Here is a 57,157-nt window from a genome sequence, read left to right on the forward strand (position 1 = left end):
CTCGTCGAGCTTCGCAGGGAAGGGTACATACAGGACGGGGCCGATGGATCAGCAGGACCGTATCTGCATTATACCCCGCACATAGCCCTGTCAGCTTTTGTACTCTCTTTCATAGCCGGTATCCTCTGGGGGGCAGAGCTCCTTAAGATCGCGGCCGGATATTGAGGTTAAGATGATATGAGCCTCATACATCAGGCGTTAAAGAAGCTTGAAGGTGAGAGGGCCGGCGGCGCCATCCGGCGCGATTACGCGTTCAGGGGCGGAAGCAATTCGATCTCATCGCGCGCTCTTCTGATCATCCCTGTAATAATCGGGGCAGTTGCCGCGTTCTTTTTTCTTACACCTTCCAATACGAGGAACACTGCCGTAACGGCTCCGCAGGCTGCCGTCCAACCGGCAACGCCGGCAACGCCTTCCAGGCCTTCTGCCGAAGAGCTTAACAGGAAGGGGATGGAGCAATATAGCCTCGGCAGGTTAGAGGAGGCTGCGACAGCCTTCAAAGAGGCTTCTGGAATCGAGCCGGGGGCAGCTTTTATCCATAACAATATCGGCCTTTCCTCCATGAGGCTTGGCAAGAGACAGGATGCCGAGGCGGCGTTTAAAAAGGCTATCGCCCTTGAGCCCGGATACACGGAAGCGCGTAACAATTATGCCTCGCTTCTTATCTCCTCAGGGAGCCTTAAAAAGGCGCAGGTGTTGCTTGAAGAGGCGTTGAAATCCAACCCAGGGTACGCTGACGCGCACTTCAACCTCGCCGTGCTCCTTGAGAAAAGAGGCGACCTGGCCGGGGCCATCGGCCATTACGAGGCCTTCCTCAACAAAGACGGCAAGGCGGATGGAGAGAAGGTCAAAAAAAAGATAATGGAGCTGCGGTCAGCCCTGATACTCAAGGAGGCCCGTGGTTGGTGATGCTCTGGCAAGATACCCTTATAGGCATTGACCTCGGCGCGTGGTCGGTCAAGGCGGTCATCCTCTCCGGCAGCAGGGGGTCGTACCGGCTCAAGGCCGCGGCCTATATGAAGCTCCCGAAAGAGGCCAGGGACGGCGACCTTGGGGCCGAGGCGCTTGCCTCATTCCTCCGCTCAAACGGCATAAAGGGCGGGAAGGCATCGGTCCTCATGACAGGCCACTCGCTCATGTTCAGGCATTTCTTCCTGCCTGAGATGCCTGAGAAGGACCTGTTGGAGGCCGTGAAATGGGAGATAAGGAAAGAGGTCTCGATAGCGCCTTCCGAGCTTGTCTCGGATTTCGTCCTGGCAGCAGGCGGGGCCGCTGAGCACAAGAGCTCTATCATAGCCTTTGCCGGCGTAAAAAAAGAGATAGATTCCATCCTGTCCTATTACAGGGAGGCCGGGGTCGACGCCAGGGTGATAGAGGTCGTCCCGACGGCCCTTCTCGCCTCTTTTGACGCCAACAACGCCTGGGAGGATGGCTTGAACTACGCTATCCTGGATATCGGCTACTCGAAGAGCACGCTTGCCATCTTCAAGAAAAAGCGGCTCGCCTTTACCAGGGAGATATCCATGGGAGGGCAGGAGTTCACCAGGGCCGCGCAGAAGGCTACGCAAAAAGGGACTGAAGAGGCCGAGGAGTTCAAGCACTCTGCCGGCCACGGCGAGGCGATGTCGGTATTCCCTGCCGCAATAGAGCGGCTCTCGACCGAGGTCCACAGGTCTTTCGACTATTACCAGGCACAGTACAGGGAAGGCGGCGTGGACAAGTTATTTCTCTCAGGCGGCTCCGCCCTCCTTAAAGGGCTGGACAGCGCCCTATCTGCTTCGATCGGCATACATGTGTTCATCGACGATCCCTTCAGGAAGATAAAGCTGCCGCACAGGGAAGAAGGGCTCACAGGGCTCAGTCCCTGCTTTTCCGTGGCCATGGGCCTCGCGTTGCGGGCGGGGGCGTGATGATAAAGGGAATAAACCTCATACCCGACGAGATAAAAAGGGAATGGCTGAGGAAGAAGGTAAGAAAGACCCTCATAGCCGCGGCAACGGCCTATATCATCCTTCTTGGCTCTGTCTTTTTCATCCAGCGCGGTTCACTTGAGGCCAAAGGGGCCGAGGCCATCGCTGTAGCGGCTGAAAAAGAGCGCGTCATCTCAAAAGGTTCAGGATACGCAGAACTTGCCATGAGGCTGCAGCAGGCAAAGCAGTCTGAGGCGGAGATAGCGAAGAAGTTGAGCGTTACGGCGGGCCTTTCAAGGACTGCCTGGTCGCAGGTGCTTAAAAGGCTCAGCCACGACGTGCCGCAGGGCGTATGGCTCAGAGGCATATCAACCGCTGACTTGACCGGGGGTGGCGCGAAGAGGGTGCGCGTTATGGGAAGCGCGACAGCGAACAAGGCCATAGCGGATTTTATCTTTACGCTCGAGAACTCCGGCTTCTTCAGCTCCGTTACCCTTGCCTATACGCAGAAAAGGGAGCTTCAGGCGGGCCAGGCATATGACTTTGAGCTATACATGAACATCAACAAGACCGGCGAGACGTCGTATGATTGGTGACCTTAAAAAACACCTTCAGTCGATAGACCTCCGTTCCCTGGGCAGGTTCAGGCAGGAGGCCATCGGGGTCATAGCCCTTATGGCCATCTCCATATTTTTCTACAGGTTCGTATACCTCGGTAACAAGGCGGAGCTCGCAAAGATAAACGCCGATATAGCCAACGGCAGGGCAGAGATCGCCCTGATCGAGGCTGAAGCCAGGTCGGCCCGGGGCCTCGACATGGCGGTAGAGGAATCTACAAGAAATCTGGAGGCGCTTGAGGAGAGGCACAGGAGCTTGACGGAGAAGCTCCCGTCTGACAGGCACATCTCCAAGCTCCTTTCCGAGTTCACCGGGAGTGCCAATACGGACTTGAAGGTCGTGGCGATAAAGCCGTTACAGCCGGAGGACAAAGGCGAGCTCGCCAGGCTTCCGTTCCAGATAACGCTCGAGTCCAGGTTCATCCCTCTGGGCAACTACATAGAAAGGCTCGAGCACCTGCCGAGGCTCATGGTAGTCGACAACCTGACGATAGAGCCCAGTGAAGACGGCTCTTCGGTCCTTAAATCCAACATATTCCTGAGCGCCTATGTGCTTGGCTACGGGGGCGGCAAGTGAGAGGATTGTCCGCCTGCATATCCGCGGCAGTGTTATTGACGCTTCTTTTCCCGGCCGTGCTTCTGGCCGGGGCCGAGTCTCTTTCATACAGGACAGAGCTTCCGGCTTCTCCGGTTGAAAGGCACGGCCTTGCCTGGGGCAAGGACCCATTTGTGCCGGGCCTTAAGGCCGGAGCCAGGGGGGAGGCGGCTGAAGTAAAATTAACGGCGGTCTTCTATAACAGGGAAAACCCATCCGCCATCATTAACGACCGGATAATCTACAGGGGAAGCCTTGTTTCCGGGCAAAAAGTTATTGATATAGGGATGACTCATGTTATACTCCAAGGTGAAAATGGCCCGATTAGGCTTGAACTGGCCGAGATTCCGGAGCTTCGTGATGTCAATAAGAAGGATTGATGGGGGCTGGTTCACGAGCCTTCTTCTCGCAGCGCTGCTTTTTTTCATACCCTGCCTTGTTTCCGCCGAACTGAATCCAAGGATAGCCACAGACGACAGCCAGGAAAGGCTTTTCTCGATCGAAGTGAGGGAGGCCGAGATCTCTGACGTGCTCCGCGCGCTTGCCCAGCAAAGCCGCCTGAATATCATCCTGGGCGAGGGCGTTACCGGAAAGGTAAGCGTGAGCTTCAGGAATATTCCTTTCCAGGACGCCATGGAGATGATAATAAAGGCAAACGGCCTCATGTACACCGTCCAGAACAACATCCTCTGGGTCGGGAAAAAGGTAGACGTCTCGGACGAGATGAAGGTCGAGATAGTCAAGCTCAATAACGCCGACCCAACCGTCGCCGTACAGCAGCTAAAGGGCATCATAAGCGAAAGCGGCACGGCCTTCGCCGACCAGAGGACCAACTCGATAATAATAAGGGACCTGCCAAGGAACATAACAAAGTCCAGGAACCTTCTTACGGCTCTCGACACCCAGGCCGCCCAGGTAGTGATAGAGGCCAGGATCGTCGAGGCAACGAACAACTTCGCGCGCCAGATAGGCGTGCGCTGGGGCCCAACTTATACGGGGAGCAATACCCTCGGCGGGAGCGCCCTTTTGCCTGATACCCCAACAGGGGACAGGAACTTCGCCGTGAACCTGCCTGCCACCAACCCGACCTCAGGCCTCGGCATCGTGGTCGGGAGCATCTCTGGAAAGCTGATACTCGATCTCGAGCTGTCCGCGGCAGAGACAAGAGGGGAGTTGAAGATCGTCTCAAGCCCCAAGATTGCGACCGTCGACAACAGGCCCGCTACCATACACAGCGGCCTTACCTTCCGCGTAAAGCTCTCTCAGGCCATAGTGACAGGCGGCGCCACGACCACTACGACTACCTCCGGTGACCTGGGCGGGCTCGAAGAGATAAAGACAGGGATAGACCTTACCGTTACCCCGAAGATATCCGATGACGGCTTCGTGTTCCTTAACATCAACACGCAGAAGAGCGACCCTGATTTCTCAAGGACAATAGACGGCATTCCGGGGGTCGCCGAAAAAAGCGCGTCTACATTTGTCATCGTAAAGGACGGAGAGACGGTGGTTATAGGGGGGCTCTACAGGACAGTTGCTTCCGAGCAGAAAAACGCGGTGCCGTTCCTCTCCAGGATACCGGTCCTTGGCCACCTTTTCAGCAGCACCGCCAAGGACGAACAGCACGAGGAGCTACTTGTGTTCATCACCCCTAAGATAGTAAAGTACGAGAAGAGGGAGGTCTTGAATTGAAGGACAAAAAGATAATCATAATCGCCGCCGCTTCGGCTGTCGTAGTAATAGCGCTCTTGATAATATTCATGCCCTCCGGCAATAAACAGGGCGAGCAGGCCCCTGAAGTGATATCCATGAGGGCCAGGGTTAGCGAGGAGGCTCCGCCTGCCGCGACTCCAGCCGCGACAGTTGATGGCGTGCCTGCTGTAGAGGGCGGAGCCCCTGCTGTCGTGGATACGCCATCTACCCCCCCGTCTGTTGAAACAACAGCAGCAGCCCCGGCCCCGACAACGGCCCCTCCCGCACCCGCGCCGGTTGCAGCGCCGGCGCCTGTGAAAAAGAGCGTCGAGCAGGCCTTGAAAGCGCCAGAGCCTGTAAAGGAAACCAAACAGGTGGAGAAAAAAGAGGCCCCTGTCAAAAAGGCGGCAACGGAAAAAGAGCGCAAGGCTCAGAAGGCGGTAAAAACAGCTAAATCAGCAGAAAAGGCCGTAGTCAAGCCATGGGCCTTGAACATAGCCTCATTCGCGGCCCTTCCCGAGGCCCAGGGCCTTGCCGGCGCGCTTAAGAAAGCCGGGTACAATTCGTACATAACTGATTTCACGAAAGAATCGATCAAATGGCACAGGGTCAGGGTCGGCTTTTTCAAGAACCGTGAAGAAGCTGAGGCCGCAGCCAGGATCATCAAGTCCAAATTCCGTATCGACACCCCCTGGGTAGTAAAGCCGGACCGGCATGAGATGAATGCCCACAGCTGAGGTCAGGGGCCAAAACTCTTCTCAAAACAAGAACTTTCCTAAAAGCGACTTGACTGAGGCCTCCCAAAAACCTTAAAATGTCCTTGGGCATTTTGTTATTGGGGATAAACGGTATGGTAGAGCTTCAGTCAAAAGAACGGCTCGTCTTCCTGGAGACCTTCGGCTGCCAGATGAACGAGAACGACTCCGAGCGCATGCTCGGGCTGTTGAAGGGCTTGAGCTACGCCCGTACCGAGGACCCTTTCAAGGCCGACCTCATCCTCATAAATACCTGTTCGATAAGAGATAAGGCCGAGCAGAAGGTCTACTCCCTCCTTGGCAGGTACAAGGAACTCAAGAAAGACAAGCCCGGCCTCATTATCGGCGTGGGGGGCTGTGTAGCCCAGCAGCAAGGGGAACGGCTCTTGAAGAGGGCGCCGCACCTGGACATAGTCTTCGGCCCCCAAAACGTCCATAAACTCCGTGAGCTGCTCCTTGAGGCTGATAACGGCCACAGGGTCGTAGCTACCAGGCAGAGCGAGACGATAGACCCTGAGGAGTACGGAGTAACCCCTGTTGAGTCAGGCGAGAAGGCCTTCGTAAGCATAATGCGGGGCTGCGACAACTTCTGCTCATACTGCATCGTCCCGTATACGAGGGGCAGGGAGGTCAGCAGACAGAGCTCTGACATATTGAGGGAAATAGAGGGGCTTGTCTCAAAAGGTGTCGTGGAGGTTACGCTCCTCGGGCAAAACGTCAACTCTTACGGCACTGGCGGCGGAGGAGATGTCTCGTTCCCTGAGCTTCTCAAGAAGGTCTGCCGCGTTGATGGCATCAAGAGGGTGCGCTTTGTGACCTCGCACCCGAAGGACATCTCTGACGAGCTCATATACCTCTTTGCTGAGGAGCCCAGGCTCTGCAGGCACATACACCTGCCTGTCCAATCCGGCTCGGACGAGGTGCTTTCAAGGATGGGCAGATCATACACCGTGGAGCAGTACCTGTCGAAAGTCGACCTGATAAAGAAGCTCTATCCCGATATGGCTATAACCACCGATATAATCGTTGGCTTCCCCGGCGAGACAGACGCCGACTATGAGGCCACCATGGCGCTTCTCCGAAGGGTGCGGTTTGACAATATCTTCTCTTTCATGTACTCCCCGAGGCCGAACACAAGGGCTGCCGGGTACACTGACCAGGTCCCGGTCGAGATCAGGTCAGAGAGGCTCCAACTGTTGCAGGAAGAGCAGAAGGGGATAACCGTTGCCCGGAACAAGGCGCTTGTCGGAAAAGCGATGGAGGTCCTCGTGGAAGGCGCCAGCAAGGCTGACCCTGATGAGCTCATGGGGAGGACCAGCTGCTGGAGGATAGTGAATTTCCCGGCGCCGGCCGGCGTCAAGGCCAAACCGGGTTGCCTTATAGAAGTATCCATAACGGACGCCTTTCCGAGTTCGCTCCGTGGCGAAGCTCGCCTGGCGGGCAACAATTAAAAAAGGAGCGTCTCATGCTGTTGAAGATGAAGGTCTTCGGACTTACAATAGACCCCTTCACCAATGTCCCGATAGTGATACTCAAAGACGAGGAGGAGAAGAACGCGCTGCCGGTCTGGATCGGCGTGCTTGAAGCGAGCGCCATAGCCTCAGAGCTTGAGAAGGTCCAGTTCTCGAGGCCCATGACGCATGACCTCCTGAAACAGGTCTTGAAGCACATAGGGGCCACCGTCAACAAGATAGAGGTCACCGATCTCAAGGACAACGTCTATTATGCAACCATATACATGACCGGTAAGGACGGCGAGTTTAGCGTCGATTCCAGGCCGAGTGACGCTATTGCGCTGGCCCTTCGCATGGGCGCGCCAATATACGTCGAATCTGTCGTGCTGGATAAGTCCAAGAACATGGAGCTTAAAAACGGGGACAAGGCAAAGGACGCCTCCTCTTCGCTCGATGACTTTTCCCAGACCGATTTCGGCAAGTACAAGATGTAGCTTTAGCAGGCTGTTGAAAAACAGACAGGCCAGATCGTAGTTGAAAAAGTCCTGGACGGATTTTTTCAACATCCTGACAGATATCCTCGCGTCTCGAAAATATCCCCGCGGCCTTGCGGGTGGCTTTAACGGAGCGGCGCCTTTTGGAACAGGAAACAAGACCAGCTATTGCGAGGAAACTGGCGCCGGAGAGGTTTTTCGACGCCTTCTTCCTGAACGAGTATGGCCGCATAGAGGCCAACCGCGCCACAAGGTACAATACCTCCTTCTCGATCGTGCTCATCGACACAGAGGGCTCAGGAGGCGCGTCTCTCATTGAAGACGCTGGCGGCCTCGATTACCTCAAAAGGCTTGCCGCTGCCGTCGTCAATACCACGAGGAACTGCGACGTTGCCGGACTTCTTGACGACCGGCGCATCATGGTCATACTCCCTGAGACCGACCATTTCGGCGCCCTTACCACCATAAGGAAGCTTGCCAGGGCGGCCTCGGCGCTTAAAAAAACCGACAGGCCCGGAACCTTGCTCTTCTCGCACGCGACCTTCCCGAAGGACGGAAAGGACTTCGGCGGAGTTGTAGACAGCGCCCTTAAAAGGTCCACGGAGAGGAAGGAATCGCTCTGGGAGAGGCTTGATCTCAGAAGCAAGCTTTTCTGGGAGATAATAGGCGAGCTCACGTCTGCGAACTACAAAGGCTATGACAGCTCCACGTTCGACGCCGGGTCCGGCATGGACCTTTCCGAATTTTTCCTCGACCAGATAAACGAGCTCATTATAAGAGAGATAGCCAGGGCCCCTCAGAGGCGCGGTATAATGTATTACGGCTCCAAGAACCTCTCGGCTTCTCTTCCTGTCGTCAAAAACCTCGGCTCCGCGGGAACGATAGCCACCAAGGTATTCCTGGTCGGCGAGGGCGAGGGCAGTATCTGGGAGGTCAAGAACGCGCTGCCTCTACTGCTTGACGACCCGCGGCTCCGGGAGACCTTCTTCACCTTCTTCATGAACGAGGATACCGCGTACGCCCTGGTCTGCAAGGAGAACTGGGGGGCGACCTTCTCATGCTTCCAGACATCCGACTTCGGCCTCGTTGAAGGGCTTATAAGCAAATTCCAGAACGAATACTCGCTCCAGGAGCAGCTCGGTTAGATGGGCAGACTAAAGATACTCATAGCCTTAAACAGCGAAGAAGAGACAGAGGCCCTCTCCGGTTTTCTTTCCGGCCACGGGCTCGATGTGCTTTCAGCCCCGGACGGCGCTCGCGCCCTCGAGCTTGCGATACAGGAGGTCCCTTCCGTGATAGCGGTAGAGACCAGCCTTCCTGTAATAAGCGGCGAGAGGCTCTTCCATATCCTGAGGAAGAACCCTCATACCTCGCGCGTCCCGTTCCTGTTTGTCTCTGAGAGCGTAACGGACATCAAGGGCTTCAGGGCCGGGATGGATATCTTTCTTATGCGCCCGTTGAACCTGGAAGAGACCTACGCGAGGATAAGGCAGACTCTCACCGGCAGAGCGCCTTCAGGCTCAAAGGAAATAGAGGGGACGCTCAGCCATATGTCGCTCGCCGACCTTCTCCAGTTCCTGCACCTCAACAGGAAAGAGGGTGAGCTCAAGGTCACATCCGGCGATTACGCTGGCACCGTCTTCATAAAGGAAGGCAGCATTTACAACGCCGTCCTCGGTTCGACTGAGCGCGAGAAGGCGCTTTTCAGGATGCTGCAATGGACAGAGGGGAGGTTCGAGTTCATCCCCAAGCCGGTAGCTGCCCAGAAAAAAATACGCTCTACGACAGGCAACCTCCTTATGGAGGGGATGAGGCAGATAGACGAGCTTAAAAGCAAGCAGGGGCTCTTCCCTTCCCCTGATTCTTCACTAAAGCTCAAGGTAGACCCGGCAACACTGCCCAAAGGGCTTCAGCCCATTATCTACGAGGTCGTCCAGCTCGTGAAAGCCAACTCGCGGGTAAGGGATGTGGTGGAACGCTGCAATCATCCCGATTACGAGGCATACAGCACGATATCAGCCCTTGCAGCCAAGGGCGTACTCGAAGAGACCAGGCCATCCGGAGGGACGGCTGAGGAAGAGTTCCTTACAGTCGACCAGATGATAAGCATACGCGAGAAGATCATGAGCCGGTTCGCTGACCCTACCGCGCTCAATTACGGCAAGATACTGGTGGTTGCGACATCCGCCCAACTTGCCTCAGAGTTCATAAAGGAGTGCCGGCGGATACCGGGGTTTAACCTTAATACCAGGTCGGCCTTCCCGGAGCTTTCGCTGGTGAACCCGCTCGGCGAGGTAGGGTCAATCACGCTATACGGCGGCATGGACCTTCTGCTCTTCTCCATCCCGACGGTAAAGAGCATGGGCCCGCTCTGGAGGGCATTCTCGTCGAACCTCGTCGGGCTCGTCATTATCTGGGACGAAGAAGGGGCGGGGCTAATAAAGGAGCTCGCGGCGGCAAAGCGGGATATAATACTTAAAAGGCGCGTGCCAGCGGTCCATCTGGCAAAGGGGCCGGTCAATGAGGACGCCTTCAGGAAAGAGCTGGGCCTTAAGTCTGACGAGCATATCTTCAGCCTCGGCACCGGGGAAAGGGAGGCGGTCTATGAGGTCTTCTACTCCCTTTTCGGCCAGTTGATAAAGGAAGACTACGCGGCTGTGTGAGCCGAATTTTTCGAAAGGAAAGGACGTGCGCAGATGATAGACTTCCATATGCACAGCTTCTTAAGCGACGGGGTGCTCGTCCCGACCGAGCTTGTGAGGAGGGCTCGTGTGGCCGGGTATACCGCGATGGCGATAACCGACCACGTTGACGCCTCCAACATCGAAAACGTCCTGAGGCAGATAACGAAGGTGGCAAGTCAGCTGACCGACAGGTCGTTCACGCTCCTGCCAGGGGTTGAGCTTACACATATACCGCCGAAGCACATACCTTTGATGGTCAAGAAGGCCAGGGCCCTCGGCGCGCAGATCGTCATCGGCCACGGAGAGACCCTCTCCGAGCCTGTGGAGCCCGGGACGAACATCGCCTACATAAAGGCCGGGGTAGACATACTTGCCCATCCTGGGCTTATTACGGAAGAAGAGTGCAGGGCGGCTGTAAAGAAATCGGTCTGCCTGGAGATAACGAGCAGGGCAGGGCACAGCATCTCTAACGGGCATGTTGCCGCCGTGGCAAAAAGAGCAGGCGCTAAAATGCTCGTAAATACCGACTCTCACGCGCCAGGGGACCTTATAAGCGATGAAATGGCCCGGAAGGTCGCGCTCGGCGCTGGCCTCAACATAGAAGACTTCAGGAGAATACAGGAGAATGCGAAGGAACTCGTCAGGAAGAAACTGGGCTAAGATAGCCCTTTTAACGGTTGCTGGAGCCCTGGTCGGCTGCGCCGCAAGGGAACTGCCCACTACAGCCCCGTGGAGCACCCATCTTTACAGCTACGCGAGGACGAACAACACCGAAGCCGCCCTCAAGCTGCCGCTGGCCGTAGCCTGGGATAAGGACCTATCGGAATTCAGGCTCCTGCGCCCTTTTCCTGAAGAAGAGCTCTCTTCCCCCGCGCTCGCGCATGGTCAGCTCTACGCAGGAGCGGCAAACAACAGGCTCTACGCGATAGATCTCGCCACAGGGAAGGTCAGATGGAAGTTCGACGCAGGAGCGCCTATCGAGGCCTCGCCTGCCGTTACAGAAGATAGCGTATGCTTCGGCTCTTCTGACGGCCTGATGCGCTGCCTTGACAGGTCCGGCAAGCTCCTATGGCAGTACGAGGCCCGCTCCGAGATACTCTCTTCCCCGGTCATTCGGAACGGCAAGCTCTTTTTTAATTCGTCTGATAACCGCGCCTACGCCCTTGACGCCGGTACAGGCAAGAGGATATGGACATACAGCAGGGTGACGTTCAAGGTCGTCACACCGCGCTTCTATGGCTCGCCGGCGTACTCAGACAACGGTAAGCTCCTCTTCCTCTTCTCCGACGGCGTACTCGCCTCTATCGATGCCGAGACAGGCAGGGAAGAATGGACCAGGAAGGTCATAAGCGAGTTCGACGGGCCTGGCGGCCTTTGGCGGCGGACCCCTCTTGTAGAGGGCGGGACTGTCTACGTCATAGATGGCAATAATGCCGTATTGGCCCTCTCTGTTGACAAAGGAGAGGTTAAGGGCAGCTACGGCCCCGTAAAGGCGCGCGACTTTATCATCAATGGGGGCGCGTTGGTCCTGGCAGGGGAGACAGAGCTTGTGTCGATCGACAGGGGCTCAGGCGGGATTTTGTGGAAAAAAACGCTGGCGAAAGGGACGCTTTCCAGCGTCTTCGCGGCTCAAGGGAATATTTTCGCCATATCCAGCTTTAAAAAGGCCCCCTTCGGCATAGACTACTTCGCGAGGCAGTTGGGCTATATCGAGGCTTTCGACCTTAAAGACGGCTCGACCGCCTGGACAAGCACGATCGATTCCGACGTATCCGCAAACGCCTCTTCAGCCTATTCAAGCGTCGCCCTTCTAACGAACAAGGGCAAACTGACTGTATTCGGGCCAAAATAGGGATAAGATGGACAAAAGACTCAATGTAGCCTTCCTGTGGCACATGCATCAGCCGCTTTACAAGGACCCGTCAAACGGCGAGTACACCCTGCCGTGGGTCCTTTTTCACGCCACAAAGGACTATTACGATATGGCGGCGATACTCGACGAGTTCCCCAGTGTGCACCAGACCTTCAACCTTGTGCCCTGCCTCATAGAGCAGATAAACGAGTACGCATCCGGAAAAGCCAGGGACAAGTACAGGCTGATAAGCGCCAAGCGCGCCTCGGACTTAACGGGCGAGGATAAGGCCTTCATCCTGCAGTTCTTCTTCCAGGCCAACTGGGATAACATGATAAAGCCGATCGCCAGGTACTGGGAGCTTCTGAGGAAGCGCGGGGTATCTAACGAAAAGGACGAAGTATTCCAGGTGCTAAGGTACTTCAAGGAGCAGGACTTCCTCGACCTCCAGGTACTTTACAACCTCATCTGGATAGATCCGTCGATAAGGCAGAAGGATGCCTTCTTGAGCCAACTTATTAGGAAAGGCGGCAGCTTCACCGAAGAAGAGAAGTCGAAGCTCCTTGAAAAACAGCTTGAGATAGCCGGCTCGATAATATCCAAGTATGCCGACCTGAGGGACAGGGGCATCATCGAAGTATCCACCTCACCGTATTATCACCCCATACTGCCCCTTCTGTGCGACAGCGACTCGGCCAAAGAGGCGATGCCGGGGGCGACCTTGCCGAAGACGCGCTTCCAGCACCCGGAAGACGCGCTCGCCCAGGTCCGTAAAGGCGTCAAGCTCTACCAGGATACTTTCGGCGAGAAGCCCCGCGGCATGTGGCCTTCCGAGGGCTCGGTGAGCATGGAGATGCTGCCGCTGGTTGTCGGCGAGGGGATACAGTGGATTGCTACCGACGAAGAGATACTTTCAAATTCGCTCAGGCGGCCCGTAAGGCGCGACCACATGGGCAACTGCTTCGACAGCTTTCTTTACAAGCCGTATGAGATAGACGTAATGGGGCGCAAGATAACGGTAGTATTCAGGGACCACGTCCTCTCCGACCTCATCGGCTTCGATTACGCGCGCATGGACCCGGCTGAAGCCGCCTCAGACATGGTCTCCAGGCTTGTCCACATAAGCAACATGCTTGAGGACCCTCAAGAGCACCTGGTGAGCATAATACTTGACGGTGAGAATGCCTGGGAGCACTTCAGGAACGACGGCAGGGACTTCCTTGCAGCCCTGTACACGAAGCTCTCGGACCACCCCAGGCTCAGGTGCGTATCGATGAGCGAGTTCATCGACCTGAAGACCAGGAGGGAGCCGCTTGAACGGCTCTACCCCGGCTCATGGATAAGCCATAACTTCAAGATATGGATAGGACACATCGAGGACAATACAGCCTGGGACTATATATCCGAGGCCAGGGAAGAGCTGGTCAGATACGAAAAGGAGATGAAGGGCTTCCCGCCTGACGAGGGCAGGGAAAAGGCCATACGCGAGGCATGGGAAGAGGTCTACGCCTCCGAGGGGAGCGACTGGTTCTGGTGGTACGGCGAGGAGCACTCGTCGATGAGCGACGAGGACTTCGATACGCTGTTCAGGCGGCATATAAAAAGAATATACCAGCTCATCGAAAAGGAGCCGCCTGACCACCTCGACATATCCATCTCCTCTGATATAAGGAGCTACAGGCCCCCTGTAGAGCCGAGGGCGCTCATAGCCCCGGTCATAGACGGACAGATCTCCAACTACTTTGAGTGGCTCTCTTCCGGAAGGCTCGAGCGCACCTATTTCGGGAGCGCCATGCACAAGGAGATACAGGGAGGCCTCATTGATTCGATATCGTACGGCTTCTCAAAGGATACCCTGTACCTGAGGCTCGACTATCTCGAAGAGCTTGGCTCGTTCGCCCATCCATGGAGCTTCACGATAAGCTTCGTCCAACCCAGGCCTGTGCGTGTGTCGGCGACGGTGGAAGGAGCCATGGCTACCGCCGAGCTGCATGTAAAGGCCGATGGCAAGGAGAAATGGACGGCAGCCGGCCCGCTTGAGATAGCTTCTGAGACCGTAGTGGAACTGGCCATACCCCTTAAGGCCCTTGGCGCCGGCAGGGGAGAAGAGCTAAAGCTCTTCATAACCATAAACGCCCAGGAAAGGGGGATAGAGAGGTGGCCGGTAAAGGGCTATCTCCTCTTCAGCATCCCGCCCGAAGACTTCGAACAGCAGGACTGGCTGGTCTGATATATCCCATTGGATCGTAACTGATGAAAAACGGCATGACGCCCGCGATGCGGCAGTACCTTGAGATAAAGGCCGAGCACAATGATTGCATCATCTTTTTCAGGATGGGCGATTTCTACGAGATGTTCTTTGACGACGCAAGGCTCGCCGCCAGAGTCCTCGGCATAGCGCTCACGGCCAGGGACAGGGACCGCGAGATACCCATGTGCGGGGTGCCATACCATTGCGCTTCAGGGTACATAGCGAAGCTCGTGCGAGAAGGTCACAAGGTCGCAGTCTGCGAACAGATAACAGACCCGGCTGATGCCAAGGGGCTAATAGAGCGGGCCGTATCAAGGATAATAACCCCCGGAATAGCCCTCGACGAAGAGCTGTTGGACCCAAAGGCCAATAACTTCATAGCCGCGGCCTTTGTTGACAAGAGCGCGTGCGGCTTCTCTTACATGGACGTATCTACAGGAGAGTTCAGGCTGACACGCACAGACGACCTCGCCTTACTTATAGAAGAAATCAGAAAAATCAGGCCGTTAGAGCTTGTAGTTAAGGATAACTCTCAAGACCTGCTTGACCTTCCCGACTCTCCGGTCAGGAAGGTGACCTCTCTTGCCGACCATCACTTCGACCTAAGGGAGGCCGAATCAAGGCTCAACTCGCACTTCGGCACTGTAACGCTCGACGGCTTCGGCTGCTCAGGGATGCCGGAGGCGATAAGGGCCGCCGGGGCTCTGTTGAATTATATCCGCGGGAACCAGAAGGCGGAGCTCCATCACGTAAGAAAGCTTTCTCCGTATTATCAGGAGGACTTCCTTATCCTCGATTCGTCGACCAGAAGGAACCTTGAGATAACCCGGAACTTAAGGACAGGGGAGAAGGACGGGACTCTCCTTTCTGTCATCGACAGGACACGGACCGCCATGGGCGCAAGGTTACTCAAGTCCTGGCTCCTCCATCCCCTTAAAGAGGTGTCCGCCATAAAAGGGCGTCTGGACTCTGTCGGGGAGCTTATAGATGAGCGCGAGACAAGGGCGAGCCTGCAGGACGCCATGTCAATGGTCTACGACCTCGAAAGGCTTACGGCAAGGCTTTCGCTTGGGGTTGCAGGGCCGAGGGACCTCGTGGCCCTCAAGGACTCGCTCAAGAGGATCCCTGTTATAAAAGATCACCTGCGAAAGCTCTCATCCGACATGCTCACAAAAGCGCTCTTATCTACAGATGAGGTGGCTGAGGCCTCTGAATCGATAGATAAGGCCATCTCGGACACTCCGCCTATTTCGGTAAAGGACGGAGGCGTCATAAGGGACGGATATTCGGCAGAGCTCGACGAGTTGCGCGATATCGGCTCCGGCGGTAAAGACAGGATAGCCTCCCTTGAGGCGCAGGAGAGGGCGCGCACCGGCATAAATACCCTTAAGGTCGGATACAACAGGGTCTTTGGATACTATATCGAGATCACAAAATCGAACCTCTCGAACGTCCCCGATGATTACATACGCAAGCAGACCCTTGTGAACGCCGAAAGGTTCATAACTCCACAGCTCAAGGAATGGGAGGAGAAGATATTAACGTCAGAGGAGAGGGCGCTTAAGCTTGAAGCGGCCCTCTTCAGCGCCCTCGCCGAAGGGCTCAAAAAGTATTGCGTACGGGTGCAGGCCACGGCTGATTCTATCGCCACGCTCGACTGCATCGCATCTTTGGCTCAAGCCGCCCAGGAGCATGATTACGCAAGGCCGGTCGTCTCGGAAAGCGGAGCGATCGATATCGAGGCGGGCAGGCATCCTGTTGTCGAGGCCAATGCCAGGGAGTTCATCTCGAACGACCTGAAACTCGATGACGAAAAGAAGATAATCATACTTACCGGTCCGAACATGGCTGGAAAATCCACTTATCTCAGGCAGAACGCCCTTATAGTGCTGATGGCCCAGATAGGCTCGTTTGTGCCTGCCTCACGGGCGGCAATCGGCGTGGTGGACAGGGTATTCACGAGGGTCGGCGCGTCAGACGACCTCTCCAGGGGACAGTCTACCTTTATGGTCGAGATGAGCGAGACCGCCAACATACTCAATAACGCCACAGCCAGAAGCCTTATAATCCTCGACGAGATAGGCAGGGGAACATCGACCTTCGACGGACTCTCCATCGCGTGGGCCATAGTAGAGCACATACACGACAGCCCCGGCCTCGGCGCTAAAACGCTCTTTGCCACGCATTATCATGAGCTTACAGAGCTTTCCTTGACAAAGGAAAGGGTCAAAAATTATAATATGGCCGTAAAAGAATGGAATGACAGGATAATCTTCCTGAGGAAGGTGCTCCCCGGGGGCAGCAACCGGAGCTACGGCATTCAAGTTGCCAACATCGCCGGAGTCCCCGGAGAGGTCATCTCAAGGGCAAAGGAAATATTAAGGAACCTCGAGACTGGAGAGCTGACCGAAGCCGGCATGCCCAGGCTTGCGGCCCACGGAGAACGGTTTGAAGGACGCGCCCAGATGACGCTCCTGGGCGAAAAAGACCCTGTCCACGAGGAACTGAGGCATATCGATATAGACCGTATGACGCCGCTTGAGGCCCTTGCCAAGCTTCATGAATTGAAGGAGAAGCTCGAGAATTGATGCGATTTTCAGCCCTGACAGGCCTACTGCTCATCATCCTTGTCCTGATACTAACAGGAGCAGGAGCCGCTGTAGCCAGCGCCGCCCCCAGGGCGGCCGTAACCGATATACGCCACTGGTCCAACCCCAGCTACACAAGGATAGTCATCAACGTTAGCTCCAGGACCGGCTTCAGCCACAGGCTCCTGAAGAAGGACCCGTCCATCAATATGGAATGGCGGAGGCTCTATGTTGATATACCCGGAGCGCGCCTGTCTTCAAGGAGCAAAAAGGCGATACACATAAACGACGGCCTCCTGAAGGCCGCCAGGGCCGGACAGTACGACACCGACACCGTCCGTGTTGTCCTCGACATAGAGTCCATAGAGGACTACAAGATATTCTACCTCACCGACCCCTACAGGATAATCATAGACGTGACCGGCGAGAAGGCCCCGGAAAGGAAAGCAGCGGAGCCTTTGCGCGACAGCTCCGGGAAGGAAGTGCCGCAGATAAGGCAGACCCCCACGGTCCCGGTGATAAAGGCAGACCCGTCGCTCATTCAGCAGCTGGGACTCAAGGTCAGGAAGATAGTAGTCGACCCCGGACACGGCGGCAAGGACCCAGGGGCTATCGGCAGGGGCGGCCTCCAGGAGAAGGACGTTACCCTGAAGCTCGGGAAGATGCTCAGGGACAAGCTCGCGGGCGACTCCGGGGCAGAGGTCGTGATGACGAGGGATACCGACATCTTCATCCCGCTCGAGGAAAGGACCGCCATCGCGAACAGCCAGGAAGCCGACCTCTTCGTATCCATCCACGTGAACTCGAGCCTTAAAAGGACCTCATCAGGCGTAGAGACTTATATTTTGAGCATCTCGAACAACGATGAGGCAAAGAGGGTCGCGGCAAGGGAGAACGCTACGTCAACGAGGTCGGTGAGCGACCTCGAGTTCATACTCAACGACCTTATAAAGACCGCCAAGACCAACGATTCCGCGAGGCTCGCTACCGTCGTGCAGGACAACATGGTCTTGAAGCTCAGGGAGAAGTTCGACAGCATAAGGAGCAACGGGGTCAAGGGCGCGCCCTTCTACGTCCTCGTCGGGACCAAGATGCCGGCCATCCTCGTAGAGGTCTCCTTCGTAAGTAACCCTGTGGAGGAAAAACGCCTCAGGGACGAAAAATACCTCTCGGAGATTGTCGATGGAATCGCCGCGGGGATCATGAAATATATGAACGCTCCAGACGAGGCCTGATACCGATATGCCGCATACGATAGTCCTTGATGCCATGAAAAGGGCCGCTGGCCCGCTGGCCCCGGTCGTTAAAGAGCACCTTTCCCTTGGCGAGGAGGAGATGCGCAGGAGGCACCTGGCCGGAGAGACCGGAAGGGATGTCTGCCGCGCTTACACGTCAATAATAGACAACCTCCTCAAGGCCCTTTACGCCCATAAGTCCGCTGCTTTAAGCCCGTCTGACAAGACCGTCCTTGTGGCCATGGGCGGCTATGGCAGGGGAGAGCTCAACATGAAGTCTGACATAGACCTCATGCTTGTCCACAAGGGGCGGATAACAAAGACCGTTGAGGACTTCACCCAGCAGATGCTCTACTTACTCTGGGACACGGGCCTAGACCTCGGCTTCGCTATCAGGTCCGTACCGGAGTCCATCGCGCTTGCCAAAGACGACTTAAAGACCATGACCGCCCTTCTTGACCTCAGGTACCTTACCGGGGACAAGGCTCTTTATGACTCGCTCCACAGGAACATCCGCAAGAACCTCTTCAGCAGGTCGAGGACCCAAACCTTCATAAAAGACAAGCTCGAGGAGACACGGCAGCGCCACGCGAAGTTCGGCGGCTCCATCTACATACTCGAGCCAAACGTGAAAGAAGGCGAGGGGGGGCTAAGGGACCTGCAGACCGCGATGTGGGTGGTCAAGGCCAGGAACGGCAAGAACGTCGAGCCCTTCTCTCTCGGCCTTATAAGGGAGCATGACAAGAAGGCCATGGAGGAATCGCTCGATTATCTTCTGTGGGTCAGAAACGAGCTGCACTTCGGCGCCGGCAGAAAGACCGACCAGCTCACCTTCGACCACCAGGAGAGGATAGCGGGCCTGCTGGGGTTTGAAAACTCGGAGAAGTCCCTGGCCGTCGAGTCGTTCATGCAGCAGTACTACAGGCACGCGTCCAACCTGAGCCATTATTCGGGGCTCATGCTCTCCAGGACCCTGCACAGGGAGAAGAAGGTCTTTAACTGGCCGAAGAGGCGGGCAAGGATAGACCGGAACTTCTACGTATCCGGAGGCGTGCTCTATACCAGGGCGAAAGAGACTATTTTCAAAGAGCCGGCAGCCTCTGTTAAGGCCTTCGAGTACGCACAGGCATTCGACGTCGAAATAGACCAGTCTGTAAGGGACCAGATACTCGAGGGGCTTGAGGGCGCGGGCGCTAAGTTCAGGACCTCGAAGGAGGTATCAGAGTCGTTCTTCAAGATACTCAGGGGGAAAAGCGTCTTCAAGTCTCTAACGGAGATGCACAAGCTCAAGTTCCTCGAAAGGTACATACCGGAGTTCGCGGACATAAGCTGCAGGGTCCAGCATGACATGTACCATGTCTACACGGTGGACGCGCACACCCTTTTCGCGATAAGGGAGATTGAAAGGCTCCGGGGGCAGTACAGGGCGGATTTCTCGCTCCTTTCGACTCTCTTCGAGGAGATGCCCAACCCTGAGGTGATCTACCTTGCGGTCCTCTTCCATGACATAGGGAAGGCGCATGGGAAGGGGCACTCGGAGAAGGGCGCGGCCATGATGCCGGAGATACTTAAAAGGCTCCACATGCCTGAGGACGACACCAGCCTTGTAAAGTTCCTCGTGAGGCACCACCTTTTGCTGGCGGACACGGCCCAGTACAGGGACCTGCATGACGAGAGGCTCATAATTGAGTTCGCCAGAAAGGTGGGGGATATAGAAAGGCTCAACCTCCTTTACCTCCTTACATTCGCGGATGTTCGCGCCGTAGGGCCCGATGTGTGGAACCAGTGGAAGGGCGCGCTATTTCAGGAGCTGTACTTCAAGGCCCTGACTGTATTGGAGCGCGGCACGTTCGAGCCAGAGGAATCCGAGGTGAAGCTCCAGAGGATAAAGGAGAGGGTGAAGGCGATACTTCCTGAAACGGCGAACCGCTCCGCGGTCGATGACTTTTTCCAGCTCCTGCCGCCCAGGTATTTTCTGTCGACCAGCCCTGAATTCATCGCCGAGCATATGAATGTCCTCAAGGAGTTCGGCAATGCCCCTTACGCCATGAAGGTCAGGCAGGACTCTTTCAGGGAATACACCGAGTTCATAATATGCACGCATGACGTTCACGCCCTTTTTTCCATGATAACAGGGGTTATGGCCGCCAACGGGGTGAATATCCTGGGGGCGCAGATAAACACCCTTAAAAACGGGGTCGCCCTCGACATACTGCAGGTCACAAGCCCTTATGGCGAGTTCATAACAGACGAGGCGAAGCTCAAAAAAATAGAAGCTGACCTATCGGACGTCATCACAGGCCGCGTAAAGGTGGAAACGCTCGTTAGAAGGCGCAAGCCTTCCATACTCGACAGCAAGGCAAAGCCCAGGGTACGCACATACGTCCAGATAGACAACGAAGTCTCCGAGGCGTACACGGTCCTCGATATCCATACCCAGAACAGGATCGGGCTTCTCTATGACATAACGAGCACGCTCTCAAGGCTTGGGCTTTATATCTACCTGGCGAAGATATCTACCAAGGGAGATGAGGCCGCCGATATCTTCTACGTAAAGGACATCTTCGGCCAGAAGATATACTACAAGGAACGCCTGAACGAAATTGCCGACAGGCTCTATAAGGTGCTGAGCGATGCCCAGCCGGAAAACCAGGCCAAATGAACGAGGGAGCGGACCTCATACAGAGGTTCCTCGACTACATAGTGGTCGAAAAGGGGCTCTCCGAGAACACCCGCCTTGGCTACAGAAAAGACCTCACGAGGTTCCTTGAATATATGTCCGGCAGTGGCAGGGCGCTTGGAAATGCATGCCCTGAGGACATAAGCGCTTACCTCAAATACCTGCATGATGGCGGCCTGTCTGTACGCTCTTACACAAGGGCGCTCATAGCCCTGAGGGGCTTGTACAGGTTCCTCGTCCGCAAACACGGTCTTGCCGCCTCTCCATGCTCGAATATCGACATACCAAGGCTGAACAAAAAACTGCCCCATTTCCTGACGCTTGATGAGGTCGAGGCTCTTCTTTCAGCCCCAAAGGCCGAAGGGGCCCTGGGCCTGCGTGACAAGGCCATGCTTGAAACGCTCTATGCCACCGGCTTGAGGGTCTCTGAGCTTACAGGCCTCAGGATAAACGATATAAGCCTTCAGGGAGGATACCTGACGGCCTTTGGCAAGGGTTCGAAGGAAAGGATGGTCCCGCTTGGCGAGGCGGCCATGTACTGGCTAAAAAGGTATGCAGAGGAGGCAAGGCCGGCGCTTTTAAAGAAAAGGAATAATGCCTTTCTATTCCTCTCCATCAGGGGCACAAGGATGACCCGCCAGAACTTCTGGGTCCTCATAAAGCGTTACGGGGTCGTCTCTGGCATAGGAAGGGAGAGGACAAAGCCGCATATATTACGCCACTCATTCGCGACACATCTTCTTGAGCGGGGCGCTGACTTGAGGATAGTCCAGGCCATGCTCGGCCATTCTGACATCTCGACAACGCAGATATACACCCACATCACCAATGAAAGATTGAAAAACCTGCACAAGGCCAGGCACCCAAGGGGATGATAATGATTATAAACTTTATCCTTAAAGACACTGGAATAACACGCAAAAAAGATAGGGGAGCAAGAGCAGTACGCCGCCCTTAAAAGCCTGCCTCCGCTCTGCACGATGTAATTTGACATAATATCCATTATGCGACATTCCGGGAATGGGCGCGCCGCTTCCTGCGGCGTAGACAGACAGATGAAGTAAATGTGTTTACATTCTTGAAGTAAAAGTGTTTACAGCCGGAAGGTAGATATAAAACGTAGTCCCGACGTTCACCTTTGATTCTACTGTTATGAACCCGGCATGGCTCCTGATGATGGAATAAGCTATAGCGAGCCCCAGTCCCTTCCCCCTCTGCTTGGTCGTGAAATATGGCTCAAAGAGCCTCTTCAAGTCCTCTTTGGGTATGCCGTGGCCGGTATCCTTGATCGAGACCTTTACATATCGGCCTTCTTCCAATTGAAAGGGGTTCCCTTTGCCAAGCGATTCGTTTGAGCACTTTACCTCTATCCTGCCACCATTCGGCATGGCCTGCTCAGCGTTGAGGATGATGTTACTCAAGACCTGGGACATCTCGACCTCATCGGCATCGATAGGCCAGGTCTGCTCAGGACAAATAAGGTCGTATTTTATATTTTCTGCCTTGATGCTGGTGAAAACCGCTTCCTCGATCAAGGCACTAACAGAAAGGGTCTTCTTATTGATGGTCCCGCCTTTCGCGAAGGTCATGAGCTGCTGGGAGAGGTTTTTTGCCCTGAGGATGACTCTTTCGGCCTCTATGAGCTTTTTGTGTACCTCGGCTGGATCCTTTTCCTGGTCGGCGGACTCTGCGTTGCCGAGGATTGTCGTTAGCATGTTGTTGAAGTCATGAGCTATGCCGCCAGCAAGGAGGCTTAACGCCTCGAGTTTTTGTATCTTAAGGCGTTCTTCCTCGGCTCTCTTTCGCTCGGTTATGTCCCTTATGAAGCCTACAGCCTTCCATTTGCCATCTACTTTTATCGAGGAAATGGAGAGCTCGATCGGGAATTCGCTATTATCCTTCCGTTTGGCCTCAAACTCCACTATCTTCCCTATATTCGGGCCTCTCCCGGTCCGGAAGAACTCATGTACGCCCTTAACGGCTCTTTCGTAATATCTTTCAGGCACTACGAATGGATGCAGGGCCTTTCCCATGACCTCTGAACTGGAATAACCCAGCATCTCCTCGGCCCTTCTGTTCCAGAAATATATACCGTCAGGCTCCTCAATGCATATTATGGCATCCGGGGCGGCCTCAGCAGTGGCACGGAAGAGTTTTTCGCTCTCCTCAAGCGCCATTATAGCCGCGTTCTTTTCCTCCCTTAACTTTTTTTGGCCAAGGGCGCGCTCAACGACGACTCCCAGACTGCTAAGGCAGTCTTTAAGGATGTATGCCTCAGCCCCTTGTTTATAGGAATCGAGGGCGGCAGCTTTACTTATGTTCGAGGTGACTATTACAAGAGGTATGTCCAGCCCCTTCTGTTTTAAAAGTTCAAGGGCTCGCAATGCGGAGAAATTTTGTGTCCTGTATTCAGAAAGGATAATATCAGGGGTGGGTTTCAGCTGGGCGAGGAACTCTTCCTCATTATCTATCCGGTGCCAGAGCGGGTCGAGCCCGCTTTTCCTTAGCTCATCTACCAAGAGTCCGGCATTGGCGGTCGTGTCTTCGATTAAAAGTACTCGGACTTTTTCGTTCCCCATCGCCCTCAATGCCTCCCCTGTCGAGTATAGAGACGATTTCAGTGTTTGCAACACACATTTCATGTTGACTTTAAAATAGAGGGTTTGAGTGCTCATCAAAGATGCCTAACTCGCCTTTCTCTCTTTCAGCCTCTCTATCTCATTTCTTAGGTCCTGCACCTCAAAGTCCCTTTCAAAGTGCAGTAACCTGTCCAATCTCTCGATCTGGTCCATCCGCTTTTTAAGCTCCCGCTCGAGCCTGAACCTCTCGATGGAATACATAATCGAGCGATACATCAGACGGCCGTCTATCTGACCCTTGACCAGATAGTCCTGGGCCCCTTGCTTTACTGCTTTCATGCCGGCCTCTTCGTCAGCCAGGCCGGTCAGCACTATTATCGGAGTCTCTGCGGCATGAGAGCACATCTTGCAGAAAGTTGCTAACCCTTGGCTGTCAGGAAGCCCGAGGTCGACTATTATCAGATCGAATTCAGTCTCGGTATGCGGTCTCTCTGCCAATCCCGGAGCTCGATCCTGTAATGTGGACTATTCGTCCTTTCACGCGCTGCCCCTTTATTTCAATCAGGAGTATAAATCATAATTGGACCTGGCGCCGTGCCTGCGTATTCCGGACCAATCTGACCAGCGATTCCGCTCCAAACTGACCACCCGTTCCGGACGAAACTGACCAGTCATTCCGGAGTAATTTGACCACCGATTCCTACGCCATTTGACCAGGCTTTAAGGGCGGCCCGGGATCCCCTTCCAACGACGCTGGATAAACCAGTCGGGCAAAAGGTATCCTTCAAGGCAACATTGTTTGCCGAGGAGGAACGTGATGCCCAACGAGAGGTTGTCCATGCGGAAGATAAGAGAAATTCTGAGGCTCAAATGGGAGTTGAAGCTCCGTAACCGGCAGGTCAGCCGTTCCTGCGCGGTATCCCATAATACGGTGCGGGAGTACGTGTTCAGGGCGACGCAGGCAGGGCTTTCCTGGCCCCTGCCTGCGGAGATGGATGATGGCGCCCTGGAGCGACTCCTGTTCCCGGCGCCGGTGAAAGTGGCCGCCGAGGACCGTAACATGCCCGCGATGGAGTATCTGCGAAAGGAGCTTGGCAGGAAGCATGTCACGCTTATGCTTTTGTGGCAGGAGTACAAGGAGGGCAACCCAGAAGGATATCAGTACAGCCAGTTCTGCGAGATATATCGGAGGTGGACCGGGAAGCTCGATGTGGTGCTGCGCCAGGAGCACCGTGCCGGGGAGAAGCTTTTTGTGGACTATGCCGGGTCCACCATCCCCGTGGTCGACAGAATGACCGGGGAGATAACAAAAGCCGAGCTCTTCGTCGCGGTGCTGGGCGCGAGCAACTATACCTACGCCGAGGCGACATCCAGCCAGAGCCTGCACAACTGGATAAGCTCCCATATAAGGGCCTTTGAATATTTTGGCGGCGCCACGGATATCGTCGTCCCCGACAATCTAAAAAGCGGCGTTACCAAGGCCTGCAGATATGAACCCGACCTGAATCCCACATATCATGAGATGGCCGTGCACTATGGCACGACGGTGATGCCCGCGAGGGCCGGCAAGCCCCGGGACAAGGCGAAGGTGGAAGCCGGCGTGCTTATAGCAGAGAGGTGGATCCTGGCCGCGCTCAGGAACCGGACCTTTTTCAGCATCTCGGATGTCAACGAAGCCATCTGCGAGCTTCTGGAGAGGCTCAACGGCCGCAAGTTCAAGAAACTCGACACCTGCCGGAGGGACCTCTTCGAGACCCTCGACAAGCCCGTTTTGAAACCGCTTCCCGCCGAGAGATATGAATACGCCGAGTGGAAGCGGTCGCGCGTGAACATAGACTACCACATAGAGGTGGACGCCCACTACTACAGCGTCCCTTATCAGCTCATACACAAGGAGGTGGAGGTAAGGCTGAACCCATCCACCGTGGAGGTCATCTTCGGAGGCAGGCGCGTGGCCTCTCACCAGAGGAGCTATAAGAAGGGCGGCTTCACCACGACAACCGAGCACAGGCCAAAATCCCACCAGAAGCACCTCGAATGGACGCCGTCGAGGATAATACGATGGGCGGAGAGCATAGGGCCGTGTACGGCAGAGGTGGTGAAGACCATCATGGAGAGCAAGCCCCATCCTGAGCAGGGATACAGGTCCTGCCTCGGTATACTGCGCCTTGGCAAACGCTACTCCGAGGCCAGGCTGGAGGCGGCCTGCCAAAGGGCTCTTACCTTCAAGACCTGCTCTTACAGGAGCATGGACTCGATACTGAAGACCGGGCTGGATAAGCAGATGCCCATGATGGCTGAGGATAAGAAAAAGACCGTACCCGCGCCCGTGCATCAGAACATAAGGGGCGGCAATTACTACCACTAAGGAAAAGGAGAAATTGGACGATGCTGAACAAACAGACCCTGGAGAAGCTCTTCGAGCTCAAGCTCGGCGGCATGGCGGCGCGGCCTTCACGGAGCAGCTAACTCAACCTGATGTGGCGGACCTGAGCTTCGAGGAGCGCCTTGCGATGGTGGTGGATAGGGAATATACCCTCCGTGAGGAGAAGCGCCTGGTAAGGAGACTTAAGACCGCGCGGCTCAAACAGCCTGCATGCGTGGAGGACATCGACTACCGACATCCAAGGGGCCTGGACAGGCAGACCGTCAGGAGCCTCTCAAACTGCCAGTGGATCAAGGGCCATCAGAACATCATTGTGACCGGCCCCACCGGCGTGGGCAAGACCTATCTCTCCTGCGCCTTCGCGAACAAGGCCTGCCGGGAAGGGTATACGGCCGTTTATACGAGGCTGCCGAGACTCCTCCACGACATCACGCTCGCCAAGGCCGACGGGAGCTACACGAAGCTCCTGAACAGGCTCGCCAGGACCGACGTGCTGGTGGTGGACGACTGGGGGCTCGCGCCCCTGACCGAAACGGAAAGAAGGGACTTCCTGGAGGTCCTCGATGACCGGCAGGACTGCCGCTCGACCATCATGACCAGCCAGCTCCCTATTACAAACTGGCACGACAACATCGGGGACCCCACGATCGCGGACGCCATCCTCGACAGGCTTTTACATAACTCGCACCGGGTGGCTCTCAAGGGCGAATCGATGAGAAAGCTCAGGGCCGGGAAGAAGGAAAACTTGACTCAAACTGACCAGGGAATGTAATATCGGAAACACCAGCGTCGCTGGCGCTCCGGCCCTGGTCAGTTTCAAGCGGAATGCGTGGTCAGTTTGCGGCGGAACGACTGGTCAATTTGAGCGGAATAGGCACCGTGCCTCCTGTTTTAGTGGATATTATTACTATATAGCTGAAACCACCCCGAAAAAAACATAAGTAAATCGAGGAGATTAAAGTAAGGTTTTTATTATCAAGGATTCTGATTTTTTTGTTTTTTTTCTAAAGTTTGATCATCCCTTGCCGATAATAAATGCATAGCGGACAATGGGGTATATGGGGAATACAGTAACAGACATACATTCGGGCGAGGCAGAAGAGGCGAAGCGCCAGGCGCTCAAGTCAAAGGTACTCGATATCTTCAAGGTCTCTACCGTTCCTACGGTTCTCAAGAAGATAATCGAGATAACCGACGACCCTTTGTCAGGGATTTCCGACCTCGAAGCCGTTATCGAACATGACCAGGCGATAGCCTCCAGGGTCGTGGCTGTCTCCAATGCCGTCTATTACGGCTTCCCAAGGAAGATCAGCTCCATCCACCAGGCGATCCTCGTACTCGGCTTCGAAATGGTTAAAGGGCTGGCAGTATCATCGACCATATTCAATGTCCCGAATCCGTCGACGAGGAAAGTGCTCTCTTCCCTGTGGGGGCACTCCTTCGAGGTGGCGATGGCCTCTGTCATGATCTCCAAAAAATCGGGGCTTGTGAACAAGGAGATAGCCTTTCTTGCAGGCCTTCTCCACGACATCGGCCGCCCAATACTGATACAGGTATTGAACAAGGAATATCTTGAGGTCTGCGCCTTTGACAGGAATTGCCTTGGGAGGGAAAAGTCTGTGTTCGGGGCCGACCACGCCGAGGCAGGCACCTGGTTTATCGAAAAATGCAAGCTGCCGGAAGACTGCGTGCACGCGATAAGGTACCACCACACGCCGGAAGCCTGCCTTGAAGATACCAAAACGCTCCCGCCGCTTGTAAAGACCGTCTATCTGGCCAACCTTCTCTCTACAGAGCAAAAGGATAAATACGCGGTCATCTCGCCAATGCACTCCGCGATAATGAAAGATCTCGGAGTTACGGCAGAGGAGCTCGACAAGTTCTCTGATGAACTTTCCGGTGTACGCAGCGAGATAAGCGCCTACTACGATTAAGCGGCGGCCTGCCGCTCCCTTTCCCTGAAAAGACGTCTCGCTTCATCCAGCCGCACCCCTGCCAGATCGATATTATTCAGATTAGCCGTGCCGACCCCGAGCCTTTCAGCCTCGATTATATGCTCTACCCTGTCATAGCCTAAAATACGCGCTCCGACAGTGTCCGCAGCGACGCAATCCTTGCTTGCTATGACGATGCCGCTCTCAAAGGTATGCCCGCCAATGGGGCCGGTCCCTGTCATGGCCGGATGTCCTACGATTATGCCGAGCCCGATGGGGAAGGTCTTGCACATCCCAGCGATGAACTTTTGTATGTCAGTGAAGATATCATGCGGATGCAGGCTTTTTGCCCTCGGGTGGCCGTAGTAGTCGGCGGCAGGATAGGACATCGAGATATTCTTCATCGTGAGGGTGACTGTGGCGAGGTGGTGCTCCTTGTGCTGCGCAAGCGATATGACGGTCTCATAATCCAGTACCCGTTCATTGACCATCACCTCCTTTAGCGGCCCATACTCAAGCGGCACCGCCTTGAAAGGGGGCCTGTTGTGGTCGAAGAACTCGACACCCTCTTCAGCGATCACCCTGTCGAGGCCCAGGAGCCTGAAGACATCTGCCGTCTCCCCTGCCCCTGCCCCGCCTGAGACGGTCAGCTTTTTAGGGAAATAATTTTTGACGTACCTTACGACCGCCCTCAAGGTGTCTGCCTGTGTGCAGGCGGTAAGGTCGTCCTTCGAGGCCCATGTGTCATTGGGCTTTATGGCGACATGCTTGCCGATGAAGAGCGCGGAAAGCCCCTCCATCGCGTCGAGGGCGCTCCATACGGCCGTTTCAACGTCAAGATTGTTTGCGATAGAGACCCTGCTCTTCATAGATAAAGTATAACATGGGCGAAGCCTTTTGGCTGGGTCTCTGGCGGAGAGTCTACTCTATAATGACGTTTGTCAGGGTCTTTTTAACATACTGGATGGATTGTATCCTTGATATGAGCACGTCCCCAAGGACCTTGAAGTTCGAGGCGGCCACAAGGGCTATGAGGTCGTATGGGCCTGTCACTATCCTCGCGTCCTTGACGCCTCCTATCTGAAGGAGTTTGTCGAGCACCTCTTTTGACTTTGCGTGCTCGCATTCAATGAAGACATAGGCCTCAACCGACATAGGGACGCTCCTCCTTTTTAATTCGTTATTCAAAACCGGAGACTACTACGTGTCAACGCTCGAGTATCAGGGCGACCTCGCTCCTGACCTTCTCAGGGCGCGTATGCTTAGGTACGCGCCTCAACCCTTTACGGTCGATGAAGCCCCTCTGTTTTTTCGTCAGCTCGCCGTAGATGAAAAGAAACCTCTCCTCTATGCCGGGGAATATCCTGGAGGCCTTTTTGCAGACCTCGATGCCGTCGATACGCGAAAGACCGGTCTCAGAAAGGACCGCGGCGTAGTAGTTTTCCCGGAGCCTTTCTATGGCCTCCTCGCCGTGCGAGGCGACTTCGACTATCCCGTCCTCTTTAAGCGCTGTCGCTACCTCCGGGTGAAAATCACCTACCAGCAGGAACCTTTCCACCCAGACAGATTGAGAGGCCTTTAGACGGAAGCTTAAGTCCCTTAAATGGGCGCGATCCTCAAAAAAACGATCTATCTTCCGCTTGTGTTTCTGCGCGTGGGCAAGTACCTGGGCGGCTTGAGGGAACTCGGCTATCCTTGAGGCGAGCGGGACCGTGATGCTCGTCCATTTAAGCTGTTCGCATTGGAGGAGCCCCTCGATAAAGGCCTCCTCCCCCGCCTCTATTGATACGCCTAGAAACGCGAAAGAGTCCTTCACAAGCTCGCTGAGGCCGTGGAGGCCTTCCGGGGCCATGCAGTTCCTGCCTGACCTTCCAATTTTATCTGCAGATGAAAGAAGGGCCCTGGAAAGCTCTGATTCGCTCCTGGCAAGCGTTCTTAAAAAACGCGCTGTCTCATTACCATTGCCGAGCCTTTTAGCGATATCACGGTAGACCCTGGCGTTCGTACTACCGAAAGAGGCCATCCAGCACATGAGCTTCAGCATCCAAAGACCTCGCGGGAAAGATACGCTGATTATCCTCTCTCAGGAGAAAAGTGTCAAGGGACTGAATTTTAGAATAGCAAAAGAAAAAGGGGCTACAGGCTTAAAACCCGTAACCCCTTGATTTTTCTGGCGCCCCCGAGACGATTCGAACGTCCGGCACACGGATTAGGAATCCGTTGCTCTATCCATCTGAGCTACGGGGGCTAAGTAATAGTTTATTTTGTACAACTACTTACAACAAAAGTTGAGTGCATAATCTTCTCAGAAAAAACAGACTATGTCAATCAAAAAAAACCGCTTGCCATTGCGATAAAACGGGCTACTCTCATTCAAAAATGAAAAACGATTGAAGAGCTGCACTCGCTCATGCTATGTTTTTACAATAAGTCGAAAATCTATAGCTGCTTTGTGTCGACCTCAACATATGGATGAGATAGTGACAGAAAAACCCGATAATCTTCGCAAAGCCGCTATAGCCGCATCTCTTCTGCCCGCCCTGGTCGCTTTCATCGTCTATATTCCATCATTAAAAAACGGCTTCGTGAACTGGGATGACGATATTTATGTCGTTCAAAATGAACGCTCAAAAAGCCCATGACCTGGGGCTTAAGCAATCTGAGGGTTATCTCGCTTATCTCCGCACCCTTCGACCAACAGGCGCCAAGCCTGCCAGGGGCTCTCTATAAACAGAGCGCTTCAAATCACCCTGTTTTTAATCACCCCTGCCGCAAAGGCCGCTATATTGTCGATGGTCGTATCAAGTATCCTCTGGACCGCTTCCCTCGTGTTGAAAGCGCTATGCGGGGTTATGAGCACGTTCCTGAGGCGCAGCAGGATATGGTCGGCCAGAAGGACGTCAAGCGGTTTTTTCTGGGCTATGAAGCGAAGGAGCTCTGCCTCTTCACGGATCGCGGGCTCTTCAGGCAGGACGTCAAGGCCGACAGCCGCGACCTTGCCTGTGGTTATCGCCCTTAAAAGCGCCTGTATGTCTATGAGGCTCCCCCTGGCGGTATTTATTATTACTACGCCAGTCTTCATCATGGAGAACTCGCGCTCTGAAAGGAAGTTGTCGGTCTCTGGAGTGGCTGGCACATGGAGGGTTATGAAATCTGCCTTCCTCAGGACCTCTTCGAGAGAGACATATCTGAACCCGACCCTTGACGCCAGCTCCTCCTTCGGATAAAGGTCATAGGCAAGCACATCCATGTGAAAGCCCTTTGCTATGTCTATGACGCACCTGCCGATGCTTCCTGTGCCGAGTACGCCTATAGTCTTTCCCTTGAGGTCGAAGCCGCGAAGCCCAAGCAGAGAAAAATCACCCCTGCGCGTCCTGTCGACAGCGTCGACCAGGTTGTGGCTTATCGCCAGTAGAAGGCCAAAGACATGTTCCGCGACGGTATTGTCGCCATAGGTGGGCACGTTCGCTACACTTATGCCACGCCCCCTGCAATATGCCATGTCTATATGGTCGTAGCCTGTAGAGCGGGTGGCGATGAGCTTCAGGTCCCGGAAGTGGCTTAGCGTAATGCTGTCAAGCTCTGAGTAGATGAACGTTGATATCACATCCACGTCAGCGTAGGGGCCGGCGTTACCGGATGTAAGAGGGTCATGCAGGAACCTCATGTCATGGCCCGAGTCGAGCCTCTCGAAGGCCCCTTTTTCCCATTCTTCGACCTCAAAGACAGCGAGTTTCATCTGCGTCTCCCGTGGAATCGCATGATTGATTCTTTTCCCGCTGTGGCGATATGTCAAGCCGTTTGCTGAAATGAAAAAAGGGCGGCTGGCATGAAGCCAGCCGCCCTTTGGGAAAAAGTCTCAGGCTTGAGCCTCGTCCTTCTTCGCTGCCTCTATGAGTTCGGAGACGAAAATATTTACATCCGTCGAATGCATGGCGCAAGCCATTGAAATGGGCTCTCCGCCGAAAGCCGGGCAGGTAAAACAGCCAGAGCCAAAGTGCCTTGAGAAGACCTCCTTTGTCGAGGGCCATCTGGTCGTAACCTCTCCGGTGGTCATATTGCCGGTGATCTCTGCCATCTTATTCCTCCTTATCTGGAAATATCTCTTTTAAAATATACAATGTTTTATCCTCTAATTATATGATTTCAGTCATAAAAACTCAAGCGAGCCTTTAGCGCGGGAAAATGGTCAAAAGCCCCTTCTTATCATCCCACTCGCCCCTGCCACCGAGGTCTGCGCTCAAGTTCTTCATCTTGGCTGCTATAAGCTCGGTCCTCGGCGACCCAGGCAGGCGCGCGCTGAACTTCTCTATTATAGTCGGATAAAGGCGTATAGACCTGACTTTTTTATTTACGTCAGCCACGAATATGAACGACTCGTCATTCCGTTCGCTCTCGTCAACAGCGTAGTCGTCTATGAAGTTCCCGGCGCCGTATATGATGGCTCCGCCCCTGTAGAACTCTATACCCTGGAATACATGGCATGAGTGGCCGAAGACGATATCAGCCCCGCTTTCAATGAGCCTGCGCCCAAACGGGATGTGTGCGCCCTGAGGGGTGTAGCCCCAGTTAGGCCCCCAATGGGCCGACACGATAAGGATATCCGCTTCCTTCTTCGCCGCGGCAGCCCTGTCAAAAAGGCCCTGGGCCCTTGGGTCGTCGAGGCTGGTCGGGACGTAGTAGACCCCGGGCTTGTGCGGCCTCGCCTCCCAGCCGGGCTCGTTGTCGGTAAAGGCGATCATCGCCGCCCTCTTCCCCCCGATATCAAAAAAGGCAGGCGCGCTCGCCTCTTCAATATCCACTCCGGCGCCGGCATGCTTTATCCCGGCCCTGTCGAGCGCGCCGATGGTATCTGAAAGGGCCTCGTACTCGTAATCAAGTGTGTGGTTATTTGCTAAAGAGACGGCGTCGATAGAGGCCTTTTTCAGCACCTCTACGTTTTTTGAGTCCGTGCGGAAATGGAAGACCTTCGGAGTAGCTGACCATGGGCGGCCCCTGTCAGAGATGACGCACTCGAGGTTTATGATCCGGGCCTCCGCCTCCCTGAATACCGGCAGTGTATTGCCCCATGGAAACTCCGGGGGTTTCCTCTGAAGCTCCCGGTTTACAAGCCTCCCGAGCATCACATCCCCCGCAAAAAGGACCCTCATAGACCCTCCACGGCAAAAAAAGAGAGAACATCCCTGAGCCTTTTAAAGTCTTGCTTGGCCTGGAGCGCTTGTCAAGGCTGGGTTATCCCGGCCGCGCGCCTTTTCCATGGAAAGCTGAAGCGTTTAAGGAATGCCGGGAACTTTATGTCGTCGAGGGCAGAGTATATGACGGGTATTACGACCAGGGTTATGATGAGGCACATGGCCTGGCCGCCAACGATAACGACGGCCATCGAGGCCCTCGCCGCCGAGCCGTCACCACTGCCGAGGGTCACAGGCAGCATGCCGGCGATGATCGAAAAGGTCGTCATGAGTATCGGGCGGAGCCTGACCTTGTTGGCGAGCATCTGTGCCTCATACCTTTCCATGCCGCGGGCCCTGAGCGTATTGGTGTAGTCGACCTGGAGTATGCCGTTCTTCTTGACGACCCCTATGAGGATGAACATGCCCATGACGCTGTAGATATTGAGCGTGCTCCCGGCAAGTATGAGGCTTAAGATGCCGAACGGTATGGCGAGGAATATTGATGACATGATGGAGAGCGGGTAGACGAAGCTTTCAAACTGGGCCGCGAGCACCATGTAGATGAATATGAGGCTCAGGACGAACGCTATGAGGAAGTTCTTGAATGCCTCGGCCATGAGCTTTCCCCTGCCAAGGTACGAGGTGGAGTACTCAGGCGGCATCTTCATCTCGCTGACGGTCCTGTTGGCGTCTGCGATGGCCTCGCCGAGCGGCTTGTTGTACAGGTTCGATATGATTGTTATCTGCCTTTCCTGCGCGTAGCGGTCTATCTGGCCAGGGCTTGTGCCGGGGGTAAGCTCTGCCAGGTTGTTGAGCTTGACGAGCATGCCGTCGGCCCCTGGAACGGTCAGGCTGTAGATGCTCTCCTGGCTATTTCTGTAGTCCTGCCTGAGCCTGAGCCTTACGTTATACTGCTCGTCCTTTTCCCTGAAAAGCGAGACCTTCTCGCCGCCGACCATGGTACGGAGGCTCGCTGCTATCGCGTCAACGCTTACCCCCAGGTCAGAGGCCTTCCGCCTGTCGATATGGACCTGCAGCTCCGGGTGCTTCAATGCCTGGCCTGTGTCCGTGTCAACGAAGCCAGGGATCGCCTTGAGCCTCGTTATGAGATCTCCCGAGTACTCGTCGAGCATCTTAAGCTCCGGCCCGCGAAGGACCAGGTTGAAGGGAGTAGCCTTGAACCCGCCTCCTGAGACCAGATTTATGTTCTGTACGCTTATCCGGAGGCCGGGGGTCCCATTCAAGAGGTCCCTCACCTCCTGCATCAGCTCCTTCTGGTCCCTCTCCCTTTCGCTCATGTGCTTCAAGTCGACGTAGATGGAGGCGTCGGTGACGTTTGAAAGATACTGCCCCCTTACACCTATGGAAGTAAAGGTATGCTCCACCTCCGGTATGGCGGCTATCTTCTTTTCGACCTCCCTTATTATCTCGGAGCTTTTATCAAGGGAAGAGCCGGGGGGCGTTTCCACTATGACCTCGAACTCGCTCATGTCGTCGTCGGCGATGAACTCGGCCTTGGTGATCTTCATGAGCGGGACTACTGAAAAGAGTATGCCGACAGCCGCTACGATGACTATCGCCCTGTGCCGCAGGCACCAGCCGAGGAGCTTTAAGTATGCCCCCTCAGCCTTGGTGTATATCTTCGATTCCCTGGAAGCGGCCTTTGCCTCCCGGAGCCTCAGAAATCTTGAGGCGAGCATCGGGGTAAGGGTGAAGGAAACGAGGAGCGAGATCATGATCGCGAAGGCGGCTGTGAGGCCGAAGCTCTTCCAGAATTTGCCGACAGTGCCCTGCATGAACGCCACCGGGAGGAATATGACGACGAGGGAAAGGGTCGTAGCCATGACAGCCAGGGCGATCTCCTTGGTGCCCTTTACTGCGGCCTCGAAGGGCGTCCTCTTCTCCTCCTCCATGTGCCTGAATATGTTCTCGATGACTATTATGGCGTCGTCTATGACTATGCCGGTGCAGACCGACAGGGCCAGAAGCGTCATGTTGTTGAGCGTGAAGCCGAAATACCTCATGATGGTAAAGGTGCTTATGATAGACGCCGGGATGGCGATGGCGGCAATGAGGGCGGTCCTCCAGTTGCGGATAAAGAGGAGTATTATGAGGCTCGCCAGTATCGAGCCCATGACAAGGTGCTCCTCGACCTGGCTTACCGCCTTCTTTATGAACCTGGACTGGTCTATTACGACTTCAAGCTCGATGTCAGTCGGAAGCGTGCCCTTTATCTCGGCGATCTTCTCCTTAACCTTGTCTATTACCTCGACGGTATTTGTTCCTGACTGCTTTCTGACAAGCACCGATACGGCGCTATTGCCATCGAGCCTCGATATGGACCTCGGCTCTTCCTCGGTATCGAGCACACGCCCCAGGTCCTTCAGGCGCACCGGCGCGCCTTTCATGTCAGAGACGATAAGCTCCTCGAATTGCGAGACGTCCTCGACCCTGCCCATGGTGCGAAGCCCCTGCTCCGTGGCCTCCCAGGTTATCCTGCCGCCTGGGACCTCTACGTTCTGTTTCCTTATGGCATCCCTGACCTTGGCGATAGAGAGGCCGTAGGCCGAAAGCCTGTCAGGGTCTATGACGACCTGTATCTCACGTCTCCTGTCGCCGACAAGGGTCACGGCGCCGACGTTTTTGACGGCCTCAAGCTGCCTTTTTATCTTCTTGTCCGCAATCTCGGTCACTTCCCTGGCAGAGCGCTTGCCTGAGACGACCATCGACATTATTGGAGAGGAATCCGGGTCGAACTTCTCTATAATCGGGGAATCGGTGCCTGGCGGAAGATCGGACAGGATGCGTGAGACCTTGTCCCTCACCTCGTCGGAAGCGACGTTTATGTCCTTTTCAAGGATGAAGGTGGCGAAGACCTGGGACTGGCCTTCGATAGTGGTAGAACGCAACTCATCGATGCCGCTTATGGTGTTTACGGCCTCCTCGATGGGCTTGGTTATCTGGCTCTCTATCTCCTCCGGGCTCGCGCCCTCAAGGCGTGTAGTTATCGTGACAGTCGGCAGGTCGACTTTCGGGAAAAGGTCGAGCCCAAGCTCGCGGTACGACGCGAGGCCCATGACCACCAGGCTCAGGATAAGCATGGTCGCGAATACAGGCCTTTTTATGCATATCTCATATAGCGACATGATCTCAGTCCTCTTTGGCTACCTTGGCGCCGTCGAATAGGTTCGGGAGGTTCGAGGCCGCAACCTTGAGCCCCGGCTTTAAGGCTTCGCCTTTTACTTCCAGCATACCCCCGTCCTTCGCGCCTACCTGCACCGTCTTCTCTCTGGCTACCCCGTTCTCGATGACGAAGACCTTGTTAATGCCTATGAAGGAATAGACCGCGGACTCAGGAACGAAGGCAACGTTGCCTTCCCTGTGCGTCGATATGACGCCCCTGGCGAAGAAACCCGGCTTGAGGGCGCCTTTCGCGTTCGGCACAGAGGCCTCGAGCTCAAGCGTGCGCGTGCGGACGTCTACGGCAGGGCTTATCCTTGTGAGCTTGCCGCTAAAGACCTTATCCTTGAAGGCTTCGACATTTATCCTGACCTCCTGGCCGATTGCGACCATAGGCGCTGATGCCTCAGCCACAGTCCCCTTGAATTTAAGCGTAGCGGTTGAAACGACCGTAAAGGCATCTGTCTTGTCCTTTAAATACTCGCCAGCGGAGATGGCCCGCCTGCTTACCGTCGCGTCTATCGGGGACTTTATGATGGTATCCGCGAGCCTTTTCCCGGCAAGAGCGAGCTTTGCTGCCGCCTCCTCGATCCCTGATTCCGCCTGGTTGAACTGGGAGGATGCCACCTCAAGCTTCGTCTTCACGTCGTCGTACTGGCTGGCGGAGACCATCTCCCTTTTAAAAAGCTCTTCGTAGCGCCTGTGGATCGTTTTGGCCTCTTCGAGGGTAGCCTTCTCGCGCTCAAGCGCCTTTAAGGCCGTCTGGTGCGCTGCCCTTGCCTGGTCAAGAGAAAGCCTCGCCTCGCGCTGGTCGAGGACCGCAAGGACGTCTCCTTTCCTTACCCTGTCGCCGAGATCTTTTCTTATCTCCCGCACAGTGCCCGAGGCCTCGTTCGACACTATTACCTCGTCCCAGCCCGCCAGTGTGCCGGTGGCCTCGACCGTCCTCTCTACACTCCTGCCCTCTATCGCGGCTGTAGTGATCTTTATCGCCTGGGCCTCCTTCGCTTGAGCCCCTTTGGCCTGCCCGTTGGGGGCCTCCTTGCCGGAACAGCCATGGAACGCAAGGACAGCAAAGGCCGTTATTGCCAATAACGTCAATGGAGATGTCTTCATACGGACTCCGGTCATATTATTCTTTAACCCCCGGCACGAGGGTGCCGGTAACATACAGAAGGTCTATCTTTGCAAGCTCCAGGTCATATACCGCGTTGGCGTACGAGCTCTGCGCCGATACAAGGGTATTTTCCGCGTCGATCACGTCAACTGTTGTAGCGACCCCGAACCTGAACTGCTCGAATACCATCTTGTAGTCCTCTTCCGCGAACGCGAGCTGGCGCCTGAACGATTCGACCAGCGCCTCGACAGCGCTTACATTATTCAAGGACTCTCTTATCTGCACCTCGATATCCCGCCTGAGGCCAAGCCTTCTAAGCTCCGCCTCGCGGAGGTTGCTGCGCGCTTCATTCAGCTCAGCCTTTCTCAGGAACCCCTCGAAGATAGGATAGGTGAGCCTCAAGGTACCGGACGCGCTCTCCTCCAGCAAAAACGTAGTAGCCGGCTCCTGGTCGCGCCAGGTGTAAAGACCTTCAAGCTTTAAAGATGGCTTGAACCCGGCCCTTGCGACCGTTATGCCTTCGGTAGCGGCCTTCTCCTCAAAGAGCCTCTGGGAATAGTCGTATCTCTCCTTTAAGGCCACATCCACCAGCTCTGCGGCGGGCTTCACGGCAAGAGGAAGGGGGGGCGGCTCGGAGACCGTAAAACTATCTTCAATGGCAGTCATCCTCTTAAGGAGCGTCTTCGCGTTCTCAAGGCTATTCCCGGATTTTATCAGCTCGGCCTCAGCGCCAGCCATTTCAGCCTCGGCACGCAGCACCGCTGACCTTGTTACCTCGCCGACCTTAAGCCTGGCCTTTGCGACGTCGAGCCTCTCCTCGGCGCGCCTCAAGGCGGCCTTCTTTATCGCGAGGTCTTTCTGGGCCTTGAGCACACCGTAATACGACCGCGATGTGTCGAGCAGCACACCCTCCTGCGCGCCTTCAAGCCCGGCCCTGGCGCTCTTTATCTGGAGCCTGGCCTGCCTCTGTATGGCCCACTCCTTGCCGCCGGAATACAATGGCTGGGTTATCCTCAGTTCAGCGTTGGTGCTGGACTTTGGCTGGATGACGAATGCAGCGGAGCTCTTCTCAGAGGTATACCTCGTGTAGCTTCCCTCCGCGGTTATGTTCGGAAGCACCCTTGCTATCGTTTTCCCGAGGTCGGCCTCGGCCTGCTTCATCCCCTCGCCGGCTAAAGCGACCCTCTCGTGACTGGCTACCGCGAGCCTGTAAGCCTCATCGAGCGTAAGTGTCCTTTCCTGTGAAAAGGCCCTGTCAGGCAATAAGGCGAGCAGCACCGCCGCGATAGGGACGGCGATCGCCGCAAACGCGCGGCCCGGTGATGGTCTTTTTAGCCCCGCCATGACTACCTCCTCTTCATCCCCTCGAAGAATATGTCTACGAATGTATCCGCGACCTTTTGCGTAGGCCTTGTAAAGCGTCGCTTGAAACCGTAAAGCTCCTGGACGATGCTGTAATGTATGACCATCCCGATAAAGGCCCTCGCGGCCAGCGCCGTATCGACCGGCCTCATCGAACCGTCGGCCACGAGTTCTTTTATATGCCCTTCGAGAAAGTCGAGGAGCTCAAGGGCCCTTGTCTTAAGGAAGAGTTCGGAGAGCGATTGTTTCTCAAGCGCGCTGTATGTGAGAAGGCGCAGGAATGACGGGTCCTTCCGGTGCTCTTCAAGCAGATGAGTGGCGACGGTCCTGAAGACCTCCTTGCCCTGCTTGCCCTTAAGGAGTGTCAGCAGGCGGCTGTCGCCCTCCGTGTCAGCGCACCTGGAGTCTATGATGGCCTTGTAGAGATCCTCTTTCCTTCTGAAGTGCTTGAATATCACCGCCTCGCTTATGCCGGCCTTCAGGGCTATCTCGCGCGTGGTGGTGCCGCGGAAGCCATTGCGGGCGAAGAGGTCCGCGGCGACCTTCACTATCTGGACCCTGCGCTCATCCCCGCTCATCCTCGCACGAGGCGGCGCTGGCCTTTTTCTGACCGGTTTTTCTTCCATGTCCTTCATCGTCCTGTCCAAAACAACTATGGTGAGTAAGTGCTCACTATCATATCATCTCGCCACCGATTGTCAAGCGGCAGATACGAAAAGCCGTCTGCTTCAAAAGAACGTTGACAGACGCAACTTAGTTGCATTAGAATCAGGGTTATGGCTGAAAGACTCAATGAGATACTCTCGGAGCTATCTGGCAGGGGCTTCAGGCTCACGCGCATCCGCAGGGGCGTGGTGGAGCTTTTCATCACGAACGCCCTCCCCCTTTCCGCCCTCGAAGTCATCAGCATGCTCGGGCAAAGCATTACTACCTTCAACAAGACCACCGTCTACAGGGAGCTGGCCTTCCTCAAGGAGCACGGCGTCATAAAGGAGATACAGTTCCCGCACGAGCGGGCCAAAAGATATGAGCTGGCAACAGGTGAGCACCACCACCATCTTATATGCCTCAAGTGCAGGAAGGTAGAGGAGATAGAGCTGGAGGGGGACCTCGAAGAGCAGGAGAAGAAGATATTAAGGTCGCGTGGCTTCCACGTGACGAACCACTCGCTCGAATTCCTGGGGATATGCCAGACATGCAGGTGGCAGGCGTGAAACGATACGCCGTCGCCATGGCGGTCCTGGCGGTCATCATATTATCGATAGCCGTCCTTTTGACGTACAGGCAGCCGGAGGAGCCAAAGGATGGGAAGATCAGAGCGGCGGCGAGCTTCTATCCCCTCGCCCACTTTATCGAGAAGACCGGCGGCGAGCATATAGATGTTCTTGACCTCGTTCCCCCGGGGGCGGAGTCGCATGATTTTGAGCCAACGCCAAGGGACATACGGAGGGTTGTCGCCTCGAAGCTCTTTGTCTATCTTGGCGCTGGCTTCGACCCGTGGGCAGAGAGGATCGCTCCTGAGCTTGCCAGGGCGGGTGTAACCACTGTAAGGATATCTGACCGCTTCACCCTGAAGGAGACGGAAGAGGAAGGCCACGAAGGCAATGAGCACGGCCCACTCGACCCCCATATCTGGCTCGACCCGGTCCTGGCCTCTCAAATGGCAGATATACTGAGGGACAAGCTCATCGAGCTCGACCCGGTAAACGCCGCCTACTACAAGGAGAACGCAAGAAGATTCAAGGCTGAGCTTCAAAAGCTCGACGACCAATTCAAGAGTACGCTTTCCTCATGCGCCAGAAGGGATATCATAGTCTCTCACGAGGCCTTCAGCTACTTCGGAAGAAGGTATAATCTGAATATCTTCCCTGTCACCGGGGTCTTCTCAGGCGAGGAGCCGAGTCCAAGGCGCATGGCGGAGGTTTCGAAGCTTATGAAAAACATGGGGATAAGATATATCTTCACCGAGCCTCTCGGAAATCCACGTACAGCCCGAACGATAGCCAGGGAGACCGGGGCGACGGTCCTGACCCTCAACCCCATAGAAGGGCTTACGCCAGATGAAAAAAAATCCGGCAAGGACTATATCTCGATAATGAGAGAGAACCTCGCCAATCTCAAGACAGCCCTCGATTGCAGATGAAAAAAACAGAGTGCATAGAAGTCAGGGACTTGAGCTTCAACTACAACGGCAACCCTGTCCTTGAGAATATCTCCTTCTCCGTCGAAGAGGGCGAATACCTCGGCATCATCGGCCCTAACGGCGGCGGTAAGACTACCCTTTTCAAGGTCATACTCGGCCTCCTGAGGCCGACCTCCGGGGAGGTAAGGATATACGGAGAGCCGCAGGAATCCTTCACCAGGCGGCACCTCATAGGCTACGTGCCACAGAGGACTACAGCCGAGGTCTACTTCCCTGCGACCGTGGAAGAGGTGGTGAGAAGCGGCAGGACCGCGCGTATGGGGCTTCTAAGGAGGCTTTCAAAGGATGACCTGACGGCGGTAGCGAAGGCGATGGAGATAACCGACGTGGCAAGGCTCAGCACGAGGCTTATCGGGCGCTTATCCGGTGGAGAGCGCCAGAGGGTCTTCATCGCAAGGGCGCTTGCGAGCGACCCCAGGATACTCATCCTCGACGAGCCTGACGTGGGGGTGGACGTCACGGCCCAGGAGAAGTTCTATTCCTTCATAGAGGACCTGAACCGGAATTTAAAGATAACGATACTGCTCATATCCCACGACATCGACGTAGTGGCGCACCAGGCAAAATCGGTCCTCTGCCTCAACAGGAGGCTTGTCTGCCACGGCTCGCCAAAGAAGTTCATAAACGAGGATTACATGCAGGAGCTTTACGGCAAGAAGGTCAAGTTCATCCTTCACGGGCACTGAGGAGGCCGTCTAAAGAAAATGCCAGAGATATTCGAGCTTGACTTCATGAGGAGGGCCTTCGCGGCCGGGATACTCATCTCGGTCATCCTCCCGCTTATCGGCGTATTCCTTGTCGTTCGCCGCTACTCGCTCATGGCCGACACTCTCGCCCATGTCTCGCTGGTGGGTGTGGCCATAGGCGTCCTTACGAACACGCAGCCGGTCGTCTCGGCGATCGCCGCGTCAACTCTCGCGGCAGTTGCGATAGAGAGGCTCCGCGGCATAAAAAGCCTCTTCGCCGAATCGATACTCGCCATATTCCTTTCAGGCAGCCTTGCCGTGGCGGTCGTCATAATAAGCCTGGCCAGGGGCTTTAACGTGGACCTCCTGAGCTATCTCTTCGGCAGCATCTCTACCATCGGCCCGGTAGACCTCTACATGCTCTCAGCGGTCTTCGTCGCCGTGCTTCTGGCGATAACGCTTCTCTACAAGGAATTTTTCCTGGTATCTTTTGACGAGGAGTTCGCCGAGGCTGGCGGAGTGAATGCGAGGAAGTTAAATCTCCTGATAGTCGTGCTGGCGGCGGTCACCATTTCCCTTTCCATGAGAATCGTCGGCATACTCCTTATAGGCGCCCTCATGGTCATACCGGTAGTGAGCGCCAGGCAGTTCGACCTGAGCTTCAGGAAGACGATATTCATCTCCATCGCCTTTTCGCTCTCCTCGGTAATATCAGGGCTCTTCCTCTCGTATTACCTCGACCTCGCCAGCGGCGGCACGATAGTCCTTATCGCCCTCGCATTCTTTCTCCTGTCATTTATACTTAACAGGCCCGAGTAGGCAATCCAGGCACTTCATGGTTTAGTCACAACAGAGGCCTTGAGCGTCACGTCCAGGAGCTCCCTGTTCTCGAAACGTTCCTTGATCGAGAGGTCGCGTATTATGACAAGACGGTCGCCGTGCTCCGCCTGGTAGAGGAAGTTTACCAGATGGTTCATGTCCAGAGCCTCAAGCCTTACCTCCACCGCCCGGTCCGTATATCCTGAAACGCCCTTCTCCTCAAGCGGCTTTATCGAGATTATCTTATCCTTTATGCCGGTCCTTTTCGCCATCAGTTCTATGGCCGAGACCGGAGAGACACCTGTTGGGATGACCTTTGCCGCCATCGTCTCGAAGGCGGCCTTCTTCTCGGTGTACTCCTTCCTGAGAGTATCCATCCTGCCGATATTGCGCTCGGCGGCGGCAACAGACTTCTTAAGATGCAGATACCTGCCGTATAGCGTAAACCCGACAACAAGGATAAGAAGCGGGATGCCCGCGTAGACGGCGTACCGATACGCCTTCTTCCTCTCAAATCCCATGAATACGTTGTTGAAGATGCCCTTTGGCAATATAGCCCTTCGTTCCATGTGCGTTTTACCTCAGATACGCGTTAATGCTGAAGGAGGCCCCGCCTTCGGGCCTCGCCCTTGTTTCATCGAGGCTCACGTCCCTGAACCGCCCTCTGGCGAAAGCCTCTTTAAGGGAGCTTGCGGCCTCGAAGTTAGAGACCTCTCCCTTTGCTATTACCCTGCCGTCTTCGGCAAGTGTAAGCTCGGTTATCCTGATGCCCTGCCCCTGTGGCGCTGCCTGGGCAACGCCATTCAAGGCGTCAAGCGCGCTTCGTCCCATGCCCAGCGCCTCCCCCTCCTTTTGAATGGCTTTGAGCCTCGCCTCGAGCTGATATACCGGGTCCGTAACATTTCTTTCCCCGGGGAAAAGCTCAAGGTAAGACGCCCTCAGAGACTGCCTGTAGGAATCGAGCTCAGCGGAAAGGCCGAGATATCTTATGTACAGGTCCCCGGTCAAAAGGATGGCAAGAAGGGCGGCAAGAGAGGCGGCGAGCTTAAGCCCCTTCCTCAAAGTCACCTTGTCCCTTGTATATTCGAACTCACCGCGCCTGAAGTTGACCGTCTCTCCCAGAAGCCCCTTTCCGTCGATAAGGGCCAGGGCCCAGATGAGGGCCCAATCATAAGAGCATCCAACGGGTAATCCCAGCGGGATGAGCCTTGCCCCATGGAATATCCCGCTTAGCTCCGCTTCATCCCACCCGGCATAGTGGACCTCGTCTACATCAAGCCCCTCAGCGTCGAGGAACGCGGCTCCGAGACGCACCCCGTCGAGCCTCCTTACGGGCTTGAAAAAGCGTGGGCTCCCGCCCTCTGTCACGGCCATGGCGCCGGGAAAGAGCAGCGCCCTTACCCCTTCCTTGCCGTAATCTCCCATGAGAGCCGGAATTGCAAAAAGCCCTGAGCCGACCCAGACCGGATCGACCCCCAGGGACTTGAAAAGCTCAAGGTAAGCGCTTATGAGCCTGCGTTCAACGGCCACGGCAAGGAACCTGCCTTCACCAAGCGGAACGGCATCGGTTACGACCTCGTCCACCTCCACGTGCAGAAGGCCGGCCAGCTCAAAGGGAAGGGCCTCGAGCACCTTCTTCCTTTCGCTGAAGGGCATATCGACTATCCTGATGGAGAGGTCCTCGGCAGGCACGCTCACGAGGACCCTCTGAAACTCACCTCCCTTTTTAACCCCTGCCTCTGTCAGTACCGCGGCCAGGGCCGCCTTTAGCCCGCCCTCACCCGGCGGTATCTCGGCGGTAAGGAAGGCGCGCTTGTCAGGGCTGACTCCGGCTATTACCCCGGCCCAGACCTTCTCCTTGCCGATGTCAATGATCAGGCTTTTCTTCTGCGTCACATCTCCCTCCAGTAGAGGATCCCTCCCCCGACCTGCACGACAGCCTCGACCTCTCGGATGACCTCGCCTGACTTTGCCCTCGAATAGACCCTGAAGAGCCTCGATGTGGCGGTCACGCGGTCCTGCAGGCCAAAGCCGGTCTTTTCAAAGCCCGGCACCTTCATTACATCTGACCTGTCCCTGAAAGGCGTTTTATTCCTGTACTTTATGATCTCGTCCGCAAGCTCCCCTGTCATCTCTTCCGTAAGGGCCATGAGCACTGTCCTTGGCGCGGTATTTATATTCACGAGTCCGTCGGGCACATAAGGAGTGATATAAGGCCCGATCGACCTTAATACTTCAGGGGTAAACCCCTTGACTAAAAGAAGTTCGTCGACGCTCTCCGGGTAATTATTCCTGGGCTTATACGGCTCCGCAAGTGTCATATAATAACTTTCCTCGGCCCCTCGCCCCCTTGGGGTGGTATCGCTATCTATCCAGTCAACAAGCTGGTCAGCAAGGGAATCCTCGGCCTTGACCACCTTAAGGAGCCTCAGGAAACTGCCATGCGCCTTTGGCTCCAGCACCCCGGTCAATGGGTAAGCTATCCGGGTTGAAAGCCTTGCCCTTTCGTCAACAGCCCTTATCTCCACGCTTAAGTCCTCGCCCACCGGCTGAGAAAAGACCATGCCGGTCGGGTCCATGACTATATTGGCGTCCTTTTTCAAAAACTCTTCGAGTCCAGCCCTGGCAAGGGCCACGCCGTCCCCGGCGATAAGGGCCGCCCTTGCCGAATCCCTCAGGTTCCCTGCCCTCGAAGAAGCGATATAAGTCCTGTAGATAAAATCTGTCACAAGGGTGGCGAGCACCGCGGTAACGAGCAGGACGGTGACAAGGGCAAGGCCGCTTTCAGATTTATTTTCTCTTAAAATACGCATAATTACACTATTTATATGATAATCTATCTTATCATAAGCCTGCCGGTCTGGACGATCTCCTCACCGGTCGGGAGGACTATCCTTATCCTTACGGCCCGCGGCGCAGAGCCTTCAATAGTTGCCTCCCATGCCTTTGACCAGTCCTTGCCGTTAAAGTAGCTTACCTCGAACTCTCTTATATCCCTTATCGCGCTGAATCCCATTTTTGTGCCCAGATACGGGTTCCATACCTCTTTTACCAGGCGCTTTTCAAGGCCGTCCTTTTCAATATGATAATTTACGGCAACAAGGTCGCTTGTGGGGGCACCAGTAGCGACCGGGAATGTAAATGTCGTAAAAGACAATTCCGAGTCCCCGCCTTTATTGCCGCCCTGGAAAAAGGTCCGAGTGTCTCCACGCCTGAAATAAGCTGACCTGACCTCTGTTGTAAATCTATCGATGAGCCTCCCGGCCTCTACAAAGCTCTCTGCCCTGTCCCCTGCCTTCCTGCCAGCCCCGGCAATGGAGAAGAAGGCCGAATATAGGGCAACAAGGAGGACGGCTGTAAGGGCCACCGCTACCATGACCTCTATCAGGGTAAAGCCGTTATTCCTGTTTGATGTACGAGACAAGGAAAAATGGCCTCCCTTTTTCACGGCTGACCTTGAGCTCAAGCCTTTTAATCCCCTTAAGCGCCGTATCCTCCTGGACAAGGCTCCACCTGTATTCGGGATACGCCTTGCCGAAGGTGCCTTCAAGGGCTTCCGCCTTGCCTCCAAGCTTTATCTCTTCCATCTTCTCAAGCCCCAGGGCGGTTGCCAGGACTTCATCACGGCTTCCGGAGGCAACGCCAAGGTGGTAGTTGAAACTCGCGAGCAGCGCGACCACCGCGCCCGAGAGTATCGCCAGGGCGACCATCACCTCTATGAGCGTAAAACCCCGCTTATCCATCGCTGACCTTTTTATCCGGGTCCGTAACCGAGGCCCTGCCAGTAAAGGGATTGTATGAGACGAGCGCCTTCCTTTTGCCGGAGACAAGCGTCACCTCGAAAGGAGGGCCCCCCGTCGGCGACAGCGCTATCGCCGCCTCTCCGCGCCTTACCTTGCCGAGCCCTGGCGCCGAGACCTCGTCTATCTCCACGCCGCGCCTGAGCTTGAGGCCACGGCTGACTGCCTCTGCCACCGGGGCGTATTCAACGCCGTCAGCGGATGACTCAACCGTTATGGCAGCGCCCTTGAGATCAAACCTCATCCGGTAATAATGCCTTGTGGCGGATGCCTTCTCTCCGAGAAAGACAGCGAGAAGGGAGAGCCTTTGGGCGTCTGAGTCCAGATAACGGTCTTCCAGGCCTTGAAGCCTGGGAAAGACTACAGCGAGAGCGAGACCTATTACGGCGATTACAGCGATAAGTTCCAGCAGGGAGAAACCGTTTGCGCGGGGTACGGATGGACGTCTTTTGCGGCTTGCGGCGGTTCTTTTACGGCCTCTGGCCTGTGGCGGGCCTTTGGCCTGTCTTCGTCTTCGTTCGAGCATAGCGAGTTTTCCATGGACCTGTCAGTCCAGTTTCCAGCTTTCGATATCAGCGTCAAACCCATCGCCACCGCGACTGCCGTCTGCGCCGTAAGTGACGATGTCATAGTCGCCGCTCTGCCCCGGAGACGCGTAGACATAGGGGTTGCCCCATGGGTCTGCCGGTATCTTCCTCTTTTCAAGATAGCCGCCTTCACGCCAGTTGGCTGGTATCTTCCCGGTCTCCGGCTTGGTTGTAAGGGCCTCAAGGCCCTGGTCGGTCGAAGGGTACGAGCCGTTGTCCAGCTTGTAGAGCTTCAACGCTGTCTCAAGGTTCATTATCTGAACACGGGCCTCCGTCACCTTGGCCTCGTCTGTCCTGCCGACTATCCGCGGCGCTATTATGGCAGCGAGGATGCCGAGGATGACGATAACGACCATCAGTTCGATAAGTGTAAAACCTCTGTTACCCTTAGTCATCTGGATATTTTATATCAAAAACCGCCTGATAACAACAGTTTAGAGACATGAGACGACCAGGAGGTCTTGAATAAGGCCCCATTTCCATCTAATGTTCAATAGATTGTGAGATTTAAAAAGCCGAATTATCTGTACGGGTTGGAAGGATTCTCTAAGGCCGGGACTTAAGGCGCTGGAAGGCTCAGGAGGCCTGCGCCTCTTTAACAGCCGACAGGAAGAAGATATAGCTTTCGAGCCTTTTTCGGGACTCCTCGCTTAATGAGGCAAAGGCGACGCCAAGTACTATCCTGCCTTCGTCTTTTACGATATTCTTCATGGCCCCGGAGAGCACAAGCTTATCCGAGGCGCCGGGAAGCTCCACCTTGATGGATGCCTCTCTGCCCAGCTCAATGGCATTGTAAATGGCATCTCTATTGGCGCAACCGGTTGTCTTTATCGAGCACCTGCAGCCTTCAGAACTTATGTCTATCAGGATAGCCTCAGCCTCACAGCCTTCCAAAGAGGCGGTGGCAGGCAGTATGCACTCATACCTCTGGCAGTGCCTTACCTTGAACTCCTCCAGGGCGTACGGATAGGCGATGACGAGGAGCCTCTCAGGCGAGGCCAGCAGGCCCATGACCCTCGATTTGAAGCCGAAGACAGTGCCTTTATAAAGGTAGCGGACCACGACATTCAGGTCCCTCAGCTGGTCGGTGCGCAAAACCGTGTCATGGAAGCTCAACATGATGTACTGGCCTTGCCTCATGCCGATAAAGTCGCACCTGGCCCTGATAGAATAATCCTCTATCTCGACGACGATCTCAGTGCCTTGCGTTATCGGCAGCTGAAGCTTCTGTTGTACGCTCTCTGGCATATCTTCAGTTTTCTCCGGGATTTGGTCTTATAACATGTACCAGCCGCAAATTCAAGCGTACATAAAGATGCGCGTATTTTTAATTCTTTTTATATACGATTTGCCAAAATCCATTCCTTCATGCCCTTTACTCCCCCGCCTCGAAAGCGTCCTGTATATGCTCTATTTGAGCCCTGCCATCCTTCATCTCAATGCAAACTACGTCGAAACGGATGTCAGGGTCCGTATGCCCGAGTCCTTCAAGATAAAAAGAGGAAGTTATCGTCATCTTCCTCTGCTTTCTCCCGTCAACGCTCGCGCCCGGCGGGCCGAACCTGTCCGAGCCCCTGGTCTTGACCTCTACAAAGACGATCGTCTTTCCGTCACGCGCGATTATGTCTATCTCGCCGTACCTGCACCTGAAGTTCCGCTCGAGTATCCTGTAGCCATGCCTCTCAAGGAACCCTGCGGCCTCGTCCTCCCCGGCCTTCCCTACAGCTATTCTGTTCACCTCTCCTCCGGCCCTGCGGAGATCCCTTTTATGACCCCTCTGAACGTCCTTCTGTGAATGGGCGTGGGGCCGTGGATGTCTATCGCCTCAAGGTGTTCCCTTGTCGGATAACCCTTGTTCGATATGAAGTTGTATTGGGGGTAGCGCCTGTGATAGGACTCCATTATCGCATCCCTCGCCGTCTTGGCGACGATGGAAGCCGCGGCGATGCTGACGCTCAACGAGTCCCCTGAGATAATAGGCCTCTGGCTGATGCCGGTGTTGATGGGCATGTTCCCGTCAACGAGTATCTTATCAGGCTTGATGGAGAGCTTGCCTACGGCCAGCTCCATGGCCTTGAGCGAGGCTTTGAGGATGTTTATGCGGTCTATCTCGGCTGGCCAGACTATGCCGACGCCGACGGAAGAAGCTTCCTTGAATATGTCGAAGAGGCGAGCGGCCCTTGCCCTGCCTGAAAGAGCCTTGGAGTCTTTTATCCCCAGGTCGAGCGGCGGCGGGAAAGGGAAGATGACGGCGGCTGCGACTACAGGGCCGGCCAGAGGCCCCCTGCCAGCCTCGTCAACACCGGCGACAAATCTGTACCCTGCTGAGTTGGCCTCTTTTTCGTGGATGTCCATAGGGGGTCCGGCAATAAAAAAGCCCGGCCTTTTGGGCCGGGCTTTCCGTTGCAACCGTTATCTCCTGGTCTTGATCCTTGCGGCCTTGCCCTTGAGGTCGCGGAGGTAGTAAAGCTTGGCCCTCCTGACGATACCCTTGGTAAGCACCTTTACAGACTCAAGCGCCGGGGAATTGACCGGGAATATCCTTTCTACGCCAACGCCGTATGATATCTTGCGGAGCGTGAAAGTCGCCCTTACGCCGCCGCCGCGCTTTTTTATCACGACGCCCTCGAAGGGCTGGACCCTTGCCTTGTCGCCTTCCTTGATCTTGACCCTCACAAGAAGGGTATCACCAGGGTTAAACGCCGGAATGTCGGTCCTGATAAAATCCTTCTCGATATCCTGAATGACTCCCATGTTATCCTCCGTGAATGTTCTAACCTTTTTCAAAATTTTAAGCACTAATTGTGCCTAAAAGACAAACAAATTGCAATAAAAAAATGAGCTTTTTTATTATTCCCTTTTGCCGTCCCGGAGCCCATCAAGGAACTTTCTATCTTCGTCGGCAAGAGACGCTCCCTCAAGGAGGTCCGGCCTCCTTCTGAAGGTCCTCCTCAGGGCCTCCTGCCTCCTCCACCTCTCTATTTCAGCGTGGTTGCCTGAAAGGAGCACGTCCGGGACCCTCATGCCTCTGAAATCTTCGGGCCTTGTATACTGCGGGAACTCAAGGAGCCCGGAGCTAAAGGAGTCGCCTTCGGCTGACTCAGGCTCGCCGAGGACGCCGGGGATGAGCCTCCCCACGGCGTCTATCATCACAAGCGCCGGTATCTCGCCGCCAGAAAGTACATAATCGCCGATGGATATCTCGTAATCGGCGTACTCTCTTATGCGCTCGTCATAGCCTTCATACCTTCCGCAGACCATGATGAGCCGCTTGTGTATTGTAAGCTCGCTTGCCAATCCTTGCGTAAAGCGCTCGCCCTGCGGGGTGGTAAGGACTACCTTTGCCGGCCCACTGGCCTTGAGCGCCTCTATCGCCTTCACCACAGGTTCCACCTTCATGACCATCCCGTGGCCTCCGCCATAGGGAGAGTCGTCGGTAGTCCTGTGCCTGTCGATGGTATGGTCCCTTAGGTTGTGGGGGACTACTTCTATGAGCCCCCTTGACAGCGCCCTTCCGATAACTCCGTGGCGGCAAGGGGATGAGAAGAACTCGGGGAAAAGGGTCAGTATCTCAAAGACCATCTTGGGGCATCTTTCTACTTTACTTATGGAAGCAGCCCCTCGATAAGGCGTATCGTTATCTTCCTCGTCCCGGTATCGACGCTCACTATGACGCTCTCTATCGCCGGGATAAGGACATCGCCGCAAGGGCCGGTCGTCTCAAGGACGTCGTTACCGCCGGTCGAGATGACGTTGGTGACCCGGCCTATGTACCTCGACTCGTCGGTATAGACTTCCATGCCGATGAGGTCGAAATAATAGTACTCGTCCTCAGCGGTCTCAGGCAGTTCGGACTTTTTAACCGATATCTCGAGGCCTACGAGCGCCTCTGCCGCGCTACGGTCATGGCACCCCTCCAGCTCGATGATCCAGCCGCCCTTGTGCTTGCGCGCCCGTACTACACGCCTGGCCTCGTGCCTGCCCTTGCCGGCGAGGATGACGGTATCCCAATGGATGTCGTCGAGTACGCCGTAGGCAACGGCCTTTACCTCGCCCTTAAGCCCGTGTACCCCGGTTATCTTCGCGATCAGGACGAGTTCGACGTCTTTATTCAACTATCTCCAGAACAGAGCGTTTCCTGAGCTTTGTCGATGACGCGGTGAGTATGACCCTTATGGCCCGCGCGGTCCTGCCCTGCTTCCCTATTATTTTGCCAAGGTCCTCCTTGGCAACTGACAGCTCTATTACGGAAGTCCTCTCGCCTACTACCTCTATTACCCTTACGTCCTCCGGATGATCGACAAGAGCCTTTGCGATGTACTCGATTAGGTCCTTCATGCGATGCCTCCGAGAAGTTCTGGTATAGGTACCGGCTTCTCCCCCTATTCAGCTGTCCGCCCTGTTTCCGTTCCGTTTCAGGCCGCTTTAGAGACCTTCTTAAGGAGCTGTTTAACGGTATCCGTCGGGACTGCGCCCTTGCCGAGCCAGAACGTCACCCTGTCGCCCTTGACGTTTACCTGGGCAGGCTCGGTCATGGGGTCGTAGGTCCCGATGACCTCGAGGAAACTACCGTCCCTTGGGGCCTCTGAGTCCGCTACAACGATACGGTAAAAAGGCTTTTTCTTTGCGCCGTGCCTGGTCAACCTGATCTTTACTGCCATTCTGCTGTACTCCTCCGTCTTTTTGTTTGTAGATCACATCATCTTCTGAAAAAGGCCCTTGAGCCCTCTTGGCCCAGCCTTCTTGAACTTCTTCATCATCTTGCGCATCCCGGCGTATTGATTGACGAGCTTGTTGACGTCCTGGACCTTGGTGCCGCTCCCCTTTGATATCCTCTGCCGCCTGCTGGCGTTAAGGACCGAGGGGTTGCGCCTCTCTTCCCTGGTCATCGAGTTTATTATGGCCTCGATGCGCGCTATCTCCTTCTCGTCAATACTGATGTCCTTGGACTTCTTAAGGGCATCAAAGCCCGGGACCATTGAAAGGATAGAATCGAGAGAGCCCAGTTTCTTTATCTGCTGGAGCTGGTCCTTGAAATCCTCCAGCGTGAAATCGTCCTTTTTGAGCTTTTGCTGAAGCTCTTTGGCCTGCTTCTCGTCAAAGGCGCTCTGGGCCTTCTCGATAAGGGTAAGCACGTCGCCCATGTCGAGTATCCTGCCCGCAAGCCTCGACGGGTGGAATACCTCGATGGCGTCGACCTTCTCGCCGGTGCCGATGAACTTTATGGGGCGGCCGGTCGTGACCCTCATTGAAAGGGCCGCGCCTCCCCTGGCGTCTCCGTCGAACTTTGTGAGCACGACCCCTGTTATGCCAATAGCGTCGTTAAAGCCCTTCGCCGTATTGACCGCGTCCTGGCCGGTCATCGAGTCGGCCACAAAGAGGACCTCGCTCGGGGAGAGTATCCCACTGAGTGTTTTAAGCTCGGCCATCAGCGCGTCGTCTATATGGAGCCTTCCGGCGGTATCGACGAGGAGGATGTCGTACCCCTTGAGCCCGGCGATCCTGAAGGCCTCCGCGCATATATCAGCGGGGGACTTGTAGTTCTCGCTGTCAAAGCAGTCGACCTTGATCTCGCTTGCGAGCTTCTTTAATTGCAAGACCGCGGCAAGCCTGAAAAGGTCGGCAGGGACTATATACGGGTTCCTGCCTTTTTGCTTAAGATGCAGCGCGAGCTTTGCCGTAGTGGTCGTCTTGCCTGAGCCCTGGAGACCTACCATCATGATGACGGCCGGCTTTCCCTTAAGCTCAAGGGCCGAGTCCTCGCCGCCGAGAAGGGCTGTGAGCTCGTCATGGACTATCTTTGTGAACTGCTGGCCCGGGGAGAGGCTTTCAAGGACCTCCCTGCCCATCGCCTTTTCCTTCACGGACGCGACAAAGTCCTTAACGACCGTGAAATTCACGTCTGCCTCGAGGAGGGCGAGCCTGACCTCCTTGAGTATCTCCTGGACGTTGGCCTCGGTCAGGGTGCCCTTCCCCCTGACGTCCCGAAGTATCTTCCTGAATTTATCTGAAAGTGACTCAAACATCGCTTTTTCCCATAAAAACGAGAACACGGCGGCTCTGGGGCCGCCCTGTTACAAGTATACCTTAAATATTATAATCCGCTTCACCTGATATTGACAGCGGATAAATGGCTTTTGGCTGACGTAAATTCTACAAATATATAGGATTTCGAGCCTGCATGTCAACACATCTTTTAGGGTTTTAAAGGCTTTTGGTCGATGGCGGCGGGCTGGAAGCGCGTCTTTCGATCGACCGGGCCATAAAACCGCGGTTGACGGCCTGAGATGTTTTTGTTACCCTGATCTGATGACAACTTCGGAACTTCTCATACTCCTTGCGCTCCTGACCATTGCCGCCATGCTCCTTAACCTCCCTTTCGGATATCTGAGGGTAAAGACAAGGAAGTTCTCGGTACAGTGGTTCCTGTATATCCACCTCCCCATCCCATTCATCTTCGTCATGCGCACGATGGCGGGCCTGGGCTACCAGTATCTCCCGCTTATGGTCGCCGGGGCGGTGGCAGGGCAATTCATCGGCGGCAGGCTCAACAGAAAGGCCTCCTGAGATGTCTCAGCGTCCAAGGCGGCCCCGCCGGACAGGGTCGGACGCGACTATCAGCTCGGTCCTTGACGCAACACTCGGGCACCTCAACCTCGGGGCGAGGCTAAGAGAGTTCAGGCTTAAGAAACTCTGGCCCGATTGCGTTGGCGAGGCCATAGCCAAAAGGGCCTGCCCTGAAAGGCTGATGGGAACGGTCCTTTTCTGCTCCGTTGAAAGCTCTCCATGGATGACGGAGCTAAACTACCAGAAGACCATCATCATCGGACGGCTGAACGAGACATTGGGCCCTGGGGCTATTACAGAGATAGTCTTCCGGGCCGGTCAGGTCAAAGGGCGTAAGGCCCGGAAACCGGAGGTCCCGACAAGGCCGCTTACCCCGGAAGAAGAATCTTTCATAGAAAAGACCACCGGTAGCATAAGGGACACGAGGCTTAAAAACCTCATAGAACGCGTGATGAGGATGTGTAAGTCGTAGCTTACGGATATTCGACCGTAAGCCCTCCATCCCTTCCGGCTTCTATAAGAAATAAACCCTCTTTGCTTCCAACCGGCAAAAACCTTAACCGGTTCGCCCTGAGCCCCGCCTTGCCGAGCCCTTCGAGCATCTCGGCGAGCCTCGCCTTGGGGTAGACGTAGAAGACACGTCCATGACCACCCATGAAATAGGCTGATATATCTATCAGGTCGGCGATACCGCCGGATAGCTCCGTCCTTGCAGCAGCCTTCTCCTTATTTGGGCTTATCCTCCCCACGCCTGCCCTAAAGTAGGGAGGATTGCTTACTACCACGCTGAAAGAGCCTTCCGGGTAGAGCTTTTTAAGCTCCCTGTAGTCGCTCTGTACTATCTCCACCCTGCCTTCCAAACCGTTAGCCTGGATGTTCTTCTCCGCTACAGCGGCAGCGCAAGGGTCTATCTCTACGCCGACGATCTTTCTTACCTTTGACTTCCAGGCAAGGATAAGCGGGATGGCCCCGGTGCCGGAGCCTATGTCGATGGCTGAATCTTCTTCTGAAAGTGACGGCAGGACGAACTCTGCGAGGGCTACGGTATCGCTTGTGAGCCTGTGGCCCGCCTTCCTCTGTACGAAGAAGTACGGGCCGAGGCTTTCGAGCGTTTCATCTTCCGCGACCCGGGGGCCCGTCAATGGCAACAACAGGTCTTGAGAGCCTTTATGCCGTGGAAGTTTATCGTAAGGCCGGAAAGGAGCTTGGGATAGAAGTAGGTCGACTTCTGCGGCATTACGAAGCCGGCGAGAGCCACCGCCTTCACCTGCTCTATCTTCGTGGAATTAAGGAGGAAGACGAGCTGGTTGTTGTCGTTTGAGCAGGCGGCTATGGCCTCGTCAAAGCTCTTTACGTAAATAAGGTTCTCCTGCTTCTCCTGCGCCTCCTGGGTCATGCCCAGTATCCTGGCGAAGACAAGGGAGTGGAGCACTGTAACGTCCAGGCTCTTGAATACATCGGGGATGGAGCCCCCGAAGACCTTGTCCATATCGTGAGACTTGATGGAAAGAAGGTAATATTTGTCCCGCGCCCTGATGTGCAGGCCGAGGGCGACATCCTTCGCTCCAGAGGCCTCAAGCTCTTTGAGGAACTGCTCCCTGACCTTCGGCTCATCGGTTGATTTATAAGGGAACTCGCTGATGTCGAAGTGCTCGGCGCATTTGGCGACAAACCCATCGGCGTCAAAGCCCTTGAGGCTGTGGACGACCCTGTGGGTCGGCCATATCGTCATCCCCTCGTCGTCCATGTTGGAGAAGTACATCATCACGTAATTAAAGGGCTCGCTGCCGGTGTAGTCAGGCTTCTTCTCCCTCTGCATGTTCCTGTAATTGAGGGCCGTCTCATACCTGTGATGGCCGTCCGCTATGAAAAGGGCCTTGTCGTCCATCGACGCGGCGACGGCAGAGAGGACCTTGGGGTCATCCACCCTCCAGACCTTGTTCACTATGCCGTCGTCGTCCAAAACGTCTATATCGGGCTCTCTGCCGGCGATCGCGGCGTCAAGGGCTTTGTTCACCGTAAGGGCCGGGTCTGAATAGAGTGAGAAGATGGAGCTGAAGTTGGCGTCGCAGGCCTGCATGAGCTTGAGCCTGTCGGCCTTTGGCCCTGAAAGGGTCCTCTCGTGCGGGTGTATGCCCTTGCCGAAGTCCTGCAGCTTTGAAAGGGCTATAAAACCCTTCCTCGTCTGCGTGCTTCCGTCCTTCTCAGTGTATGCCTGGTAGTAGTAATAGATAGCCGGCCGCTCGTCCTGCGCGAGCACCCCTTCGCCAAGCCACTTCTGGAAGTCGGTCGCGGCGCGCGAGTACCTGTCGTTCCCGTCCCTGTCCTCCGGGGCGGTCTTGCCGAGTATCAGCCTTATTATGTTGTTCGGGTGGCGCTCGTAGAGAGCGTCCTGCTTTTTCGGAGGTATTACGTCATAGGGCGGCGCCATGACCCTGGTAAGGTCTCCGACCTTGGCCGGATCGTAAAGCACACCCCTGAAAGGTATTATTTCAGCCATCTCATGCTCCCGAAGTTAGTATATAGACGCGGTTTTTTGAATTATAAACAATACTATCCCGGACATTATTTTGTCAATGGAAAAAGGTTTGGTCTCCTACCCTATCTCCGCCAGCTCAAGCCTCTCCTGCCACCTGGCCTTGAGCACTCGCTTGATGACCTCGCCTTCAGGGCCTGTAAGGCCGGGGTTTCCCTTAAGATAGCCGATAGCCTCTTCCCTCGCCTTCTTAAGGAGGCTTAAATCAGACAGAGCCCCTTCTGTCCGGAAATCCGGCAGTCCCGCCTGCCGTGTCCCGATGAAGTCCCCTGCCCCCCGTATCTTCAAGTCCTCTTCGGCTATCCTGAAGCCGTCGTTGGTCTCCTCCATGACCTTGAGCCTCTTGTAAGTGTCCTCAGAGTTCGTCCACCCGGCTACAAGCATGCATACAGAGCTGTTAGTGCCTCTGCCCACCCTGCCGCGGAGCTGGTGAAGCTGGGCGAGGCCGAAACGTTCAGCGTGCTCTATCAGCATCACGGTGGCGTTGGGCACGTCAACCCCGACCTCTATGACGGTTGTTGATACGAGTATGTTCAGGCGGTTTTCCTTGAAATCCCGCATGACCGCTTCCTTCTCGCCTGACTTCATCCGCCCGTGCAGGAGCCCCACCCTCCATTCCCTGAAAATATCGCGCTGCAGGTGCTCCTTCATGCTGGTAGCGTCCCTGAGGCTCAGCTCCTTCGATTCTTCAACGAGCGGATAGACGATATATGCCTGGCTTCCGCCTTCAAGCTCTCTTCTTATCGTCTCATAGGCAAACGGCCTCTGATTCTCTCTCAAGACCTTTGTCTGGACCGGCTTTCTCCCGGGTGGCAGTTCGTCGATTATTGATACGTCAAGGTCGCCGAATACAGTCATCGAAAGCGTCCTCGGTATGGGTGTCGCGGTCATAATGAGGATATCCGGGGATATGCCCTGCTCCGAGCGGAAGCCCTTTCTCTTGAGCTCTCCCCTCTGTACGACGCCGAACCTGTGCTGTTCGTCTATTATGGCCAGCCCCAGTTTCTTGAACTCAACATCCTTCTGTATGAGCGCGTGGGTGCCGATGACAAACTGAGTTTGTCCATCCCTTACCGAATCGAGCCTCTTTTTCCTTTCCGCCTTCGTGGCGTTGCCTGTAAGAAGAACGGCCTTTAAGCCCAGCGATTCGGCGTACCTGTGCGACAAAAGGTAGTGCTGTTCGGCGAGTATCTCGGTCGGGGCCATGAGGGCCGCCTGAAAGCCGGTCTCGATAGCGGTAAGAGCCGCTATGAGGCTGACTACAGTTTTACCGGAGCCCACGTCCCCCTGTATGAGCCTGTTCATCGGGTGCGGAGCGGACATGTCTTTTTTTATCTCATCGACGACCCTTGCCTGTGCCCCTGTAAGCTTGAACGGAAGGAGGTTTTTAAGCCCGTCTTCGAGCTTTCCATCGGGCCTG

The 57,157-nt window shown here is 55.3% G+C and carries 58 protein-coding genes, 1 tRNA gene and 1 pseudogene (2 of these 60 running past the window's edge); 28 read left to right on the forward strand and 32 right to left on the reverse strand.

Going from position 1 to position 57,157, the window contains the following annotated elements; all coding sequences use genetic code 11:
* The 19 genes from A2V21_301345 to A2V21_301435 all read left to right on the forward strand — a co-directional run.
* On the forward strand, positions 1-165 hold the 3' end of the coding sequence (locus A2V21_301345) for a hypothetical protein (GenBank protein ID OIJ73021.1). Its footprint begins 867 nt before the window's first position; 165 of the gene's 1,032 nt are visible here — the last part of the coding sequence; its start codon lies off the left edge, out of view; the stop codon is at positions 163-165.
* 12 nt (positions 166-177) lie between these two features.
* Positions 178-909, forward strand: a complete 732-nt coding sequence (locus A2V21_301350) for a hypothetical protein (GenBank protein ID OIJ73022.1) — start codon at positions 178-180, stop codon at positions 907-909.
* Entirely contained in the window at positions 909-1,910 is a 1,002-nt protein-coding gene (locus tag A2V21_301355; protein OIJ73023.1) for a hypothetical protein, read from the forward strand. The genes A2V21_301350 and A2V21_301355 overlap by 1 nt, the downstream gene beginning before the upstream one ends.
* Entirely contained in the window at positions 1,910-2,506 is a 597-nt protein-coding gene (locus tag A2V21_301360) for a hypothetical protein (protein ID OIJ73024.1), read from the forward strand. The genes A2V21_301355 and A2V21_301360 overlap by 1 nt, the downstream gene beginning before the upstream one ends.
* Entirely contained in the window at positions 2,496-3,104 is a 609-nt protein-coding gene (locus A2V21_301365) for a hypothetical protein (protein OIJ73025.1), read from the forward strand. The genes A2V21_301360 and A2V21_301365 overlap by 11 nt, the downstream gene beginning before the upstream one ends.
* A gap of 35 nt (positions 3,105-3,139) precedes the next feature.
* The gene (locus A2V21_301370; GenBank protein ID OIJ73026.1) at positions 3,140-3,502 is read left to right on the forward strand and encodes a hypothetical protein; all 363 of its coding nucleotides are present in this window, start codon (positions 3,140-3,142) and stop codon (positions 3,500-3,502) included.
* A complete protein-coding gene (locus tag A2V21_301375; GenBank protein ID OIJ73027.1) occupies positions 3,483-4,814 on the forward strand; it encodes a hypothetical protein in 1,332 nt (443 codons plus the stop codon). Before A2V21_301370 ends, A2V21_301375 begins: the two co-directional genes overlap by 20 nt.
* On the forward strand, positions 4,811-5,551 hold the full coding sequence (locus A2V21_301380) for a hypothetical protein (protein OIJ73028.1): 741 nt from the start codon (positions 4,811-4,813) through the stop codon (positions 5,549-5,551). Before A2V21_301375 ends, A2V21_301380 begins: the two co-directional genes overlap by 4 nt.
* Positions 5,552-5,664: 113 nt before the next feature.
* Positions 5,665-7,020: a tRNA (N6-isopentenyl adenosine(37)-C2)-methylthiotransferase MiaB gene (locus A2V21_301385; protein ID OIJ73029.1), complete on the forward strand. Its 1,356-nt coding sequence runs from the start codon at positions 5,665-5,667 to the stop codon at positions 7,018-7,020.
* A gap of 14 nt (positions 7,021-7,034) precedes the next feature.
* The gene (locus A2V21_301390; GenBank protein ID OIJ73030.1) at positions 7,035-7,517 is read left to right on the forward strand and encodes a hypothetical protein; all 483 of its coding nucleotides are present in this window, start codon (positions 7,035-7,037) and stop codon (positions 7,515-7,517) included.
* Positions 7,518-7,660: 143 nt separating this feature from the next.
* Positions 7,661-8,662, forward strand: coding sequence for a hypothetical protein (locus A2V21_301395; GenBank protein ID OIJ73031.1), 1,002 nt, complete (start codon positions 7,661-7,663; stop codon positions 8,660-8,662).
* Positions 8,663-10,180, forward strand: a complete 1,518-nt coding sequence (locus tag A2V21_301400) for a hypothetical protein (GenBank protein OIJ73032.1) — start codon at positions 8,663-8,665, stop codon at positions 10,178-10,180.
* Positions 10,181-10,213: 33 nt separating this feature from the next.
* Positions 10,214-10,861 (forward strand): PHP domain-containing protein, encoded by a 648-nt coding sequence (locus tag A2V21_301405; protein ID OIJ73033.1) that lies wholly within the window; start codon positions 10,214-10,216, stop codon positions 10,859-10,861.
* A complete protein-coding gene (locus A2V21_301410; protein ID OIJ73034.1) occupies positions 10,827-12,053 on the forward strand; it encodes a hypothetical protein in 1,227 nt (408 codons plus the stop codon). The genes A2V21_301405 and A2V21_301410 overlap by 35 nt, the downstream gene beginning before the upstream one ends.
* 7 nt (positions 12,054-12,060) lie before the next feature.
* Positions 12,061-14,283, forward strand: coding sequence for a hypothetical protein (locus A2V21_301415; GenBank protein OIJ73035.1), 2,223 nt, complete (start codon positions 12,061-12,063; stop codon positions 14,281-14,283).
* Between the two features lie 23 nt (positions 14,284-14,306).
* Positions 14,307-16,892 (forward strand): DNA mismatch repair protein MutS, encoded by a 2,586-nt coding sequence (locus A2V21_301420; protein OIJ73036.1) that lies wholly within the window; start codon positions 14,307-14,309, stop codon positions 16,890-16,892.
* Positions 16,892-18,127 (forward strand): hypothetical protein, encoded by a 1,236-nt coding sequence (locus tag A2V21_301425; GenBank protein ID OIJ73037.1) that lies wholly within the window; start codon positions 16,892-16,894, stop codon positions 18,125-18,127. The genes A2V21_301420 and A2V21_301425 overlap by 1 nt, the downstream gene beginning before the upstream one ends.
* A 7-nt stretch (positions 18,128-18,134) precedes the next feature.
* Positions 18,135-20,789, forward strand: coding sequence for a [protein-PII] uridylyltransferase (locus tag A2V21_301430; GenBank protein OIJ73038.1), 2,655 nt, complete (start codon positions 18,135-18,137; stop codon positions 20,787-20,789).
* Positions 20,786-21,682 carry a site-specific tyrosine recombinase XerD gene (locus tag A2V21_301435; protein ID OIJ73039.1) on the forward strand — a complete coding sequence of 299 codons (897 nt, stop codon included), beginning with the start codon at positions 20,786-20,788 and terminating at the stop codon, positions 21,680-21,682. The genes A2V21_301430 and A2V21_301435 overlap by 4 nt, the downstream gene beginning before the upstream one ends.
* A 195-nt stretch (positions 21,683-21,877) precedes the next feature.
* Here A2V21_301435 and A2V21_301440 read toward each other — a convergent pair whose 3' ends face one another.
* Positions 21,878-23,386 carry a hypothetical protein gene (locus A2V21_301440; protein OIJ73040.1) on the reverse strand — a complete coding sequence of 503 codons (1,509 nt, stop codon included), beginning with the start codon at positions 23,384-23,386 and terminating at the stop codon, positions 21,878-21,880.
* Between the two features lie 105 nt (positions 23,387-23,491).
* Complete coding sequence (locus A2V21_301445) at positions 23,492-23,884, reverse strand: hypothetical protein (GenBank protein ID OIJ73041.1); 393 nt, start codon at positions 23,882-23,884, stop codon at positions 23,492-23,494.
* 319 nt (positions 23,885-24,203) lie between these two features.
* Here A2V21_301445 and A2V21_301450 point away from each other — a divergent pair, with 319 nt between their 5' ends.
* From A2V21_301450 to A2V21_301460, 3 genes and pseudogenes are all read left to right on the forward strand, one after another.
* Positions 24,204-25,754 carry an integrase gene (locus tag A2V21_301450; protein OIJ73042.1) on the forward strand — a complete coding sequence of 517 codons (1,551 nt, stop codon included), beginning with the start codon at positions 24,204-24,206 and terminating at the stop codon, positions 25,752-25,754.
* 20 nt (positions 25,755-25,774) lie between these two features.
* Positions 25,775-26,544 (forward strand): annotated as a pseudogene (locus tag A2V21_301455) (AAA family ATPase).
* A 286-nt stretch (positions 26,545-26,830) separates the two neighbouring features.
* Positions 26,831-27,706: a hypothetical protein gene (locus A2V21_301460; GenBank protein ID OIJ73043.1), complete on the forward strand. Its 876-nt coding sequence runs from the start codon at positions 26,831-26,833 to the stop codon at positions 27,704-27,706.
* On the opposite strand, the gene A2V21_301465 is transcribed toward A2V21_301460, so the two are convergent.
* The 11 genes from A2V21_301465 to A2V21_301515 form a co-directional block, all read right to left on the reverse strand.
* Positions 27,703-28,575, reverse strand: a complete 873-nt coding sequence (locus A2V21_301465) for a hypothetical protein (GenBank protein OIJ73044.1) — start codon at positions 28,573-28,575, stop codon at positions 27,703-27,705. The genes A2V21_301460 and A2V21_301465 overlap by 4 nt on opposite strands.
* Before the next feature lie 52 nt (positions 28,576-28,627).
* Positions 28,628-28,861: a hypothetical protein gene (locus tag A2V21_301470; protein OIJ73045.1), complete on the reverse strand. Its 234-nt coding sequence runs from the start codon at positions 28,859-28,861 to the stop codon at positions 28,628-28,630.
* Positions 28,862-28,913: 52 nt separating this feature from the next.
* On the reverse strand, positions 28,914-29,750 hold the full coding sequence (locus A2V21_301475) for a hypothetical protein (GenBank protein OIJ73046.1): 837 nt from the start codon (positions 29,748-29,750) through the stop codon (positions 28,914-28,916).
* Positions 29,751-29,877: 127 nt separating this feature from the next.
* A tRNA-Arg gene (locus A2V21_301480) sits at positions 29,878-29,954 on the reverse strand.
* A gap of 492 nt (positions 29,955-30,446) precedes the next feature.
* Positions 30,447-31,445, reverse strand: coding sequence for a hydroxyacid dehydrogenase (locus tag A2V21_301485; protein ID OIJ73047.1), 999 nt, complete (start codon positions 31,443-31,445; stop codon positions 30,447-30,449).
* Between the two features lie 120 nt (positions 31,446-31,565).
* Entirely contained in the window at positions 31,566-31,784 is a 219-nt protein-coding gene (locus A2V21_301490) for a hypothetical protein (protein ID OIJ73048.1), read from the reverse strand.
* A 94-nt stretch (positions 31,785-31,878) separates the two neighbouring features.
* Positions 31,879-32,856 carry a capsular biosynthesis protein gene (locus tag A2V21_301495; GenBank protein OIJ73049.1) on the reverse strand — a complete coding sequence of 326 codons (978 nt, stop codon included), beginning with the start codon at positions 32,854-32,856 and terminating at the stop codon, positions 31,879-31,881.
* A gap of 71 nt (positions 32,857-32,927) precedes the next feature.
* Complete coding sequence (locus A2V21_301500; protein OIJ73050.1) at positions 32,928-36,026, reverse strand: hypothetical protein; 3,099 nt, start codon at positions 36,024-36,026, stop codon at positions 32,928-32,930.
* A gap of 4 nt (positions 36,027-36,030) precedes the next feature.
* Entirely contained in the window at positions 36,031-37,152 is a 1,122-nt protein-coding gene (locus tag A2V21_301505) for a hypothetical protein (GenBank protein OIJ73051.1), read from the reverse strand.
* Between the two features lie 40 nt (positions 37,153-37,192).
* Positions 37,193-38,521 carry a hypothetical protein gene (locus A2V21_301510; protein OIJ73052.1) on the reverse strand — a complete coding sequence of 443 codons (1,329 nt, stop codon included), beginning with the start codon at positions 38,519-38,521 and terminating at the stop codon, positions 37,193-37,195.
* Between the two features lie 2 nt (positions 38,522-38,523).
* Positions 38,524-39,174 carry a hypothetical protein gene (locus tag A2V21_301515; protein ID OIJ73053.1) on the reverse strand — a complete coding sequence of 217 codons (651 nt, stop codon included), beginning with the start codon at positions 39,172-39,174 and terminating at the stop codon, positions 38,524-38,526.
* A 141-nt stretch (positions 39,175-39,315) separates the two neighbouring features.
* On the opposite strand from A2V21_301515, the gene A2V21_301520 reads away from it, so the two are divergent.
* From A2V21_301520 to A2V21_301535, 4 genes are read left to right on the forward strand one after another with little or no spacing between them, the layout of a single operon-like run.
* Positions 39,316-39,753 carry a hypothetical protein gene (locus A2V21_301520; GenBank protein OIJ73054.1) on the forward strand — a complete coding sequence of 146 codons (438 nt, stop codon included), beginning with the start codon at positions 39,316-39,318 and terminating at the stop codon, positions 39,751-39,753.
* On the forward strand, positions 39,735-40,682 hold the full coding sequence (locus tag A2V21_301525; GenBank protein ID OIJ73055.1) for a hypothetical protein: 948 nt from the start codon (positions 39,735-39,737) through the stop codon (positions 40,680-40,682). Before A2V21_301520 ends, A2V21_301525 begins: the two co-directional genes overlap by 19 nt.
* The gene (locus A2V21_301530; GenBank protein ID OIJ73056.1) at positions 40,679-41,428 is read left to right on the forward strand and encodes a zinc ABC transporter ATP-binding protein; all 750 of its coding nucleotides are present in this window, start codon (positions 40,679-40,681) and stop codon (positions 41,426-41,428) included. The genes A2V21_301525 and A2V21_301530 overlap by 4 nt, the downstream gene beginning before the upstream one ends.
* A gap of 18 nt (positions 41,429-41,446) precedes the next feature.
* On the forward strand, positions 41,447-42,247 hold the full coding sequence (locus tag A2V21_301535) for a metal ABC transporter permease (GenBank protein OIJ73057.1): 801 nt from the start codon (positions 41,447-41,449) through the stop codon (positions 42,245-42,247).
* A 14-nt stretch (positions 42,248-42,261) separates the two neighbouring features.
* Here the strand turns inward: A2V21_301535 and A2V21_301540 are convergent, their stop codons facing one another.
* The 16 genes from A2V21_301540 to A2V21_301615 form a co-directional block, all read right to left on the reverse strand.
* Positions 42,262-42,798 (reverse strand): hypothetical protein, encoded by a 537-nt coding sequence (locus A2V21_301540; protein ID OIJ73058.1) that lies wholly within the window; start codon positions 42,796-42,798, stop codon positions 42,262-42,264.
* 25 nt (positions 42,799-42,823) lie between these two features.
* Positions 42,824-44,143 carry a hypothetical protein gene (locus tag A2V21_301545; GenBank protein ID OIJ73059.1) on the reverse strand — a complete coding sequence of 440 codons (1,320 nt, stop codon included), beginning with the start codon at positions 44,141-44,143 and terminating at the stop codon, positions 42,824-42,826.
* Positions 44,140-45,060, reverse strand: coding sequence for a hypothetical protein (locus A2V21_301550; GenBank protein ID OIJ73060.1), 921 nt, complete (start codon positions 45,058-45,060; stop codon positions 44,140-44,142). The genes A2V21_301545 and A2V21_301550 overlap by 4 nt, the downstream gene beginning before the upstream one ends.
* A 23-nt stretch (positions 45,061-45,083) precedes the next feature.
* Entirely contained in the window at positions 45,084-45,671 is a 588-nt protein-coding gene (locus A2V21_301555) for a hypothetical protein (GenBank protein ID OIJ73061.1), read from the reverse strand.
* Entirely contained in the window at positions 45,646-45,990 is a 345-nt protein-coding gene (locus A2V21_301560) for a hypothetical protein (protein ID OIJ73062.1), read from the reverse strand. The genes A2V21_301555 and A2V21_301560 overlap by 26 nt, the downstream gene beginning before the upstream one ends.
* Positions 45,983-46,291, reverse strand: coding sequence for a hypothetical protein (locus A2V21_301565; GenBank protein OIJ73063.1), 309 nt, complete (start codon positions 46,289-46,291; stop codon positions 45,983-45,985). Before A2V21_301565 ends, A2V21_301560 begins: the two co-directional genes overlap by 8 nt.
* A gap of 303 nt (positions 46,292-46,594) precedes the next feature.
* Positions 46,595-47,029 (reverse strand): type II secretion system protein GspG, encoded by a 435-nt coding sequence (locus tag A2V21_301570; GenBank protein ID OIJ73064.1) that lies wholly within the window; start codon positions 47,027-47,029, stop codon positions 46,595-46,597.
* A 181-nt stretch (positions 47,030-47,210) separates the two neighbouring features.
* On the reverse strand, positions 47,211-47,882 hold the full coding sequence (locus A2V21_301575) for a hypothetical protein (protein OIJ73065.1): 672 nt from the start codon (positions 47,880-47,882) through the stop codon (positions 47,211-47,213).
* 127 nt (positions 47,883-48,009) lie between these two features.
* Positions 48,010-48,372: a YraN family protein gene (locus A2V21_301580; GenBank protein OIJ73066.1), complete on the reverse strand. Its 363-nt coding sequence runs from the start codon at positions 48,370-48,372 to the stop codon at positions 48,010-48,012.
* Complete coding sequence (locus tag A2V21_301585) at positions 48,369-48,989, reverse strand: ribonuclease HII (GenBank protein OIJ73067.1); 621 nt, start codon at positions 48,987-48,989, stop codon at positions 48,369-48,371. Before A2V21_301585 ends, A2V21_301580 begins: the two co-directional genes overlap by 4 nt.
* 57 nt (positions 48,990-49,046) lie before the next feature.
* Entirely contained in the window at positions 49,047-49,388 is a 342-nt protein-coding gene (locus tag A2V21_301590) for a 50S ribosomal protein L19 (GenBank protein OIJ73068.1), read from the reverse strand.
* A 96-nt stretch (positions 49,389-49,484) separates the two neighbouring features.
* Positions 49,485-50,216: a tRNA (guanosine(37)-N1)-methyltransferase TrmD gene (locus A2V21_301595; protein ID OIJ73069.1), complete on the reverse strand. Its 732-nt coding sequence runs from the start codon at positions 50,214-50,216 to the stop codon at positions 49,485-49,487.
* Positions 50,217-50,239: 23 nt separating this feature from the next.
* The gene (locus A2V21_301600) at positions 50,240-50,749 is read right to left on the reverse strand and encodes a 16S rRNA processing protein RimM (protein ID OIJ73070.1); all 510 of its coding nucleotides are present in this window, start codon (positions 50,747-50,749) and stop codon (positions 50,240-50,242) included.
* Entirely contained in the window at positions 50,742-50,972 is a 231-nt protein-coding gene (locus A2V21_301605) for an RNA-binding protein (GenBank protein ID OIJ73071.1), read from the reverse strand. The genes A2V21_301600 and A2V21_301605 overlap by 8 nt, the downstream gene beginning before the upstream one ends.
* Positions 50,973-51,049: 77 nt before the next feature.
* On the reverse strand, positions 51,050-51,295 hold the full coding sequence (locus tag A2V21_301610; protein ID OIJ73072.1) for a 30S ribosomal protein S16: 246 nt from the start codon (positions 51,293-51,295) through the stop codon (positions 51,050-51,052).
* 33 nt (positions 51,296-51,328) lie between these two features.
* Positions 51,329-52,660, reverse strand: coding sequence for a signal recognition particle protein (locus A2V21_301615; GenBank protein OIJ73073.1), 1,332 nt, complete (start codon positions 52,658-52,660; stop codon positions 51,329-51,331).
* A 283-nt stretch (positions 52,661-52,943) separates the two neighbouring features.
* On the opposite strand from A2V21_301615, the gene A2V21_301620 reads away from it, so the two are divergent.
* Positions 52,944-53,201, forward strand: a complete 258-nt coding sequence (locus tag A2V21_301620; GenBank protein ID OIJ73074.1) for a hypothetical protein — start codon at positions 52,944-52,946, stop codon at positions 53,199-53,201.
* A gap of 1 nt (position 53,202) precedes the next feature.
* Positions 53,203-53,673 (forward strand): hypothetical protein, encoded by a 471-nt coding sequence (locus A2V21_301625; GenBank protein ID OIJ73075.1) that lies wholly within the window; start codon positions 53,203-53,205, stop codon positions 53,671-53,673.
* A 1-nt stretch (position 53,674) separates the two neighbouring features.
* Here the strand turns inward: A2V21_301625 and A2V21_301630 are convergent, their stop codons facing one another.
* From A2V21_301630 to A2V21_301640, 3 genes are all read right to left on the reverse strand, one after another.
* Positions 53,675-54,343, reverse strand: a complete 669-nt coding sequence (locus A2V21_301630) for a hypothetical protein (GenBank protein OIJ73076.1) — start codon at positions 54,341-54,343, stop codon at positions 53,675-53,677.
* Positions 54,340-55,701, reverse strand: coding sequence for a hypothetical protein (locus tag A2V21_301635; GenBank protein ID OIJ73077.1), 1,362 nt, complete (start codon positions 55,699-55,701; stop codon positions 54,340-54,342). The genes A2V21_301630 and A2V21_301635 overlap by 4 nt, the downstream gene beginning before the upstream one ends.
* Positions 55,702-55,797: 96 nt before the next feature.
* Positions 55,798-57,157, reverse strand: partial view of an ATP-dependent DNA helicase RecG gene (locus A2V21_301640; protein OIJ75000.1) — the 3' portion only. The gene runs 950 nt beyond the window's last position; 1,360 of the gene's 2,310 nt are visible here — the last part of the coding sequence; its start codon lies beyond the right edge, outside the window; the stop codon is at positions 55,798-55,800.

The sequence above is a fragment of the Deltaproteobacteria bacterium GWC2_55_46 genome (assembly GCA_001595385.3).
Classification (GTDB): domain Bacteria; phylum Desulfobacterota; class GWC2-55-46; order GWC2-55-46; family GWC2-55-46; genus UBA5799.

Coding starts and splice junctions, on each gene's coding strand:
- A2V21_301550 (OIJ73060.1), bottom strand. CDS start 45,060: ATGCGTATTTTAAGAGAAAATAAATCTGAAAGCGGCCTTGCCCTTGTC.
- A2V21_301530 (OIJ73056.1), top strand. CDS start 40,679: ATGAAAAAAACAGAGTGCATAGAAGTCAGGGACTTGAGCTTCAACTAC.
- A2V21_301525 (OIJ73055.1), top strand. CDS start 39,735: ATGCAGGTGGCAGGCGTGAAACGATACGCCGTCGCCATGGCGGTCCTG.
- A2V21_301585 (OIJ73067.1), bottom strand. CDS start 48,989: ATGGACATCCACGAAAAAGAGGCCAACTCAGCAGGGTACAGATTTGTC.
- A2V21_301510 (OIJ73052.1), bottom strand. CDS start 38,521: ATGGCGGGGCTAAAAAGACCATCACCGGGCCGCGCGTTTGCGGCGATC.
- A2V21_301520 (OIJ73054.1), top strand. CDS start 39,316: ATGGCTGAAAGACTCAATGAGATACTCTCGGAGCTATCTGGCAGGGGC.
- A2V21_301565 (OIJ73063.1), bottom strand. CDS start 46,291: ATGAGGTTTGATCTCAAGGGCGCTGCCATAACGGTTGAGTCATCCGCT.
- A2V21_301620 (OIJ73074.1), top strand. CDS start 52,944: ATGACAACTTCGGAACTTCTCATACTCCTTGCGCTCCTGACCATTGCC.
- A2V21_301605 (OIJ73071.1), bottom strand. CDS start 50,972: ATGAAGGACCTAATCGAGTACATCGCAAAGGCTCTTGTCGATCATCCG.
- A2V21_301450 (OIJ73042.1), top strand. CDS start 24,204: ATGCCCAACGAGAGGTTGTCCATGCGGAAGATAAGAGAAATTCTGAGG.
- A2V21_301405 (OIJ73033.1), top strand. CDS start 10,214: ATGATAGACTTCCATATGCACAGCTTCTTAAGCGACGGGGTGCTCGTC.
- A2V21_301590 (OIJ73068.1), bottom strand. CDS start 49,388: ATGGGAGTCATTCAGGATATCGAGAAGGATTTTATCAGGACCGACATT.
- A2V21_301435 (OIJ73039.1), top strand. CDS start 20,786: ATGAACGAGGGAGCGGACCTCATACAGAGGTTCCTCGACTACATAGTG.
- A2V21_301415 (OIJ73035.1), top strand. CDS start 12,061: ATGGACAAAAGACTCAATGTAGCCTTCCTGTGGCACATGCATCAGCCG.
- A2V21_301595 (OIJ73069.1), bottom strand. CDS start 50,216: ATGGTCTTTGAGATACTGACCCTTTTCCCCGAGTTCTTCTCATCCCCT.
- A2V21_301365 (OIJ73025.1), top strand. CDS start 2,496: ATGATTGGTGACCTTAAAAAACACCTTCAGTCGATAGACCTCCGTTCC.
- A2V21_301410 (OIJ73034.1), top strand. CDS start 10,827: ATGCGAAGGAACTCGTCAGGAAGAAACTGGGCTAAGATAGCCCTTTTA.
- A2V21_301430 (OIJ73038.1), top strand. CDS start 18,135: ATGCCGCATACGATAGTCCTTGATGCCATGAAAAGGGCCGCTGGCCCG.
- A2V21_301465 (OIJ73044.1), bottom strand. CDS start 28,575: ATGAAGAGCAGGGTCTCTATCGCAAACAATCTTGACGTTGAAACGGCC.
- A2V21_301420 (OIJ73036.1), top strand. CDS start 14,307: ATGAAAAACGGCATGACGCCCGCGATGCGGCAGTACCTTGAGATAAAG.
- A2V21_301425 (OIJ73037.1), top strand. CDS start 16,892: ATGCGATTTTCAGCCCTGACAGGCCTACTGCTCATCATCCTTGTCCTG.
- A2V21_301390 (OIJ73030.1), top strand. CDS start 7,035: ATGCTGTTGAAGATGAAGGTCTTCGGACTTACAATAGACCCCTTCACC.
- A2V21_301400 (OIJ73032.1), top strand. CDS start 8,663: ATGGGCAGACTAAAGATACTCATAGCCTTAAACAGCGAAGAAGAGACA.
- A2V21_301490 (OIJ73048.1), bottom strand. CDS start 31,784: ATGGCAGAGATCACCGGCAATATGACCACCGGAGAGGTTACGACCAGA.
- A2V21_301635 (OIJ73077.1), bottom strand. CDS start 55,701: ATGGCTGAAATAATACCTTTCAGGGGTGTGCTTTACGATCCGGCCAAG.
- A2V21_301610 (OIJ73072.1), bottom strand. CDS start 51,295: ATGGCAGTAAAGATCAGGTTGACCAGGCACGGCGCAAAGAAAAAGCCT.
- A2V21_301460 (OIJ73043.1), top strand. CDS start 26,831: ATGGGGAATACAGTAACAGACATACATTCGGGCGAGGCAGAAGAGGCG.
- A2V21_301495 (OIJ73049.1), bottom strand. CDS start 32,856: ATGAGGGTCCTTTTTGCGGGGGATGTGATGCTCGGGAGGCTTGTAAAC.
- A2V21_301350 (OIJ73022.1), top strand. CDS start 178: ATGAGCCTCATACATCAGGCGTTAAAGAAGCTTGAAGGTGAGAGGGCC.
- A2V21_301575 (OIJ73065.1), bottom strand. CDS start 47,882: ATGCCAGAGAGCGTACAACAGAAGCTTCAGCTGCCGATAACGCAAGGC.
- A2V21_301375 (OIJ73027.1), top strand. CDS start 3,483: ATGTCAATAAGAAGGATTGATGGGGGCTGGTTCACGAGCCTTCTTCTC.
- A2V21_301485 (OIJ73047.1), bottom strand. CDS start 31,445: ATGAAACTCGCTGTCTTTGAGGTCGAAGAATGGGAAAAAGGGGCCTTC.
- A2V21_301360 (OIJ73024.1), top strand. CDS start 1,910: ATGATAAAGGGAATAAACCTCATACCCGACGAGATAAAAAGGGAATGG.
- A2V21_301570 (OIJ73064.1), bottom strand. CDS start 47,029: ATGACTAAGGGTAACAGAGGTTTTACACTTATCGAACTGATGGTCGTT.
- A2V21_301625 (OIJ73075.1), top strand. CDS start 53,203: ATGTCTCAGCGTCCAAGGCGGCCCCGCCGGACAGGGTCGGACGCGACT.
- A2V21_301560 (OIJ73062.1), bottom strand. CDS start 45,990: ATGGATAAGCGGGGTTTTACGCTCATAGAGGTGATGGTCGCCCTGGCG.
- A2V21_301385 (OIJ73029.1), top strand. CDS start 5,665: ATGGTAGAGCTTCAGTCAAAAGAACGGCTCGTCTTCCTGGAGACCTTC.
- A2V21_301500 (OIJ73050.1), bottom strand. CDS start 36,026: ATGTCGCTATATGAGATATGCATAAAAAGGCCTGTATTCGCGACCATG.
- A2V21_301470 (OIJ73045.1), bottom strand. CDS start 28,861: ATGTCGGTTGAGGCCTATGTCTTCATTGAATGCGAGCACGCAAAGTCA.
- A2V21_301615 (OIJ73073.1), bottom strand. CDS start 52,660: ATGTTTGAGTCACTTTCAGATAAATTCAGGAAGATACTTCGGGACGTC.
- A2V21_301535 (OIJ73057.1), top strand. CDS start 41,447: ATGCCAGAGATATTCGAGCTTGACTTCATGAGGAGGGCCTTCGCGGCC.
- A2V21_301515 (OIJ73053.1), bottom strand. CDS start 39,174: ATGAAGGACATGGAAGAAAAACCGGTCAGAAAAAGGCCAGCGCCGCCT.
- A2V21_301355 (OIJ73023.1), top strand. CDS start 909: ATGCTCTGGCAAGATACCCTTATAGGCATTGACCTCGGCGCGTGGTCG.
- A2V21_301440 (OIJ73040.1), bottom strand. CDS start 23,386: ATGGGGAACGAAAAAGTCCGAGTACTTTTAATCGAAGACACGACCGCC.
- A2V21_301475 (OIJ73046.1), bottom strand. CDS start 29,750: ATGCTGAAGCTCATGTGCTGGATGGCCTCTTTCGGTAGTACGAACGCC.